This is a genomic window from Psychrobacter sp. Ps6, assembly GCF_022129235.1.
In the GTDB taxonomy this organism is placed as follows: domain Bacteria; phylum Pseudomonadota; class Gammaproteobacteria; order Pseudomonadales; family Moraxellaceae; genus Psychrobacter.
In genome coordinates, this window is the sequence record NZ_JADQAI010000011.1 from 1 (window position 1) to 57,671 (window position 57,671).

The 57,671-nt window shown below is 43.9% G+C and carries 52 protein-coding genes (1 of these 52 running past the window's edge); 18 read left to right on the forward strand and 34 right to left on the reverse strand.

From position 1 onward, the window contains the following. Positions 1-255: 255 nt before the first annotated feature. The 4 genes from fusA to I3255_RS11790 all read right to left on the reverse strand — a co-directional run bounded on the left by fusA (position 256) and on the right by I3255_RS11790 (position 5,288). On the reverse strand, positions 256-2,382 hold the full coding sequence (fusA, locus tag I3255_RS11775; protein WP_238038989.1) for an elongation factor G: 2,127 nt from the start codon (positions 2,380-2,382) through the stop codon (positions 256-258). A 351-nt stretch (positions 2,383-2,733) separates the two neighbouring features. Continuing rightward, on the reverse strand, positions 2,734-3,207 hold the full coding sequence (gene rpsG, locus I3255_RS11780; protein ID WP_057761735.1) for a 30S ribosomal protein S7: 474 nt from the start codon (positions 3,205-3,207) through the stop codon (positions 2,734-2,736). A gap of 208 nt (positions 3,208-3,415) precedes the next feature. Continuing rightward, positions 3,416-3,790 (reverse strand): 30S ribosomal protein S12, encoded by a 375-nt coding sequence (gene rpsL / locus I3255_RS11785; RefSeq protein WP_011281154.1) that lies wholly within the window; start codon positions 3,788-3,790, stop codon positions 3,416-3,418. A 409-nt stretch (positions 3,791-4,199) separates the two neighbouring features. Continuing rightward, positions 4,200-5,288 (reverse strand): EcsC family protein, encoded by a 1,089-nt coding sequence (locus tag I3255_RS11790; protein ID WP_238038990.1) that lies wholly within the window; start codon positions 5,286-5,288, stop codon positions 4,200-4,202. Between the two features lie 526 nt (positions 5,289-5,814). On the opposite strand from I3255_RS11790, the gene I3255_RS11795 reads away from it, so the two are divergent. Further along, on the forward strand, positions 5,815-7,050 hold the full coding sequence (locus I3255_RS11795) for a beta-ketoacyl-ACP synthase II (protein WP_238038991.1): 1,236 nt from the start codon (positions 5,815-5,817) through the stop codon (positions 7,048-7,050). Positions 7,051-7,053: 3 nt separating this feature from the next. After that, complete coding sequence (locus I3255_RS11800) at positions 7,054-8,736, forward strand: anthranilate synthase component I family protein (RefSeq protein ID WP_238038992.1); 1,683 nt, start codon at positions 7,054-7,056, stop codon at positions 8,734-8,736. A gap of 114 nt (positions 8,737-8,850) precedes the next feature. Here the strand turns inward: I3255_RS11800 and hisC are convergent, their stop codons facing one another. The 8 genes from hisC to I3255_RS11840 form a co-directional block, all read right to left on the reverse strand. After that, the gene (gene hisC, locus I3255_RS11805) at positions 8,851-9,984 is read right to left on the reverse strand and encodes a histidinol-phosphate transaminase (protein ID WP_238038993.1); all 1,134 of its coding nucleotides are present in this window, start codon (positions 9,982-9,984) and stop codon (positions 8,851-8,853) included. A gap of 76 nt (positions 9,985-10,060) precedes the next feature. Further along, positions 10,061-11,356, reverse strand: coding sequence for a histidinol dehydrogenase (gene hisD, locus I3255_RS11810; RefSeq protein ID WP_201599911.1), 1,296 nt, complete (start codon positions 11,354-11,356; stop codon positions 10,061-10,063). 251 nt (positions 11,357-11,607) lie between these two features. Next, positions 11,608-12,300: an ATP phosphoribosyltransferase gene (gene hisG, locus I3255_RS11815; RefSeq protein WP_238038994.1), complete on the reverse strand. Its 693-nt coding sequence runs from the start codon at positions 12,298-12,300 to the stop codon at positions 11,608-11,610. A 96-nt stretch (positions 12,301-12,396) separates the two neighbouring features. Next, the gene (gene murA, locus I3255_RS11820; RefSeq protein WP_238038995.1) at positions 12,397-13,665 is read right to left on the reverse strand and encodes a UDP-N-acetylglucosamine 1-carboxyvinyltransferase; all 1,269 of its coding nucleotides are present in this window, start codon (positions 13,663-13,665) and stop codon (positions 12,397-12,399) included. A 111-nt stretch (positions 13,666-13,776) separates the two neighbouring features. After that, on the reverse strand, positions 13,777-14,028 hold the full coding sequence (locus I3255_RS11825; RefSeq protein ID WP_058025509.1) for a BolA/IbaG family iron-sulfur metabolism protein: 252 nt from the start codon (positions 14,026-14,028) through the stop codon (positions 13,777-13,779). Positions 14,029-14,192: 164 nt separating this feature from the next. Then, positions 14,193-15,170 carry an alpha/beta hydrolase gene (locus I3255_RS11830; RefSeq protein ID WP_238038996.1) on the reverse strand — a complete coding sequence of 326 codons (978 nt, stop codon included), beginning with the start codon at positions 15,168-15,170 and terminating at the stop codon, positions 14,193-14,195. A 335-nt stretch (positions 15,171-15,505) separates the two neighbouring features. Continuing rightward, entirely contained in the window at positions 15,506-16,306 is an 801-nt protein-coding gene (locus tag I3255_RS11835; protein ID WP_238038997.1) for a BON domain-containing protein, read from the reverse strand. A gap of 199 nt (positions 16,307-16,505) precedes the next feature. Continuing rightward, on the reverse strand, positions 16,506-16,994 hold the full coding sequence (locus I3255_RS11840) for a YraN family protein (protein WP_238038998.1): 489 nt from the start codon (positions 16,992-16,994) through the stop codon (positions 16,506-16,508). Between the two features lie 121 nt (positions 16,995-17,115). Between I3255_RS11840 and rsmI the strand changes: the two genes are divergently transcribed. Both rsmI and I3255_RS11850 read left to right on the forward strand, forming a co-directional pair. Further along, complete coding sequence (gene rsmI / locus I3255_RS11845; protein ID WP_238038999.1) at positions 17,116-18,072, forward strand: 16S rRNA (cytidine(1402)-2'-O)-methyltransferase; 957 nt, start codon at positions 17,116-17,118, stop codon at positions 18,070-18,072. Positions 18,073-18,126: 54 nt separating this feature from the next. Continuing rightward, positions 18,127-19,146 carry an adenosine kinase gene (locus I3255_RS11850; protein ID WP_238039000.1) on the forward strand — a complete coding sequence of 340 codons (1,020 nt, stop codon included), beginning with the start codon at positions 18,127-18,129 and terminating at the stop codon, positions 19,144-19,146. Between the two features lie 115 nt (positions 19,147-19,261). Here the strand turns inward: I3255_RS11850 and I3255_RS11855 are convergent, their stop codons facing one another. From I3255_RS11855 to nfuA, 3 genes are all read right to left on the reverse strand, one after another. After that, positions 19,262-20,572, reverse strand: coding sequence for an aminotransferase class I/II-fold pyridoxal phosphate-dependent enzyme (locus I3255_RS11855; protein ID WP_238039001.1), 1,311 nt, complete (start codon positions 20,570-20,572; stop codon positions 19,262-19,264). A 242-nt stretch (positions 20,573-20,814) separates the two neighbouring features. After that, positions 20,815-21,828 carry a ParA family protein gene (locus I3255_RS11860; RefSeq protein WP_238039002.1) on the reverse strand — a complete coding sequence of 338 codons (1,014 nt, stop codon included), beginning with the start codon at positions 21,826-21,828 and terminating at the stop codon, positions 20,815-20,817. 110 nt (positions 21,829-21,938) lie between these two features. After that, positions 21,939-22,601 (reverse strand): Fe-S biogenesis protein NfuA, encoded by a 663-nt coding sequence (nfuA, locus tag I3255_RS11865; protein WP_238039003.1) that lies wholly within the window; start codon positions 22,599-22,601, stop codon positions 21,939-21,941. 488 nt (positions 22,602-23,089) lie between these two features. On the opposite strand from nfuA, the gene I3255_RS11870 reads away from it, so the two are divergent. From I3255_RS11870 to I3255_RS11885, 4 genes are read left to right on the forward strand one after another with little or no spacing between them, the layout of a single operon-like run. Then, positions 23,090-24,157, forward strand: a complete 1,068-nt coding sequence (locus I3255_RS11870) for a bifunctional nicotinamide-nucleotide adenylyltransferase/Nudix hydroxylase (RefSeq protein ID WP_238039004.1) — start codon at positions 23,090-23,092, stop codon at positions 24,155-24,157. Positions 24,158-24,186: 29 nt separating this feature from the next. Continuing rightward, a complete protein-coding gene (locus I3255_RS11875) occupies positions 24,187-24,336 on the forward strand; it encodes a hypothetical protein (RefSeq protein ID WP_238039005.1) in 150 nt (49 codons plus the stop codon). Beyond that, positions 24,323-25,720 (forward strand): nicotinate phosphoribosyltransferase, encoded by a 1,398-nt coding sequence (locus tag I3255_RS11880; RefSeq protein ID WP_238039006.1) that lies wholly within the window; start codon positions 24,323-24,325, stop codon positions 25,718-25,720. Before I3255_RS11875 ends, I3255_RS11880 begins: the two co-directional genes overlap by 14 nt. Further along, positions 25,714-26,556: an SGNH/GDSL hydrolase family protein gene (locus I3255_RS11885; RefSeq protein WP_238039007.1), complete on the forward strand. Its 843-nt coding sequence runs from the start codon at positions 25,714-25,716 to the stop codon at positions 26,554-26,556. Before I3255_RS11880 ends, I3255_RS11885 begins: the two co-directional genes overlap by 7 nt. Before the next feature lie 96 nt (positions 26,557-26,652). Here the strand turns inward: I3255_RS11885 and I3255_RS11890 are convergent, their stop codons facing one another. Next, positions 26,653-26,931, reverse strand: a complete 279-nt coding sequence (locus tag I3255_RS11890) for a type B 50S ribosomal protein L31 (protein WP_075107333.1) — start codon at positions 26,929-26,931, stop codon at positions 26,653-26,655. Positions 26,932-27,421: 490 nt separating this feature from the next. Between I3255_RS11890 and I3255_RS11895 the strand changes: the two genes are divergently transcribed. Further along, positions 27,422-28,027: a YceI family protein gene (locus tag I3255_RS11895; RefSeq protein WP_238039008.1), complete on the forward strand. Its 606-nt coding sequence runs from the start codon at positions 27,422-27,424 to the stop codon at positions 28,025-28,027. A 97-nt stretch (positions 28,028-28,124) separates the two neighbouring features. On the opposite strand, the gene I3255_RS11900 is transcribed toward I3255_RS11895, so the two are convergent. After that, positions 28,125-28,559, reverse strand: a complete 435-nt coding sequence (locus I3255_RS11900; RefSeq protein WP_201599949.1) for a hypothetical protein — start codon at positions 28,557-28,559, stop codon at positions 28,125-28,127. Positions 28,560-29,074: 515 nt separating this feature from the next. Between I3255_RS11900 and I3255_RS11905 the strand changes: the two genes are divergently transcribed. Next, positions 29,075-30,703, forward strand: coding sequence for an FAD-dependent oxidoreductase (locus tag I3255_RS11905; protein ID WP_238039009.1), 1,629 nt, complete (start codon positions 29,075-29,077; stop codon positions 30,701-30,703). A gap of 126 nt (positions 30,704-30,829) precedes the next feature. Here the strand turns inward: I3255_RS11905 and I3255_RS11910 are convergent, their stop codons facing one another. Beyond that, positions 30,830-31,513 (reverse strand): TIGR00730 family Rossman fold protein, encoded by a 684-nt coding sequence (locus I3255_RS11910; RefSeq protein ID WP_238039010.1) that lies wholly within the window; start codon positions 31,511-31,513, stop codon positions 30,830-30,832. Between the two features lie 304 nt (positions 31,514-31,817). Between I3255_RS11910 and I3255_RS11915 the strand changes: the two genes are divergently transcribed. After that, a complete protein-coding gene (locus I3255_RS11915; RefSeq protein ID WP_238039011.1) occupies positions 31,818-32,783 on the forward strand; it encodes an alpha/beta fold hydrolase in 966 nt (321 codons plus the stop codon). Between the two features lie 85 nt (positions 32,784-32,868). Here I3255_RS11915 and I3255_RS11920 read toward each other — a convergent pair whose 3' ends face one another. After that, entirely contained in the window at positions 32,869-33,597 is a 729-nt protein-coding gene (locus tag I3255_RS11920) for a DUF3820 family protein (protein ID WP_238039012.1), read from the reverse strand. A gap of 195 nt (positions 33,598-33,792) precedes the next feature. Here I3255_RS11920 and I3255_RS11925 point away from each other — a divergent pair, with 195 nt between their 5' ends. Further along, the gene (locus I3255_RS11925; protein ID WP_238039013.1) at positions 33,793-34,383 is read left to right on the forward strand and encodes a M23 family metallopeptidase; all 591 of its coding nucleotides are present in this window, start codon (positions 33,793-33,795) and stop codon (positions 34,381-34,383) included. A gap of 68 nt (positions 34,384-34,451) precedes the next feature. On the opposite strand, the gene phoR is transcribed toward I3255_RS11925, so the two are convergent. The 3 genes from phoR to dtd all read right to left on the reverse strand — a co-directional run bounded on the left by phoR (position 34,452) and on the right by dtd (position 36,929). Then, positions 34,452-35,567 carry a phosphate regulon sensor histidine kinase PhoR gene (gene phoR / locus I3255_RS11930; RefSeq protein ID WP_238039014.1) on the reverse strand — a complete coding sequence of 372 codons (1,116 nt, stop codon included), beginning with the start codon at positions 35,565-35,567 and terminating at the stop codon, positions 34,452-34,454. Positions 35,568-35,659: 92 nt separating this feature from the next. After that, complete coding sequence (phoB, locus tag I3255_RS11935; RefSeq protein ID WP_223335088.1) at positions 35,660-36,364, reverse strand: phosphate regulon transcriptional regulator PhoB; 705 nt, start codon at positions 36,362-36,364, stop codon at positions 35,660-35,662. A 112-nt stretch (positions 36,365-36,476) separates the two neighbouring features. Beyond that, positions 36,477-36,929 (reverse strand): D-aminoacyl-tRNA deacylase, encoded by a 453-nt coding sequence (gene dtd / locus I3255_RS11940; RefSeq protein ID WP_238039015.1) that lies wholly within the window; start codon positions 36,927-36,929, stop codon positions 36,477-36,479. 129 nt (positions 36,930-37,058) lie between these two features. On the opposite strand from dtd, the gene asd reads away from it, so the two are divergent. Further along, positions 37,059-37,895: an archaetidylserine decarboxylase gene (gene asd / locus I3255_RS11945; protein ID WP_238039016.1), complete on the forward strand. Its 837-nt coding sequence runs from the start codon at positions 37,059-37,061 to the stop codon at positions 37,893-37,895. Between the two features lie 94 nt (positions 37,896-37,989). Here the strand turns inward: asd and I3255_RS11950 are convergent, their stop codons facing one another. From I3255_RS11950 to fadB, 4 genes are all read right to left on the reverse strand, one after another. Beyond that, the gene (locus tag I3255_RS11950) at positions 37,990-38,619 is read right to left on the reverse strand and encodes an HD domain-containing protein (protein WP_238039017.1); all 630 of its coding nucleotides are present in this window, start codon (positions 38,617-38,619) and stop codon (positions 37,990-37,992) included. A gap of 130 nt (positions 38,620-38,749) precedes the next feature. After that, positions 38,750-39,325 (reverse strand): isochorismatase family protein, encoded by a 576-nt coding sequence (locus I3255_RS11955; protein ID WP_238039018.1) that lies wholly within the window; start codon positions 39,323-39,325, stop codon positions 38,750-38,752. A 285-nt stretch (positions 39,326-39,610) separates the two neighbouring features. After that, positions 39,611-40,783 carry an acetyl-CoA C-acyltransferase FadA gene (fadA, locus tag I3255_RS11960; protein ID WP_058025120.1) on the reverse strand — a complete coding sequence of 391 codons (1,173 nt, stop codon included), beginning with the start codon at positions 40,781-40,783 and terminating at the stop codon, positions 39,611-39,613. Between the two features lie 230 nt (positions 40,784-41,013). After that, complete coding sequence (gene fadB, locus I3255_RS11965; protein WP_238039019.1) at positions 41,014-43,173, reverse strand: fatty acid oxidation complex subunit alpha FadB; 2,160 nt, start codon at positions 43,171-43,173, stop codon at positions 41,014-41,016. Positions 43,174-43,967: 794 nt separating this feature from the next. Between fadB and I3255_RS11970 the strand changes: the two genes are divergently transcribed. Continuing rightward, complete coding sequence (locus I3255_RS11970; protein WP_238039020.1) at positions 43,968-45,014, forward strand: polyprenyl synthetase family protein; 1,047 nt, start codon at positions 43,968-43,970, stop codon at positions 45,012-45,014. A gap of 70 nt (positions 45,015-45,084) precedes the next feature. Continuing rightward, positions 45,085-45,903, forward strand: a complete 819-nt coding sequence (locus I3255_RS11975; RefSeq protein WP_238039021.1) for a DUF72 domain-containing protein — start codon at positions 45,085-45,087, stop codon at positions 45,901-45,903. A 101-nt stretch (positions 45,904-46,004) separates the two neighbouring features. Here the strand turns inward: I3255_RS11975 and I3255_RS11980 are convergent, their stop codons facing one another. Beyond that, positions 46,005-47,405, reverse strand: a complete 1,401-nt coding sequence (locus I3255_RS11980) for a porin family protein (protein WP_238039022.1) — start codon at positions 47,403-47,405, stop codon at positions 46,005-46,007. Between the two features lie 86 nt (positions 47,406-47,491). Then, positions 47,492-48,613: a Slam-dependent surface lipoprotein gene (locus I3255_RS11985; protein WP_238039023.1), complete on the reverse strand. Its 1,122-nt coding sequence runs from the start codon at positions 48,611-48,613 to the stop codon at positions 47,492-47,494. A gap of 510 nt (positions 48,614-49,123) precedes the next feature. Between I3255_RS11985 and I3255_RS11990 the strand changes: the two genes are divergently transcribed. After that, positions 49,124-49,864, forward strand: a complete 741-nt coding sequence (locus tag I3255_RS11990; protein ID WP_238039024.1) for an SDR family oxidoreductase — start codon at positions 49,124-49,126, stop codon at positions 49,862-49,864. Between the two features lie 134 nt (positions 49,865-49,998). On the opposite strand, the gene I3255_RS11995 is transcribed toward I3255_RS11990, so the two are convergent. Then, positions 49,999-50,628, reverse strand: coding sequence for a superoxide dismutase (locus I3255_RS11995; RefSeq protein WP_238039025.1), 630 nt, complete (start codon positions 50,626-50,628; stop codon positions 49,999-50,001). A 552-nt stretch (positions 50,629-51,180) separates the two neighbouring features. On the opposite strand from I3255_RS11995, the gene rdgB reads away from it, so the two are divergent. Then, on the forward strand, positions 51,181-51,834 hold the full coding sequence (gene rdgB / locus I3255_RS12000; protein ID WP_238039026.1) for an RdgB/HAM1 family non-canonical purine NTP pyrophosphatase: 654 nt from the start codon (positions 51,181-51,183) through the stop codon (positions 51,832-51,834). A 412-nt stretch (positions 51,835-52,246) separates the two neighbouring features. Continuing rightward, positions 52,247-53,587 (forward strand): trigger factor, encoded by a 1,341-nt coding sequence (gene tig, locus I3255_RS12005; protein ID WP_238039027.1) that lies wholly within the window; start codon positions 52,247-52,249, stop codon positions 53,585-53,587. A 154-nt stretch (positions 53,588-53,741) separates the two neighbouring features. On the opposite strand, the gene I3255_RS12010 is transcribed toward tig, so the two are convergent. The 5 genes from I3255_RS12010 to ureC all read right to left on the reverse strand — a co-directional run. After that, positions 53,742-54,479: a HupE/UreJ family protein gene (locus I3255_RS12010; protein WP_238039028.1), complete on the reverse strand. Its 738-nt coding sequence runs from the start codon at positions 54,477-54,479 to the stop codon at positions 53,742-53,744. Between the two features lie 49 nt (positions 54,480-54,528). Continuing rightward, on the reverse strand, positions 54,529-55,215 hold the full coding sequence (ureG, locus tag I3255_RS12015; RefSeq protein WP_238039029.1) for an urease accessory protein UreG: 687 nt from the start codon (positions 55,213-55,215) through the stop codon (positions 54,529-54,531). Positions 55,216-55,272: 57 nt separating this feature from the next. Beyond that, positions 55,273-56,067, reverse strand: coding sequence for an urease accessory UreF family protein (locus I3255_RS12020; RefSeq protein ID WP_238039030.1), 795 nt, complete (start codon positions 56,065-56,067; stop codon positions 55,273-55,275). After that, complete coding sequence (gene ureE / locus I3255_RS12025) at positions 56,057-56,695, reverse strand: urease accessory protein UreE (RefSeq protein ID WP_238039031.1); 639 nt, start codon at positions 56,693-56,695, stop codon at positions 56,057-56,059. Before ureE ends, I3255_RS12020 begins: the two co-directional genes overlap by 11 nt. Positions 56,696-56,857: 162 nt before the next feature. After that, positions 56,858-57,671, reverse strand: partial view of an urease subunit alpha gene (gene ureC / locus I3255_RS12030; protein ID WP_238039032.1) — the end only. Its footprint extends 1,370 nt past the window's final position; 814 of the gene's 2,184 nt are visible here — the last part of the coding sequence; its start codon lies beyond the right edge, outside the window; its stop codon occupies positions 56,858-56,860.

The window sequence follows — 57,671 nt, forward strand, 5'->3', positions numbered from 1 at the left end:
GGCTTGCTACGTTCAAACTTGGCCTTTGCCATGGGTATTTCCTCTTTTTTTTGGTTCCAAGGCTTAATTCATATAAATATGACAATTAAGAAAGTCTTGGTCACCTTAAGATAATTGTTAAAAGGTCGCACATACTAATGTGCAGATATTATAAGAAAATTGCGACCAATAACAAGTCTTTTAACAAGTTATTGGCCTATTCTTTAGTGACAATACACAGAGATCCTCTATATTGTCACCTTCAGTAAGTTTTATTTACTCGTCATCATCTTTAGAGTTGAACTTAGAGATGATTTCAGCAGCAACTGATTTTGGAATTTCAGCGTACTTTTGGAATTCCATTGAGTAAGTTGCACGGCCTTGTGACATAGAGCGCATTTGAGTGGCATAGCCAAACATTTCCGCTAATGGTACTTCAGCACGAATCTGTTTAGTACCACCAGGTAGGTCTTCCATACCCTGTACCAAACCACGACGACGGTTAAGATCGCCCATGATATCGCCCATATAGTCTTCAGGTGTTTCAACTTCTACTCTCATGACTGGCTCAAGTAGTGCTGGGTCAGCGGCTAGGAAACCTTTTCTGAAGGCCATAGAACCTGCCATTTTGAACGACAATTCATCAGAATCGACGTCATGGTAAGAACCATCATACAAGGTGGCTTTTACGCCAACAACTGGGTAGCCAGCAAGTACGCCGTTTTTCATGCGCTCTTGGATACCTTTATCAACCGCACCGTGGAATTCTTTTGGTACCGTACCACCAACAACTTCTTCAGCGAATTCATATTCAGTGTCGCCAGCTGGATCAAGTGGCTCAAGACGTAGCCAAACGTGACCAAACTTACCACGACCACCAGTCTGACGTACAAATTTGCCTTCTTGTTCAACCGTGTTACGAATCGTCTCACGATAAGCAACCTGCGGCGCACCAATGTTGGCTTCAACGTTGAATTCACGCTTCATACGGTCAACAAGAATCTCTAGATGTAGCTCACCCATACCACTGATGATTGTCTGACCAGACTCTTCGTCAGTGTGTACACGGAACGATGGATCTTCTTTCGCTAAACGGCCAAGAGCGATAGACATTTTTTCTTGGTCAGCTTTGGTTTTCGGCTCAACTGCTAGAGAGATAACTGGATCTGGGAACTCCATGCGCTCAAGTGTGATCACGTTGTCTTCGTCACATAGTGTATCACCAGTAGTCACATCTTTCATGCCGACTAAAGCTGCGATATCACCAGTACGAATTTCTGCAAGCTCTTCTTGAGAGTTTGCCATCATCTGTACGATACGGCCAACACGCTCACGCTTCATTTTAACTGGGTTATAAACGCTGCTACCCTGCTTCATCACACCAGAATAAACACGTACGAAGGTTAAGTTACCAACGAACTTGTCGTTCATGATTTTGAACGCTAGTGCTGAGAAAGGTGCTTCATCTGATGCTTCACGGCTGCCTTCGCTTTCGTCTTTATCATCAAGAATACCTTTAATAGCAGGTACGTCAATTGGTGCTGGTAGATACTGGATAACCGCATCTAGCATCTTTTGTACACCTTTGTTTTTAAAGGCAGTACCACAAAGAAGTGGGATGATTTCGTTATCGATAGTCAACTGACGAATAGCACTGTGGATCTGATCTACAGTCAATTCACCGTTTTCTAGATATTCGTTCATCAACTCTTCGTTGGCTTCAGCAGCGCTTTCTACAAGATATTCGCGGTATTCTGCTGCTTTGTCTTGTAGTTCAGTTGGGATATCACGCTCATCATACTGCATACCTTGAGACGCTTCGTCCCAATAGATAGCTTTCATGGTCACTAGATCAACAACGCCTTCGAAGTCATCTTCTTTCCCAATTGGAATAACCAATGGTACTGGCTTGCCGCCAAGACGGGTTTTGATCTGTTCGATAACACGATAGAAATCAGCACCAACACGGTCCATTTTGTTTACAAATGCAAGACGTGGTACTTTATATTTGTTCGCCTGACGCCATACGGTCTCAGACTGTGGCTGAACGCCGCCTACTGCACAGTAAACCATGCAAGCGCCATCAAGTACACGCATAGAACGTTCAACTTCGATCGTGAAGTCAACGTGACCTGGGGTATCGATGATGTTAATGCGGTGTTCGTCAAACTGTTTAGCCATACCTGACCAAAAACAAGTTGTTGCTGCTGAGGTAATAGTAATACCACGCTCTTGTTCTTGCTCCATCCAGTCCATAGTGGCTGCGCCATCATGTACTTCGCCAATTTTGTGGCTAACACCGGTATAGAATAAAACACGCTCAGTAGTGGTAGTTTTACCAGCATCGATGTGCGCTGAAATACCAATATTGCGATAGCGTTTTAGGGGAGTTTTACGAGCCATAGTGTTTTCCTAGGAAAAGTCGTGTATATAATAATGTATTGTGTCTCTACCTCATACTCTATGACAAAGCGTTCAGCTTCGTAATATTACTTACTGATTATTGAGCCTAATACGGACAAAAAAAGAGCAAATACTAAGAATAGTGTGGCATCAAATTTGGGATGTTCTCTAATGAAAGGATGAAAGTCATACTTGTTAAGAGGAACATCTGGATAGATGTCCGCCACCCCAATCATTAATAAATAGCATTTATATATGACCGGATGATGATGGCGGCAATCAATAGAATAAACAACAATGTAAGATTAATGAGTATGAGCCACTAATCTCAAGCTACTGTTAAAAAGTAGCTTAGAAACGGTAATGAGAGAATGCTTTGTTAGCATCTGCCATGCGGTGAACTTCGTCACGCTTTTTCATAGCAGCGCCTTTGCCATCAGCAGCATCATTCAATTCGCCAGCTAAACGCAAAGCCATTGATTTCTCAGAACGCTTAGCAGCAGCTTCAGCTAACCAACGCATAGCCAAGGCAGTACGACGGGAGGGGCGTACTTCCATTGGTACTTGATAGGTTGCACCGCCAACGCGGCGAGCTTTTACTTCTACCATTGGGCGTACATTTTCAAGCACTTCTTCGAAGAAAGATACTGGATCTTCAACTTTACGCTTCTCACTTACTGTCTCAAGTGCACCGTAAACGATACGCTCAGCAGTAGATTTTTTACCATCACTCATTACATGGTTGATGAATTTTGCAACAGTTTGGCTACCAAATTTAGGATCCGGTAGGATCTCACGGGCAGCAACGACGCGACGTCTTGGCATAATAAATTTCCTTATCTTCAGGAGTGTCTAACATTCACAACATCGACTACTTATCATTGGGATATAGCAGTGAGTTATCAGTTAGCCTTACTGCATGGTGGTATGTTTTAAGAGCAAATCACTTATATAAAAGTAATATGACTGCTGACACCAAACCCATGCACAGTTATTGGGTAGTACAAAAAGCTTATTTAATAACGTTTAGTTATTAAACTTTAGGCTTCTTAGCACCGTACTTAGAGCGACCTTGCTTACGGTCTTTAACGCCTGCGCAATCTAATGCACCGCGAACAGTGTGATAACGTACACCTGGTAGATCTTTTACACGACCACCACGGATTAGAACAACACTGTGCTCTTGTAGGTTATGACCTTCGCCGCCGATGTAGCTTGATACTTCATAGCCTGAAGTCAAACGTACACGACATACTTTACGCATGGCAGAGTTAGGTTTTTTTGGCGTGGTAGTATATACACGAGTACATACACCGCGACGCTGTGGGCACGCTTCCAACGCAGGAACTTTTGACTTTTCCTTGATGGTTTTGCGACCTTTACGAATCAATTGGTTAGTTGTTGCCATAAGGCATCCTTCTCCCGTTTGGTATAAAACAAAAAAATGGGCCAATGCACCATCTATCTGACAATAATTGCAGATTTCGGGGCACCCATTTTTAGGACAGTGTATTATAAAGAGTTGTTGCTGCTATTTCAACCACTTATGAATGGTTTCGCTTTACAACATTTGATAGATATGCATTCAGCCTCTTATTGTATCACTTTATCGTTTTTTCGCCGAAAAATAGCGTCATAAATAAAGTAAACAAGGTAGACTCAAGCACCATTAAGAAAAGATATTCAAATATAAATGCTACTTGATAGTAACTAAGTGGTGGTATTTATCCTGATTTCAAGTCACTCTACTCAATCAGACCAAGATAAATACCATTGTGCTTATTAATATACAACCCAACTAGCAAATAATATGTCTATTACTTGGCTTTTTTATCAGACGTTTGCTTGTCTAAGTCTTTTTTGCTACTGCTTTCTTCTGTATCGCTATTTTCTTCTGTCTTTTCTGTGTCTTTCTGCGCATCGTTATTGCTAGATTTTTTTACTTCAGCCTCGCTACTACTGTCATCAGTAATGGCACGATTGGCAAGTTTTGCCTCTGGCGCGAAAGTCGCTTGGGCAACGCCAATCACTTCATCAATCAACTGACTGTTATAATGTACGCCGATGGCTACTGCTGTAACGGGAATAAAACGGCGAACCCATAATAGGTTGATTTTGTCCAAATCAATCCCTACTTGGCTAGCAATACTGTCTATTTGCTCAGCATAGTAGTTTACGTTTTGATTTTTTAGACCCAAGTTCTTGAGCTCACTATGTAACCCGCGGCTCTGAGCATTATCAAGCAAACCTTTACCGATACCCATACCTGCTAGCAATGCTTGTTTTTCTTGCATTTTGCTTAGGTCTGCATTCGAAAGCAGTTCATACGCCATCTTCACACCTTGTTTACCTGTGAGCGGCTTATTGTATATAGCTGCAATTTGGTAGACAGTACGTAGAGATACTAGTAATAGCCATAAGGTATCAGCAAGTAGACCTGGCAGCCCTGCTAGACCTGTCAGGCCGCCCATTGCTGCAAGCGCTCGGTTTTGGTTAGCGATGTCGGTTGCAAGTGCATAACGCTCTTCATCATCTAAAGTGGCAATATTGGCAAAGCGATGCTCGTTCGGTAAATCTAATTGACTCCAGTTTGATGCAAGCTTTGCAACTTGAGCAAACGCGCTATCTACTGTCGATTGAAAAAAGCTATTTGGCACGACTTTTTTGGCATATTTACCATAAGTAGCAAAACGTGGGCCCAACAGTTGCTGCGTAGCCTTCAAGGTTTGCTCACGAAATAAATCTTGTTGATAGTCCTCATCACCTAGATCCACTGCTTTATATTGACGCGGCTTGCCTGTTTTGGCATTCATGCTATCAATCATTGAGCCTACGCGTTCTAGGTTATTGCGCGTGAAAGAGCCAATAGTATTGATACTTTTTGAAAGAGTACTACGCTTTGCCATCGTAATGTCCTTAATATGATGATTGGTTTTATTCTAGTATTAGTAGTTTTAAGCAATTATTTTAGTCAATCGCTATAGTCTTTGTCAGTGCGAACAATGTTATCACTGTCACAAATTTTGTATCTAAAAGTATAACTTAATTTTTATCTCACTTAACCATAGCCTTTAGCTCACCCATATTGTTTTTCATAAACAGTAAAGCAACTGCTTAAAAAAAAGGGCTTTATAGCCACTCACTTTCTCATTACCTTGTAGCCATAGAGGCTATTTCGTCATTATTTTACACTTGTCCAAAGATTTTCAACGCTTGATACGTTATCATGTGCCGTAAGTTAGAGCATAATTGTACACTGAATTTATATCGTCTTTAATAGGCTGTAGTTACCTTAATTCATGCTATCGTTATCTACATAGACTATTTTTTCACTATAATGCTCAAATTCATTCATCGTTAAACCTCATATATAGATTTACAACGATTATTGCCTGTCAATAGCGGCAAATCGTTACTTACAAGGAATAGAATATGCGTCGCGTCGTTATCACTGGAGCAGGGATTGTCTCTTGTATCGGACATGATTTAGCCACGGTCACTGCTGCTCTTAAAGAAGGAAAGTCTGGTATTACGTTCAATGATTCTTATGCTGAGCACGAGTTTAAATCACACGTGAGCGGTAGTATTAATCAATCAGAACTGGATACTAGTGGTATCGATCGTAAGCTCAAACGCTTTTTTAGTGATGCCAGTCTGTACGCTTATGTCAGTGCACTAAACGCCATTGAACATTCAGGACTGTCACTTGACACCATCAATAACAATCCACGCGTGGGCGTCGTCGCAAGCTCAGGTGGTGCGTCAACAGAAAACATCGTGAACGCTGTAGATGCTATGCGTGAAAAAGGGCTACGCGGTGTCGGTGCGATGGCCGTACCTAAAACCATGGGCAGCTCAGTATCAGCCGCCCTAGCCACTGGTCTAAAAATCCAAGGTGTCTCCTACTCGCTTGCCTCGGCTTGCGCGACCTCAACTCATTGTATCGGTCATGCCGCTGAGCTTATCCAACTGGGTAAAGCTGATGTGATATTGGCTGGTGGTAGTGAAGCTGAGCATTGGACACAGTCTTGTATGTTTGATGCGATGGGTGCAGTGAGCACTCAATATAACGACACGCCAACACTCGCTTCAAGAGCTTATGACAAAGATCGCGACGGGTTTGTGATTGCTGCTGGTGGCGCGATGGTTGTGGTAGAAAGTTTAGAGCATGCACAAGCACGTGGCGCCAATATCTTGGCTGAAATCGTGGGTTATGGTGCTACCTCTGATGGTGCCGAGATGGTTGCCCCAAGTGGTGAAGGCGCTGTACGCTGTATGCAACAAGCCTTAGCTGAAGCTGGCCTAGAAAGCGTTGATTATATCAATAGCCATGGTACCAGCACACCGCTAGGCGATATCACTGAGCTTAAAGCGATTGCCAAAGTTTTTGATAACGATGTCAGTAAAGTACCGGCTATCAGCTCAACCAAATCGATGACTGGTCATAGCTTAGGCGCTGTTGGTGCGCAAGAGCTGATTTACTGCCTACTTATGCTACAAGATGGCTTTATTGCCCCAAGTATCAACGTTGACAACCTAGATCCTGCAGCTGAAGGTTTCGATATCGTCACCCAAATGCGCGAGTCAAATCTTGAAACCTTGATGAGCAATAGCTTCGGCTTTGGCGGTACTAATGCCACGCTAATCATCAAAAAGTTTGACGCTTAAACCATGGTCGCACCAAATCAAATGATAACTGAGCAGACAGATTCTGACCCATCGCCAGCTAGCAAGTTTAGCTGGCGTTTTGGTGATTTGTCAGCGGCTGAATTAATGCCGCAGCTAAGACGCCATTTACTCAATCAAGATGATGCAGCAAATTGGCAATTGGCTTGGTTAAATAACGATAGACGACCAGTGATTGGCTTGATGCCTAAAGTCAGCTGGTCGGTTTATCCAGTTGACAATCATACTTCCAAAGATTCAAACCCTGTCTATAGAGTGGTTAAAAACTGCCGTGATAACTGCTCTACTCATAGCAAACCTATCACGACAGCCTATATGAGTTATCTAGAATGGCAAAATGAGCTTATTGCTTACAGCAAAGCTTATGATGACAATAGTAATAGCTCAAATAACATAAATTCGAAAAGCACAAAACCCAATTATCATCATGGTCTGATTGGTTTTATCGGTTACGATATCGCTGCTTATGAGTTAAGTCCTGCAGACAGAATCGAATTGGCAAATCAGCCTTGTGCTTCATTAGGGCATTACGATATCTATCTAACACCTGCAGCCGATACAGGTTGGGCGCTAAAAACTCACCATACCACTGATAACTCTGATGATACTCTCGACCATGAGCCGACAGAGCCACTTTTGGCTACTCTGACGTCCTACTTAGATGAACTGGATAAAAAGCTATCCGACAAATATCTTAATCAAGCACAATCTAAGCGCACATCACATACTATACCTGTCGTCCTAACGGCACGGTGGAGCAAGCGTGATTATCAGCAAGCATTTGATCGTACCCAAGACTATCTACAGCAAGGCGACTGCTATCAAATTAACCTGACGCAAAAGTGGTCTGGCTATCTGCCGTACGAGAACGATGCGACTCAACCAACTTCAGCACTTATCGATTATCTCCCTTTACTGCATCACAATACGCAAGCGCCTTTTGCAGGCTATTTGAGTGTTGATGGTGCAAGCGTTGAACACGTTAATACCTTTAACCACAGTTTTGAGCTATTGAGCTGCTCCCCTGAGCTGTTTTTTACTTTTACCAAAGATAAGGTGACTAATAAACACCATATCCTGACCAAGCCAATCAAAGGCACTATGCCTCGTGGCTCCACTGATAAGCAAGATAAATCGTACAAGCAACAACTGGTCGATAGCGAAAAAGACCGTGCCGAAAATGTGATGATTGTGGATTTGCTACGCAATGATTTGGGTAAATATGCCAAGATCGGTAGCGTAAAAGTGCCGCAACTGTTTGCGATTGAAAGCTTTAGTAACGTGCATCATATGGTCAGCACTATCACTGCTGAGCTAAAAACTGATACCCACCCATTGGCTGTATTGTTTGGTAGTCTGCCTGCTGGTTCTATCACTGGCACACCAAAAAAACGCGCTGTCGAAATTATCGCTGAATTAGAGTCTACACCGCGCGGTGCTTATTGTGGCACCATGGGTTATATAAATTTTGATGGCAGTGGTCAATGGAATGTGTTGATTCGCACGCTACAAGCCAATGGCTCAGCCAACAATGACTTTAATAAAGAAAAACACATAAATCTATGGGCGGGTGGCGGTATTACAGTGGCATCAGATTGTGATGCTGAATATCAAGAGTGCTTAGATAAGGTAGGTAACCTACTGGCGGTGTTGGCGAAAAAATTATAAACGACTAAAATACTATTTTGCACTGGCCTCTAAAAAGAAAAGCCTGCTTAACATTACGTTAGCAGGCTTTTTTATTACTTATCGATAGCATCTACTACACAAGCAGGTAAATCATTAATCAGCAATCATGCTAGTCTCTGTGTGCAGCTCTTTTAGCGCATTAATCAAACGCTCATGCTGATCTGAGGTGCCTACGGTGATACGCAAATACTCATTAATGCGCGGCTTATCAAAATGGCGAACGATAATCCCTTGATTACGCAAGGTACTCGCCACCGCACTTGCATTACCATCTTTTGGACGGGCAAAGATAAAGTTGGCATGCGAGGGCAATACTTTGTAGCCTAGCGCTGTCAACTCTGAGGTCAATGACGTGCGTAAATCGATGACCTGTTGACGAGTTTGCTCAAAATAATCCACATCGAGCACACTTGCTGTCGCACCAGCTTGCGCTAGCTTATCCAGTGGATAGCTATTAAAGCTATTTTTCATACGCGTCAATGCTTCAATCAATGAAGCACTACCAAAGGCCATCCCAACACGTAAACCAGCAAGTGACCGTGATTTTGAAAAGGTCTGCGTCACGATAACGTTGTCACACTCATTGATTAGGCTGACCGCTGAGACTTGCGAGCCTGTACTGTCTGCATCAGTCTGAGCAAAGTCAATATATGCCTCGTCAATTACAATCACGGCATTAGAATGCTCGCTGGCTAGCTTACGAATATCAGCAAGTGATAAGAGCAAACCTGTTGGCGCATTCGGGTTGGCAATGATGATACCGCTACAAGGCTGACGATAAGCATCAGGATCGATACTAAAATCATCTTCTAATGGGATCTTAACGAGATGTACGCCAAAAGTCTGCGCATAGACAGGATAAAAGCTGTAGCCAATATCAGGTGATAAAAGCGGACGCTCTTTTAGGAAGAAACTGGCAAATATAAGCGCCAATACTTCATCTGATCCATTACCGACAAACACTTGGCTGACATCAAGGTCATATGCTTGTGCCAATGCAGCACGCAGGTCATTAGACTCAGGTGCCGGATACAAACGCAGCTCTTGCGCTTGCTGAGTGAGTACCTTAACGATTGCCTCCCCTACTTTTGGTGAGGGCGGAAACGGGTTTTCATTGGTATTCAGTTTGCATAAATTGTCGTGTTGCGGCTGCTCACCCGGCACATAAGGTGACAAGTTGCGTGCTTTAGATGACCAAAGTCTGGTATCTATCTTTGACTCACTCATAAATTATCCTACTAATTAGCCATACAGACTATTAAAAATATCTATCAAAAGTAAAAACGAAGACGCTCAAAATATCTTACTGATAACGATAACGGGCTGAGCGCGCATGGGCTTCTAGGTCCTCACGTTGCGCTAGAATATCAGCCGTCTCAGCCAATGGCTTGCTACCTGATTCACTGCAATAAATAATTGATGATTTCTTCTGAAAGTCATAAACCCCAAGCGGTGAAGAAAAGCGCGCAGTACCGGATGTTGGTAGCACATGGTTCGGTCCTGCACAGTAATCCCCAATGGCCTCAGGCGTGTGACGACCCATAAAGATAGCACCCGCATGACGAATATCATCTAACAATGCATCAGGGTTATCAACGGATAACTCCAAATGCTCAGGGGCAATACGATTAATCAGTGCCATACCCTCGCTACGATCTTTCACTAATATAAGTGCACCACGATTTTGTAGCGAATCGCGTGCGATATCTGCTTTTGGTAGCTCAGCGAGTGCTCTTTCTATCTCTAACGCGACTTCTTTTAGCTGCTCTTCACTGGTCGTCACAAAGATGGCTTGAGCGATACGGTCATGCTCTGCTTGCGACAACAAATCCATTGCGAGCCAATCAGCTCGATCTTGCGCTTCACCCTCTGCATATACCAACACTTCTGAAGGGCCTGCAATCATATCAATGCCGACTTGTCCAAATACTGCGCGTTTGGCTGCCGCGACATACTTATTGCCCGGCCCTGTGATTTTATCCACGGCTGGAATGGTCTCAGTGCCATAGGCTAAAGCTGCTACCGCCTGCGCGCCGCCAATGGTAAAGACACGGTCAACTTGGGCCAAATGTGCTGCTGCCAATACCAAAGGATTGAGCACCCCTTTTGGCGCTGGTACGACCATGATGACTTCAGCGACGCCAGCCACTTTGGCAGGGATAGCATTCATCAATACTGATGATGGATAAGATGCCAAGCCACCCGGCACATAAATGCCAACGCGATCAAGTGGCGTGACTTTTTGACCTAGGCGATTGCCTAGCTCATCCTCATATTGCCACGTTTCTTGCACTTGGCGCTCATGAAAGGTCTGTACCCGGGTTGCGGCTGTGGTCAACGCCGTTTTTACATTCTCATCAAGATTGGCAAATGCATCGGCAAGTGCTTCTTTAGACAGCTCCAACTCTTGCATCGTTGTCGCTGGATGCTGATCGAATTGCTGAGTTAATGCCAATACGACGCTATCGCCATCCGCACGTACTTGTGCGATGATATCGTCAACGGTATGTAATAATTCAGCATCATTGACGGTTTCAAAGGCAAGCAGTTGTGTCAATTGATTGTCAAAATCGGCATCTTGGGTACTTAACTGGCGCATGACCTAATCCTATATCTGAGCATAAAATACTGCTGAAAATAAACGACGTGAATATAGCTAAAGTATGCTTATTATTCACAAATATGGCGACTTATTCGCTGTCTTCTTGTCTAAATTTTACGGTGATTTTATTTTTTCGCAAGCTAAGACAATAAAACCAGTTTAGCACGCTATATCACTCATAGCCTGCTAAACTGGTTTAAAAATTCGTATCACCATGCTTTATATTACCAATGATTGACACCGGTTTACTAGGCATTTGCAATACTGTTTTTAAAGCTGTCTAAAATAGGTTCTAGTAACGCAAATTTGCGCTTATAGCTGACTTGATTGACGATAAGACGTGATGACACATCACAAATATGATCGCGCGCTTCAAGCCCATTCGCACGTAGAGTATTACCTGTATCAACCACATCGACAATCAAATCACCCAAGCCCACCAATGGTGCAAGCTCCATAGATCCATAAAGCTTAATGACATCAACTTGCTGACCTTGACTCGCAAAATAAGCGCGCGCTACATTGACATATTTGGTCGCGATACGCAGACGACGATTGGGCAATGGTGCATCTTTTACGCCAGCAGTCATCAATTTGCATTGAGCGATTTTTAAATCAAGCAATTCGTACACGTGATTCGCGCCATGCTCAAGCAGCACATCTTTCCCCGCTACACCAAAATCAGCCGCGCCGTGTTCGACGTAGGTCGGTACGTCGCTCGCACGCAAAATTAATACACGTACATTTGGGTTTGATGTTGGAAAAATAAGTTTGCGCGAGGCTTCAGGGTCTTCTAAAAGATCGACACCCGCTGCACGTAGCAGTGGCATCGTCTCTTCTAGAATACGGCCTTTTGATAGTGCCAAGGTTAGACCTGAAAACGCATCGTTTACTTCGTTTAATAGGCTGTCGGCTGGTGCAGGTTTGCTTGTCTCAGTCATAGTGACATCATGTCCATGTGCAGTTAATTTCCCCATTTAAGGGAAGTTTTAATGTATAACGTAATTCATGTATAAACTACGGTTGACCTATCAATATTAGCCGTTGGTATTGACACGTTGGATATTAACACCAAGGCTACGCAGCTTTTCTTCAACATGCTCATAACCACGGTCAATATGGTAAATACGGTCAATCAAGCTCTCGCCTTCTGCCGTTGCAGCCGCCATTACAAGTGACATAGAAGCACGTAAATCTGTTGCCATAACTGGTGCCGCCGTAAAGTTCTCGACGCCTCTGATTACCGCAGTATGGCCATCCACTTGGATAGATGCACCCAAGCGGTTTAGCTCAGGTACGTGCATATAGCGGTTTTCAAAGATGTTTTCGATAATGGTGCTCGTTCCATCAGCCAGACAGCAAATCGCCATCAGCTGAGCTTGCATGTCTGTTGGAAAACCTGGATGTGGCTGAGTCCGGATATCTACTGGCTTTGGACGCCCTTTCATTTGCGCGCGAATCCAGTCATCACCTGTTGTAATTACCGCACCCATCGCTTCAAACTTCTCAAGTACTGGGTACAATAAAGACGCCGTGGTGTTTTTGGTCAGCACATCACCTTGAGTCATCAAGGCACCAGCGAGATACGAGCCTGTCTCAATACGATCCGGTACCACTGAATACTCACAACCGTGTAGACGTTCTACCCCTTCAATGGTCATGGTAGAAGTACCGATGCCGCTGATTTTGGCGCCCATCGCAACTAACATATTGGCTAAATCGACTACTTCTGGCTCTAATGCACAGTTAGCCAAAACTGTTGTTCCTTTAGCCAATGCTGCTGCCATGATGACGTTTTCCGTACCGCCAACTGTCACCATATCAAATGAGAAGTGGCAGCCAATCAGCTTACCGCCTTTAGGCGCTTGCGCTTTTACGTAACCATTCTCTACGCTGATTACCGCACCCATCGCTTCAAATGCTTTTAAATGCTGATCAACAGGACGTGAGCCAATCGCACAGCCACCTGGCAACGACACTTCAGCTTCGCCAAAACGTGCCAATAATGGACCTAGTACCAAAATTGACGCACGCATGGTTTTTACCAAATCATACGGCGCATAAAAATTATCGATGCTTTTTGTGTCGCAAGTGACCGTGTCGCCCTGCTTTTGGATATCAATCCCCATGCCACCGATCAATTCAATCAATGTACGCACGTCTTTTAACGACGGTACATTGTGCAATGTCGTTGGGGTCTCGGCCAGTATCATAGCGGCAAGTAATGGCAAAGCGGCATTTTTGGCGCCTGAAATAGTAACTTCCCCTGCGATACGACTACTACCAGTGATTAAAAATTGATCCATAAGGGTGACAACCTAGCGATGAGTATAAAAAATGATGAAAACCAGATGGATAGAATTCATCTATTGATATGACGAATTCTATATTGTCTGGTCGTGTAGAGAGCTATTTAATTAGCCTTTTGATTGAGCGTCCCATTCAGCAGGCGTTAGCGCTTGAATATTGAGGGCATGAATATCGCCACTCGCAATCTTATCATTGACTAGCGCATAAATGGCTTGCTGACGTTGAACGGCTCGTTTACCTTCAAAGCTTGCATCAACCACGCGCACATCAAACTTGTTACCTTGATTGGCAGCTTGGATAAAAGCGTCTGGGAAGTGAGTCTGTAAAAATGCGATCAAATCGTCAGCGTTCATGCTCATAGAATAGTCTGCCTTAAAGTTTAGAATAGGGTATAGATTTAAAGTAATGACATTATAACAAGAGTTTGCATATCTTACAGTACTGTCTTACCCAAGTGTATTTGAGGACTGAGACAATATGAAACATCAAGCAACTCTCAGCCACTCATACGGAGAGTGACAAGCTACTTAAGCATTTTATCCAAGTACGTTAATACTTGCGCGCGTACGTCATTGACCCAGCGTAGCGGCGGTGCCATTGCTCCAATGCTAGTTGCGTGACTCGCGCCTTCAATCTCACCAGTTTCAACGGTGACGCCTGCTTTTTTGAATGCTTCTGTCATTTTGATTGCGTTTGTCGGATGTACGACTTTGTCTTTTTCTGCTGTCAATAACAAGTACGGTGGCTGTGCACCCTTAATCTGACGATCGGGCATCACTTGATCAGGCGTCGCATCTGGAGCAAAGGCTGTCGCACTATCGAATTTGCGAAAGTCGTAGCTATAAGGTCCTGCAATACCAATCACGGTTGCAACGTCTGTTGGCTTGATACCATAAGGTGCCAAAAAGTCTTCATTTGATACTACGGCAACGGCATTGAACGCACCAGCAGAGTGTCCCATGACAGCGACACGCGATGGATCCGCATGCAAGCTGGTCGCATTCTCAATACTCCAAGCAATCGCTTGCGCGGCATCTTCGACATAATCGGGATAGACGTGCTCAGGTGCTTTGCGATAATTAATCACTGCGGTGACATAGCCTGCCTGCGCTAAGCTTTGACCGACAAAGGCATACTGCTCTTTATTACCACTCTCCCATGAGCCGCCATGAACAAATACCACCATTGGGTAGTTGCTATTGATAGCGCTTTGAGCTTTCATTGCCTGTGCCAAGGGCTTGGGATAGTAAACATCCAAATCTTGCAAAGGCTCATCACCGTATAAGATGTCTTTACTCACCCCTACACCGCCACTAGAAGTAATACCATTGACGATAGCGAGTGGTGATAATGCCTGTGCACTTTGCGTCACGAATGCAATACTACCTAATGCCAGAACTGCAGCGCCTGTGAATCTCAGCGTGCGTACTTTTTTACCAGAGGATTTGCTGTATCTGTTAATGTCTTCACTCTGTTGTATACGGTTTTTTGAATCCTTCATTGCCAGTATCCTATTATATTTATTAATCAATAATGAGTAGCGTTATAGCAGCTATGCTGTTTCGTTAATTGGTCAAGGATATACTTTCACTTGAAAAAATAAGTGACCAACTTGCTGCTTCTGCTACTTTTTACTATTGATATAGTACTCACTGGCTGAGGATTTCTCGTGCTTTTACTGTCATATCTATTTAGGCTTATTGTGATTAATATCAAAGAAGGCTACTAGCATCATATGATGTGACTGGTATCACATATAACTAAGTAGCCATTATATAGGCTCTTATTTATCGTCAATCATCGCTTGGTAGACTCAGCTTGACAAACTCAGTAGTTTTACTGATTTTGATAAAGGTCGATATATGGGCTTGATGATGGTTGCGCCGTAGTAGCCTCTTCTTCCGTTATTACTATCGGCGTTGCCGTACTGACAGCGGTATCTTGGACAGTGGGTGCGACCGCCGGATTGGCTAGATTGTTCTCGTACATAATATCATCATCGTTTATCTTTACGCCTCTATCGTCGACAACTGTCGTCAGCAGTACCAGCTCGGTCACCCCAACAGTGCTGTTCGCCACATCAATCAGGTTGCTTTGCTGGGTGGGTGTCATGCGACCCATAATATAGACCACGCCATTGTTGGTGACTGCTTTGATCTGTGAGGTTTTGACGCCATCGCTGGCAGCTATTTTTGCCAGTAGTTTTGAGGTGATATAACCATCATGAACCGTTGAGCTATAGCCTTTTGAGGCACTCACTTCCATTTCGTTGTAGACACGGCGCACATCTGGCATGGAGCTTACGACCTTTTCTACTTCTGCTTTGAGCGCTTCAGACGGTACTTCCCCTGTGAGCAACACTTCGCTATTGAAGCTATCGATACCCATACGGCTGGTCTGCTGCAAATCTTCTTTTAGCCCATACACGTTGATTTTGGCAGTATGCTCGATACTACGATCTAGTAGACGCTGCGGAATGGTGCGCTCAGTCATTGGCACACCGTAATTTCCTTCTGTACTGTTGGTCAGATAATTGGTGGCACAGCCTGTACTGACCACACAAGCGGCAAGCATAATGCTCGTCGTAATACAGCGTGATGAACCAAAAATAGCAGTGCGCGAATGCATCCGTGTCATTGTTTACCTCTTAGAGCATGGTGGTGACGGTGTTATAAATTCAATGTGTTGAGTCAATCTTTATCTAGCAGTGATAAGTCAAATTTCGTTAACAGCTACTTTACTTAATTTTGGCCAGCAGCGGTTAGGTTTTTGGTAACGAGTATTGCGCGTTACATTCAGTCAAGCGCGCAAGTCATCCAGTATTGACGTTGTATATTTACTCCCATGCATTGGCTACAAAGGCGCCTTTAAGCCATTCCGGCTCATCGCTCAACAGATTCCCTTTTGAGCTGAGCTTACCCGCCGTATTATAAGCAATGACATCAAAGCGGCAGTCATAACGAGCATATTCAGGATGCTGCTGCAAAAAATACTGCGCTGCTTTAATCACTTTGCGTTGCTTACTGGTCGTCACGCTGAGTGCTGCATCGCCATAAACCGACCGCTTGCGCTGGCGAACTTCGATAAATACTAGCGTTGACCATGCGGGTCCTGCTTCCATCATGACCAGATCTAGCTCGCCTATTTTTGGCTGTTGCCAGTTTTGCGCCACCAACCGCAACCCTTGTGCTTGTAAATACTCACATGCCTGCTGTTCAAACTGACTACCTTGGCGTTGTTTCGGTGAGGTTAAGATCAAGGGTTTATGATTCGCCATAAGGTTAATTCGTCTGCTTAACATTTGAGAATTATCATAGCACAACATGCTAAACTAGCCACTTCTGCGCGTTATGCTCTCCAAATCTATTGATTTATTCACTCACTATTTGACTGGATAACGACTGGATATAATAGCGCACTATTATTGTTAATAACCCGAGGTTTTCATGTCTACCCCTACTGCGATGCCAGCTTGTCTCTATATCGTTGCCACGCCGATTGGCAACTTGACCGACATGACGCCACACGCGATTGATGTCTTAAAGCAGGTCGCAATCATTGCCTGCGAAGACACTCGCACTTCAGGTAAGCTGTTGTCGCATTTTGGTATTGATACCAAAGGAAGTAAAACGGATGAGGCAAAAAGCTCAGAGACTCATCATGCTACAAGTAGTGTAGAAGATGATGAGACCACAACGAAGCAAAAAGGCCATAATAAGCTATGGGCCTATCACGAACACAATAGCGCTATTCAAACACCTAAAATCATTGAAATGATTGAACAAGGTCATTCGGTTGCTTTAATTAGTGACGCTGGTACACCACTTGTCAGTGATCCAGGTTATCAATTGGTGCAGGCTGCGCATGAGGCTGGCGTGACCGTATCTCCTATCGTTGGGGCTTCTGCTGCCATTGGCGCATTGTCAGTGGCGGGGTTGCCATCAGATCGATTTAGCTTTATTGGGTTTTTACCAGCCAAAACTCACGGTCGTCAGAAACAACTGAACGACTTGATCGCACGTACCGAAACTCTGATATTTTATGAAGCGCCGCATCGCATCGTATCTAGCCTAGAAGACATGGCGATGATATTTGGTGCAGACCGTGCAGTGACTTTTTGTCGTGAATTGACCAAAACGTTTGAAACGGTACATAAAAGTACCCTTGGCGAGTTGGTCGAGTTTGTCAAAGCAGACGACAATCAGCAACGCGGTGAGATCGTCGTGGTCGTCGCTGGCGTCGGTGTCGCAAAGGATACTAACGATATCAGTACGCATGATAAATTGCTACAGCGTTTGTTAGAAGATTTATCGGTCAAAAAAGCAGCCGCGCTGGCCTCAGATATCACTGGTGTAAAAAAGAATGCACTTTATCAGCGTCTACTAGAGTTACAAGCTGACTAGTTTTTAGCAATAAAAAAGATAACCGTTTATAAATTAATTGAAGAGAGGTAAGCAATGTACGATGTAATGGCGATAGGTAATGCGTTGGTTGATCACGAATATGTGCTGTCAGATGCGGCACTAGAAGAGACCGAGCTGACCAAAGGTAATATGACACTAGCAGAGTTTGAGGAGCAGCAGCAACTACTGGCTTACTTTAAGTTGGCTGAGATTGAGCCATCAAAACAAGCCGGCGGTGGCTCAGCAGCCAATACAATGTTTACCTTTGCCAGCCTTGGCGGTAAGCCGTTTTATGCTTGCCGCGTCGGTGATGACGATCAAGGGGCGTTTTACCTCAGAGACTTGCACGAAGCAGGCGTCGCAACCTCAGACAAATCTATCCATGAAGGCGGTGTGACCGGCTCATGCGTGGTCGCTGTCACCGAAGATGGCGAGCGTACTATGCAGACCTATCTTGGCACCTCAAGCGAAATCGCAGCCGACAATGTTGATTTTGATGCGTTGACGCAAGCAGACTGGCTATATTTAGAAGGCTATTTGGCCATGTCTGAAAGCATCCAACCAGCAATGACGCAACTGCGTCAACAAGCCGGGATTCATAATGCAAAAATCGCTGTGAGTTTTGCGGATCCTGCTGTAGTGAAGTTCGCCAAAGACGGCCTACTTAATATGCTTGGCAATAAAGTCGCCGTGATATTCTGTAATAGCGAAGAAGCCAAGCTGTTCACCGATAAAAAACAAGTCAAAGCTGCTGCCCGTGCTTTGCTTGATCATTGCCAAACAGCGGTCGTCACTGATGGTGCCAACGGTGCGGTCATTGCCCACAAACCTGATGACGAGTCGGAGATTGAAGTTTACGACGTGGCAACGCCAGTAGTAACCAGTGTCATCGATACCAACGGCGCAGGTGATAACTACGCGGGTGCCTTCTTGTATGCGCTATCGCAGCATTATAGCTTGCCAGAGTGTGGACGTCTTGCCAGCGAAATATCGTCACAAGTCATCCAGCAGTTTGGACCACGTCTTGCCTCGCAGGATTACCGAGATATCGCTCAGCGTGTCCTATCTGCTTAAATGCTGAATATGTATATTTAACGCAAATAAAAAGCCCATATCGACTTGATATGGGCTTTTTTGTTTATGGATTATAATCACTCAAATAATTTTCCTAAATGAGCATGCTTTTATATTAAGCAGTAGCTAATGCTTGCGCAAGATCGGCTTTGATGTCTTCAATATGCTCGATACCAATAGATAAACGTACCATATCCTCACTAACGCCAGCTTGCTCAAGCTCTTGCCCATTTAACTGACGATGCGTCGTCGAGGCAGGATGACAGGCTAAGGACTTGGCATCGCCGATATTCACCAAGCGCGTAATCAATTGTAGCGCGTCGATAAAGCGCGACCCTGCCTCCAGACCGCCTTTTACCCCAAAGGTTAAAATAGCAGAAGGCGTGCCTTTCAAGTACTTTTGGGCAAGCTCATGCTCAGGATGGTCAGACAGGCCTGCATATTTTACCCAAGCGACCTTGTCATGGTCACGTAAGTATTCTGCAACGGCTTGTGCATTCTGTACATGACGCTCCATCCGCAGGCTCAGCGTTTGCATCCCTTGTAGAATACTAAACGCATTGAGCGGACTAAGCGCCGCACCCGTATTGCGTAACGGTGCGACACGAGCACGGGCGATGAAGGCAGGCGCGCCCACGTCTTTGACAAAGTTCACACCATGATAACTGGCGTCTGGCGTGTTCAGTAATGGGAAACGCTCAGGATAATCGCCCCACGCAAACGTACCGCTATCAACAATCGCACCGCCAATCGACGTCCCCGTGCCGCTCATATACTTGGTCAATGAATGCACCACAATGTCCGCACCAAACTCAAACGGACGGCATAGCGCAGGTGTGGCAACGGTATTATCAATCACGACAGGCACACCGTACTCGTGAGCAATATCACTGAGCACCTGAATATCTACGATGTTACCCAATGGATTACCGATACTTTCGGCAAATACCATCTTAGTCTTATCATCGATTAAATCACGAATGGCTTCTGGATTTTTGTGGTCAAAGAAACGCACCTTGATGCCTTGACGCGGCAAGGCATGCGCAAACAAATTGTAAGTACCACCATATAGCGTCGATACGGCAACGATATTGTCGCCTGCTTCACAAATGGTCTGGATCGCATAAGTGATAGCAGCCATACCAGAGGCGACCGCAAGCGCACCGATACCGCCTTCAAGCGCAGCAACGCGCTCTTCTAGCACCGCATTGGTCGGATTCATAATACGAGTATAGATATTGCCTGCGACCTTTAGATCAAACAAATCGGCACCATGCTGAGTATTATCAAACGCATACGAGCTGGTATGGTAGATAGGTACGGCGACTGCTTTGGTCGTTGGTTCAACACTATAACCAGCATGAATCGCCAAGGTCTCAAGACGCGGCGTGTTCTCTACCTGTGTGTTTGGTTGTCCGTTACTCATGTTGTGCTCCTATTTATTTGTTATTCATTTACTATTTAACGATCAAACGAATCATCAAAAATTATGTCAAAAAATCTACCTTAATCTATCTGTCACCAAGCCATCTATAACCAAATCGTCTATTGCCAAACCATTTATTGCCAAAAGATAGACATAAAAAAAGCTGAGTTAATCATAACTCAACTTTTTTATGAAAAAAACAGCAAATTTTTTGTATAAAAATAATTTTAATATATTCCTAATTATAATTTATTTACTATTTCATCTATCGATTTTAAAGCAAGTTTTCTGTATTCAGGCTTTACTTGTACTCTTCTTCCGGCTATAGATAATCTGCCTGTAGGCATTATAGAAAAAGGACAGCCTCTAGCAAAAGCAACAACGCCAGTTGTACCAAAATCACGGACACTCACCATACCATCTATAGCGTCACTAAAAGTAAAATTGTCTGGATAGTCATTGACGAGTTCATTAACATCATGATCAATTCCCGTCAACACTGCCTTGAAAGCTGAGGCGTCTCCCATATATTGAGTAATTCTGTTTTTAATTATTAAATGTATTTTTGGAAGCTCTCTACCAGCATCATTTAATTTTTTAGAGAATGTATAGTTCTTATATACTTCTGAAGGTAGTTTTTGACCATATATAAGTGAAAATGCATTTTGGATAGCTCTTCTAGATGAATCATCTGCCATAACCGGCAGCACCACATTATCTGAAGCGGCAATAGCAATCTGTGTATACATGGAGAAGCTTGGATTAGTGTCTATAAAAACATAGTCATAATCCAAGTTCTCTAGTAAATCACTTAACCAATCAATAATAGACATCCATGCATTGATACCTGGTATATCATTGTTAGCCAAAGTGTTCATCGCAATAGCTTGAAGCTCTAACAGGGCATCACCACATATTAAATCGAGATTCTTTGGTATATTTTCATTAAATAAACTAGGATTCATAACAAAGGCAGTAGCATCAAAGCTTGGTTTTGTAAAGGGAGAGCTTAATCGATAATCAAAATATCCTCCAATACTACATCTTGGCACTTTTCCTTGTTGCATCAAAAGATTATTGCTTCCGCTCTCCTCCTGACCACCTAACAACATTTCAGATATATTAGCTTGAGGGCATATGTCTATAACCAAAACTCGTTTATCTGAGTTTAGTTCTGCAAATCTTGTAACAGCCTGAAAAGTCAAACTTGTTTTACCAGTGCCACCTTTGTTATTCCAAAATGCATAAATCTTCATAAATATTCCTCCAAAATTAGATAGGAATAGTACCATATGTCCATTTTTGACACAAGCATGTCATTATTGTACAAAGAATCAATATTTAAACAAAGTCTACTAATACTTATTTACTTATAGTAAGCATTTTCTGTACGAGTATGATCGGTATCATCAACCACTTGCGTCAGCTCTGGTATTTGCTGCTTAAGCTGTACTTCAACACCTTGACGCAGCGTCATATCGACGGCTGAACAGCCTTGGCAACCACCGCCGAATTTTAAGACAGCAGTTAGGCCAATACCTTCTTCATCAATCAATTCAAGCAACTGTACGTCACCGCCATGCGCGGCCAAGCCAGGGTTAATCTCTGACTGTAAGACATAGTTAATACGCTCTTCGACACTGGCATCAGCGCCCACTTTGGGTACTTTAGAGTTTGGCGCGCGGAAGGTTAGCTGACCACCAAAACGATCTTTATTGTAATCGATGACCGCATCTTCTAGATAAGGAACCGATGCCGCTTCGATAAAGGCCGAAAAGTCATCATAAGTAAAACGCAAATCTGCGCTGTCTTCTTCGCCCGGCTGGTTATAGGCCATGCAGCACTCTGCGCGCGGCGTGCCTGGATGCTCAACGAAGATACGCACACCAATACCATCAGTATCTTGCTTGGCTAACAAATCTGCTAAATAGCCTTGAGCCGATTCAGTGATGGTGATATTGCTTTTTACTTCAACTTGCTCAGTATCTAATGCTGACTCATAGTCAGCGGCTTGATTTTGCTCACTCATAATATTTCCTATGCATTGTGACACAAGCGCAATATCTATTATGGCTACTGTGTCGTGAATTTGAATTTTTCAGAATTTTTACGGCGTATATCAGTTTGCAAGTCATCAGTGCTTTAGGTTTATTATTGTAATGCACCGGCAGCAATAGTCATAAAATTTAATCCGTCTATAATGGCCATTATACCTGAATCAAGTAATAATTCCGACCGTGCTACTGCGAATTGAGCCGCGACCACTATAAATGGTTGTCATTGGTTTTTTTAATGGCGCTACAAATCACTAGATTAAGCATTGTTTATATAATGACCGATAAGCTACCCTCTATATAAAGACAGCTACATTATTTATCAAGCAGACTAAATACAAATAATGCCTACCAAGGATACACCCCTAAACATCTTTCTACTTGTCAGAAAGTCACAGGCTGTGTCAGTATTAGCGTCATTAATTTTTTATCAATAAAAATAAGTTGTAGGAAATTGGCGTCTATGAGTGAATTATCAGAGCAAGCTTCAGATAAGAAAAACCCCGATCAGAAAAACAGTACACACTACCGTTATTTGGTTTTTATCGGGCGTTTCCAGCCATTTCATTGTGGGCACAAGGCAGTCATTGATGAAGCGCTCAAACGCTCTGATGAAGTGATTATGCTGATTGGTTCGGCCAATCTACCACGCAGCTTACGTAATCCGTTTAGCGTCGCTGAACGCGCTGCGATGATTAAGGGCGCTTACTCAGCAGAAGACGCCGCTCGTATCCATTGCGTCGGTCTAGACGATGCGCTCTACAATGACACGCGCTGGCTACAATATGTCCAAGCAGGCGTAAAATCTGTTACGGGTGACTTGCAAACAGATATTGGCTTGATTGGTCACTCAAAAGACAGCTCATCATATTACTTATCGCTATTCCCTAACTGGGCATCGGTGTCAGTACCTAATTATCATAATCTATCAGCCACGCCTATTCGCGACAGCTATCTGATGGGCGCTACGCCAACACCTGAGCGTACGCCTGAGTCAACACGCAACGTCCTCGATGAATTCAAAAAAACGGACGATTATCATCAATTGCATGAAGAAGCAGACTTTATTGATAAATACAAAAGACAGTGGCAATCTGCCCCCTATCCGCCGACTTTTATGACGGCTGATGCTTTGATTGTACAGTCGGGGCACATCTTGCTAGTCGAGCGACGCAGTATGCCAGGACGCGGCCTATGGGCACTGCCGGGTGGATTTTTAAATCCAAAAGAGACGCTATTTGATGCTTGTATTCGCGAGCTACGTGAAGAGACGCGCCTCAAAGTCCCTGAGCCTGTATTACGCGGTTCTTGCCATAGTCAGCATACCTTTGACGATCCGTACCGCTCAGCGCGTGGTCGCACGATTACTCAAGCGTTTTATTTTCAGCTAAAAAACGACCCAAAAGGGTTGCCAAAAGTAAAAGGCGGCGATGATGCGACCAAAGCATTTTGGCTGCCATTGGCAGAGCTTGATGCCAAAATGATGTTTGAAGATCACTATGCAATTATTACCAAAATGGTTGGGTTGTAGTTTTTCGTTATTAGACGGATAAGCAGGTCATGGTCAAATCAACCCTCACTGATATCTACACCATGTATTTTTTAACTTTTTATACCAGTGCCGATAGACGGCACTCAACCGCCGCCACTGTTCTTTCAACGCAGCTGCGGCAGCTCAAAGCAGAGGAGTTCTGTGATGTACACCAGTAATCTAAACAATTTAATCTTAAATAGTGACAGCTATAAAACCTCACATTGGGTGCAATATCCAAGTGGTAGTGAGTATCTGTCCAGCTACATTGAAGCGCGCAAAGGCGACTATGATGTGGTGTTCTTCGGCTTACAAGCCTTTATTAAAGAATACCTAAGCACCCCTATCACGCATCAAGATATCAACGAAGCTGAAAAAGTGGTTAAAGCGCATGGCTTGACCTTTAATCGTGCGGGCTGGGAGCACTTGATTGAAAAACACAACGGCTATTTGCCACTGCGTATTCAAGCCGTTCCTGAAGGCAGCATCGTGCCAGTATCCAATGTGGTGTGCCAAGTTATCAACACTGATCCAGAGTTTTATTGGTTACCAAGTTATATCGAAACAGCGCTATTGCGCGCGATTTGGTATCCGTCAACGGTCGCTAGTGTTTCTCGCTACTGCAAAGAAATTATCCGTCAAGCGCTAGAAAAGTCAGCAGACAATACAGAGTCGCTGCCTTTTCGCTTACATGACTTTGGCGCGCGCGGTGCGTCGAGTCAGGAGACGGTTGCCCTTGGCAGCTTGGCGCATTTGGTCAACTTTGCTGGTACTGATTCAATGACAGCACTCATTGCGGCCAGTCGCTGGTATCAAATGGGTGATGACATGCCTGCGTTTTCTATTCCAGCGGCTGAACACAGTACGATGACAGCATGGGGACGTGATGGCGAAGCCGCTGCTTTTCACAATATGATTGAGCAGTTTGGCGGCGAAGATAAAGCTTTTTCAGTTGTATCTGACAGTTACGACCTATGGAATGCAATCGACAATATCTGGGGCGATGCCTTAAAAGACGACGTCAAAAACATGGGCGGCACCTTGGTCATTCGACCAGACAGCGGCGAGCCCACCAAAGTCGTCCGTGAAGCGCTAGAGCGCTTGGCGGTGAAATTTGGCACTACGGTAAACAGCAAAGGCTATAAAGTCTTGCCTGACTACGTGCGCATCATCCAAGGCGATGGCATCAGCTCACAAAGCTTAAGCAAAATTATTGACGTGATAATCAAAGCAGGCTTTAGCATAGAAAACGTGACATTTGGTATGGGCGGTGGTTTATTGCAGCAAGTCAACCGTGACACCATGAGCTGGGCGATGAAATCGAGCGCTATCTGTATCGATGGCACATGGAAAGATATTTATAAAGATCCTATCACCAGCCGCTCAAAGCGCTCGAAAAAAGGACGATTAGCACTGGTACAAGATGGCAATGGTCAGATCAAAACCATAAAAGAGCAGGCATTGGGTGCACCATCAGACAACCTATTACGCGATGTCTATGTTGATGGTCAATTATTAATTGAGGAAAGCCTCACGACTATTAGGGAACGTGCAGGATGGTAGACACCAACAAACTGACATCTATCGCAAAAGATGTCCTACTTGCGCCTGTTTATCTGTATCAAGGACGCAAAATCAAGCGTGAAACCGTTCGTTTGCCGGAACCAAACGGCGAAAGACATGGTATGGTTGAGCTATCAAAAGCAGATGATGGAGTATCATCTAAAAGCCAAGAGACGCTCAATTTGATGGTCGTCGGCGACTCAGCAGCAGCGGGTGTCGGTAGCCAAACTCAGCAAGAGGCACTGGTTGGTAAGCTGATTCCGATATTGGAACAGAATGCCGTTATTCGATCGAACTTTGGACAGCTCAATTGGTCATTACAAGCGACGACTGGTCATACTAGCTTTGATATTTTGCGCAGATTATATGTCTTCCCTATTCCTGACCAACCTATCGATGTGATGTTGCTGAGCGTTGGGGTCAACGATACGACGTCCAACGTTTCTGTGCATCAATGGCAGCAGCAAATTGAAGATATCATTAATATTGCGCAGCGTAAATTTGGCGTACGCGAACTGATCTTTTTAAGCTTACCACCGATGGCGCAAATGCCTGCGATTCCCTCCCCGCTCAATAATTTCGTTGGTGCAAAAGCCTCGATATTAGATGACATATTGCAACAAGTCTGCGCTGCTCATGACGGTGTCAATTATATGGCGACTGACTTTGCGCGCATGATATCAGAGCATGGTAATGGTCAGCCTATTGATATTGCGGTGATGTTTGCTAGTGATGGCTTTCACCCGAGTAGCCTCATGTACGGTTATTGGGCACAGCAGATCGTAGAGAACATGACCCAGCTGTTAGACTCATCCGCCGCTCAGACGGATTGCTAAAAACACGCAAGTATTGATTTATCAACACAAAAAAACCGCTGAATCATCAGCGGTTTTTTATAGCTTAGCAAAACACATTTACACCATAGGTATAAATTATTCAGCAGCGTCAGCAGCTTTCTTGCTACGGCCACCAAATGCACCAAAGCGTTTGTTGAAGCTTGCAACACGGCCTTCAGTAGAGGTTTTACGTTGCTCACCAGTATAGAATGGATGCGACGCACTTGAGATATCAAGTGGGTAGTATGGGTATTCTTTACCTTCGTATTCGCGAGTCGCTTTAGTCTTAGCCGTTGAACGAGTCAAAAAGAACACGTCAGCGTTCGTGTCATGGAATAAAACTTCTTGGTAATCAGGATGGATATCTTTACGCATAATAAACTCTCTAGGTCCGATGTATGTATGGCAATTTGCATCAACATCATGAGCGATGTCTCAAACAAACGAAAACATACGTAACTGAGGCACTAAGGACATTATAAGTATGGCAACTGTGTCACTGGCTTATTCCAGCACAAAGCACCACTCTTCTGCTCACTTAGCCTTTCCCCAGCGGGAAAATTAAACCGCGATTTTAACGGTTTTTGTCACCCAACGCAAGCCACAGTTATGATAGTTATATGTGATAAGTTGTCACTAAGAGGGAAATAGTGTTGAGATGTATGAGTTAACCCAGTACAATATTTTGGTTAGTTAAATTAATCAATTATACAGATATCTGTAGTTAATCTAACGAGATTTAGCTTGCTTTGTCATTTATCTATGCATTTTTAGGCTATATGGCTAGTCAGTTTTCTACAAAAAATATCGCACTTTTTACTTATCGGTAAGCACGACTTCTCTAATACTAAATAAGGATTATTCAATGATAAACACTGCCATCAAAACCACTACTAAGGCACTATTGATCAGCTCAGCACTTGCTATCACGACCATGGCAAGCGCTGCTCTACCAACTCAGTGGCAACTAGATAATTCACATACTCGTGTCGGTTTCTCTGTTGAGCACATGGGGTTTTCTACGGTTATGGGTCACTTTAGTGACGTCGACGGTACCGTGCAGTTTGACCTAAAAAACCCAAACCAAACACAGCTTAACTTTGTCATTGATACAGACAGTATCGATACTGCTTGGGCAGCCCGTGACAAGCATCTAAAAACCGACGAGTTTTTCAATGTTGAGAAGTATCCTACCATGAGCTTTAAATCGACTCAGGTTAATTTTATCAATCTACAACAAGCAAAAGTCACTGGCGACTTTACGTTACTCGGTCAAACCAAACCATTAACCCTTAACCTAACGCTAAAGAAAATCGATAACAGCCCTCTTACTAAAGAGCCTGTGATTGGTTTCCGCGCTACAGGCAATATCGATCGTACTGCTTATGGCATGGATGCGTACTCGCAAGGCGTTACCACCAATGTGCCTATTCAGATAGACGGCGAATTGGTAGAGAAAAAGTCAAAATAGACGTCATTCGCTATTAGTCGCTTTCACTAGCAACAACAAAAAAAGCAGCCTCTATAATAGGGCTGCTTTTTTTGTCCAACAATAGTGTTATAAGATACTATTTGGTTGGGATAACATGCCAAACGTCAAATTTGTCGTCGCCATCTTTGTCGCCCATTTTTGTATCATTAGCATAGAAGTATAATGGCTTACCATTCATTGCCCATTGATACTTACCATCTTCACGCTTGAACGCCGCAAACTGACCAGAAGCTTTAGCATTGCTTGGTGCTTGGAAGATTGGCCACACAACTTGACACGCTGCGCCGCAATCTGACTTATTCATTGAATCTTTGTCATAAGTATAAAGCGTCATGTAATTGGTTGCATCAACCAACACGCCATTTTTGCTAGCGACAGGGGCAGTGTTTTTATTGGTCGCTTGGACTTCGTGCGTGCCTGACATGTCATTTCCAACGACACTTTTCAGGGTTGTACAACCGGTCAATGCTAATACGCCAGTTAGTGCAGATAACATCATGATATTTTTCATAGCAACTTCCTTGTCATTTTAATAATTGTAATAGTAAATTTTATGAGCCGTTTTTATTTTTTGATGTGAAAGTGATAAAAACAGAGCTTTAACCTCACTTGAGCGAAATAAATATAGCACACAGTTTTTAGCGATGATGGCCATCAATATACAAACTTACAAAAGTGGCTGAATTTTACAAAATGCTTAAACACAAGCCTTTTTGGCTACAGAAAACTGACCTTATTGCCCTTCTCCAGATGTTGCACTTAAAACTGTCTATTAAGAACTGACCAAGACCACCTTACCTCGTTGACAAAACTCATGCATCTACTTACGTATTTGCCATCATATTGTCTGTAGTTCTTCGTAAAATGAACTTATAGAAATGAAGTATTACTACACAATGGAAAACACCTCTATTGTGGCTTATAAATAAATATTGAACTTAGCGGCCTTCGCACGCATATCAATAGTTACAAGACATTTAACGATTACACCGAGCATGGCCTGATGCAAATGCTACTAAGGATATAATGACGACAATGACTCAGTCTTCTAATAAAAATCACGCTCATTCTGTCAAACAAGATGATTCTTCTAAGGTGCTGTCTTATGGAGATCATCAAAACTCGCCAATCAGACGTCCTACTAAACGCGTCGGTATTTTGGGCGGCGGTACTGCAGGGTCAACGATTGCTATTCGCCTTGCGGCACTAGGGCTTGAGACTTATTTGTTTGAGAAGAAAAAATCACTCATTGATGGTCCACCAATGTGTCACTTGCATGCTGGCGGCAACTTGTACCGCGAGATACCTGATGAAGATTGTGTGGCTCTCCTCAAGCAATGTATTGATATATTACGTCTCTATCCTTATACCATCGATGTTCGTCCTACTGCATTTGCGGTGCCGACACGCGATGAAGGACTGCCTGAAGACTTGCTACCGCGTTTGGATATTTTGACAGAAGCTTATCAAGAGCTCATCGAGCAGGATACCAACAATAAAGTACTTGGCGAGCCTGAGGATTACTATCAGCTTTATAGCCATGAGCAGTTGCTTGAGCTGTCTGAGCGTGAGCAAGTCGAAGTGCCAAGTACGGTTGATGAGTGGATGATACCAGTAGCCAAATACTTAGACTTAAATAAAGTTAAATTTCCACTGATTGTCGTACAAGAGTACGGCTGGAATATCTTTCGCTTAGCAGCTTCTGCGCAGTTGGCGCTTGAAGAATATGACCATGCCCATGTCTTTACTGACACCACAGTGCAAAAAGTAGTCCCTGTGGATTGTGAAAACTGTAGCAATGCCAATCATCATGTCACTAAATGGCGCATCGACTATCAGCAAGCAAACGACTCCCAAGCTGAATCTATCGAAGTCGATTATCTGGTCAATGCTTGCGGTTTTCGCACTGGTGTCATCGATGACATGGTTGGTGTTGAAGTCACACGCATGGTCGAGTTTAAATCCTCTTATGTCACCCATTGGGGCGATGCAGGCGGGCAGATTCCAGAGATTATCGTCTACGGTCAGCGAGGTACGCCCGAAGGCATGGCGCAGTTAACCCCCTATCCGGGTGGGTATTTTCAGATACATGGCATGAGTAAAGCCATTACCTTATTTGATGATGGTCTGGTCGCATCTAGCACAGACAGCGCTCAGCCCAAACTGCCACAGCAATACATACACTATATCGAGGATGGCTGGGACAAAGCGCCGCTACAAGCGCGTAGCCAGCAGGCGATTGAATATGTGGCTGAGTTTGTACCGACATTCAATAGTGCGCGTACTGTCGGCAATGCGCTATATGGTGGGCAGCAAATTCCTGGAGAGGACGATACGTTGCGCGTGGCTGACGTAAGCTTGTATTCTAATATACGTTACGCTCGTGCAGAAAACGTCAAAGCATCTTCAACCTTGATCGCCGCTGATCAGATAGTCACTGAGCTGACGACGCTGGGATTGATACAAAACGATACGCCAATGAATCGTAGCCGCTATGCACACGAATGGTCGTACTTGACACACAATGATGGTCTGGCTGTTGATAAGGTTGCACGTGTGCTCGCTGAGCAGCGTGGATTCCCAATAGCTATGGCAGATGTCAATCATAGTATTCGTGAAGCAGCACTAGATGATCTCTCACCTGCTGGTGTATAGTAAAATTGTTTATTTCTAAATTTTGATAGCCATCACATTAGCCATCAAAAAAGGAGCAGACAACCGATATTTGGTTATCTGCTCCTTTTTTATGTGATTGCTTTTAATTGCTCTATTTTACAAAGCTTAGCTGTTGCTACCAGCCATTTTTTCTGTATTTACATGATCATTGATGGTCACGACGGTCTGTAGCATCTCGATTGCCTCGTTGATGGTATTGCAAACCACCAAACGATCTAAATCTTGCTGCTTCATAAACCCTTGCTCGGTGGTATATTTTAGATGCTCAATCATACGGTCATAAAAACCATTGATATTTAAAATAATCATTGGCTTTTCGTGTTGATATAGCTGACGCCATGTGGCGATTTCCATGATTTCTTCTAGTGTGCCCAGCCCGCCTGGTAGCGTGATAAAGGCATCGGCGTACTCTGCCATAACGGTCTTACGCGTGTGCATGGTATCGGTCAAATGCAAGCGAGTCAGCTGCTCATGAGCGATTTCGTGTTTGAGCATAAAGGTTGGAATGACGCCCACGGCTTCAGCGCCACCTTTGATGACCTCATCTGCGACCGCGCCCATGAGACCAATGCTAGCACCGCCATATACCAGTCCCATGCCATTATCTGCCAACGCACTGCCAAGCTCGCGTGCTGCCTGCTCATACACATCATTGTTGCCCAAGCGCGAACCGCAATACACAGCCACTAGCGGCATAGTCAGTGTAGATTTATCCACGGCTTTTTCTATATTGGTGATGTCTTTGCTCGTGATTACATCATAAGTATCATCGTTGATTTTCATTTGCATATAGTTTCCTTAATTGATCGATCATTTTTTATTGAGTGTTTGTTATTAGTAAAGGTCAAATACCACACGTTTCATTTATAGTGTTATGCACATCATTTATAGAATGAGTTCAACCAAGTCATACAAAACTTGAAAGTCATATTTGAGTACCTGTCTCGCTAGTATTTATCTTAACATAAGCAATGCTACCACATAGTCACAACGAATTATCACTACGCAACAACTACATTTTAAACATGGGAATTAGTGACTCATCGCAGTTTAATAATCACTATCTACTCATAAAAAACATGAAGGTATCACGATGGATAATCACAACGCTGCTTCTGCCGCAGAGCATGCAGAAAGTATCATTAACAATCCTTTGATTAGTCCTAATATTGCTGATGGTGCGACCAATATCGACACTTACTCGTTGAGTATCATGACCGATCGCAATCAAGCATTGGCAGCCACTGTCTATCGCCCTAAAGAGGGCACGACAACAGCGATCATGATCGCGCCCGCCACCGGTATCAAACGCCATTTTTACCATAGTTTTGCCCTATATCTAGCAGAGAGCGGATTCGGCGTACTGACTTTTGATAATGAAGGGATTGGTGATTCGCTTTCGACCAATCTGGCAAAGTGTGATGCTTCGCTGATAAGTTGGGGTCGCCACGATATGCCTGCCGTACTTGATGCGCTGCAAGATGCGTTTCCTGAGGCGTCCTATCACCTTATCGGTCATAGCGCAGGCGGGCAGCTTATCGGTTTGATGCCAAACTATCAGGCGATTGCTTCCGTATTCAATGTCGCGTGCTCTTCAGGCCGTATCAAAAACATGGGCATGCCTTATAAGCTCAAAGCCATGGGATTTATGGATGCGTTTATTCCGTTTACTAATTTAACACTAGGCTATACGCCTTCAGACAAGATTGGCATGGGCGAGCCGCTACCGCGCGGTGTGGCTCGTCAATGGCGTGAATGGTGTAATGGCGCAGGCTATATCAAAACTGCTTTTGGTAAAAGTATACACACCCATTTTTACGATGCACTCAGCATGCCAGCATTGTGGCTTGGTTTTAGCGATGACGATATCGCCAATAGCGAAAACATGGATGACATGATACGCGTATTTACGAACATGCCAGTCGAAAAGCGGTTTTTAAATCCTGAAGATTTCGGATTAAATCATATCGGCCACATGCGCTACTTTAGCAGTAAAACCAATGCCAAAGCGCCAGAGCTTTGGCAAATGGCAGTAGACTGGTTTAGTAAAGGCGAGTAGCGTTGTTCATCCATCAGTATAAGAAGCCATAGCGACTGATATCATTTATTTGTATCAATACACAAAGTCAGTAAATGCACTTTTATTACTCAGCATTGTTTGTTTTTTCTGCTTCTATCCGCTTCTTTAGGGCAGAATACAATGACGGCTGCATATTATGAATATTGCCTATCATCCATTTAACATAGTTGATAGGCACTTCTTTGATTGGCTTACCTTTATGCTTGCCAAATGGCATCTTGCTCACAGGCGTCGCTTTATTTGAGATAGCATGTGCCGCAGCAAAATCGGTCGGTGCAATCTCTAAACGCTCGCAGCAGGCTTGATAAAGCAGATAACACATCCGTGCATCCCCTAGCGCATCATGAGCGGCAATCGTCATCGTGCTCGCCTCTTCCTTTCCGATTAGCTGCTCAATGCATCGAGATTGACCATAAGCACGCCATTCTGGAAAGGCAGCGCGCGCGAGTCTCACAGTACAAATCAGCTTAGTAGAAGGACTGCCAATCACTCGCCAATCAAAGCGCACATTATGACCAATCAAATACTCTGGCAGCTCAAACTGATCTGGCTCAAAACGCTCAAGACCAGCCACATCAGCATCAGTAATGCCATGCACCTTGATGACGACAGGTGATATAGAGCGGCCGCTATTGAAGTACTTCATCCATTCAAATCCAGTTGCCACGTTGATAGTCGCCACTTGAATCGGCCTCGGATCACGGCCTTGATCGGTTTCAGTATCGATGACAAGCGCCGTTTCAGCCATAGTAGCCGTATCTATAATATCAGCCGTGTTCAAAGCATCATTCATAAAAATTAACCATTCCCAGCACCCTCATCGCTCAACAGAAGCGTTAAGTAGATAAAGTTATATTTGCTGTGCTTGTATTTAATCACATCTGTATTTATGGGGATAAAAGTCATAGATAACAATGCTATACATACCTTAGCAGATAGGGCTTTTATAATATTAGCTCATACAATATAAAACAGATAAGAGACATCAATGCTAGCAGATGGAAAAAGCCAACCACCGAAGCCTTCTTTTGTCAGTCGTGTACTCGGCGTACTGATTAAAGCGGCTGTATTGCTAGGATTCTTATTTGTCTTTGATAAGCTGCTACCCAGCATTAGCGAGCAGACCCAATCATTTGTGGTCGCCAAGTGGCAACAGTTAAGTCTGTTGCAGCAAGAGCTACCCACAGAAAACAGTCTGCCCAGTCCACTGCCAGAGAAAAACCTGACGGACACTTGGGGTGCGGCACGCAGTCAAGGGCGCTCACATGAAGGCATCGATATCTTTGCAGAACGTGGTACGCCGATACAATCGACCACGCAGGGAATTGTGAGTAAGGTTGGTGAGAATAATTTGGGTGGGCGCGTGGTCGTCGTGGTAGGGCCTGGCGGTGCTGGTCATTATTACGCGCATCTAGAAGACTATGCCGATATTGCTCCCAATGATTGGGTCAATCAAGGCGATATTATCGGTTATGTGGGTGATAGCGGTAATGCAAAAGGGACACCGCCACATGTGCATTACGGTATTTATATTAATGGCAGTGCCGTAAACCCTTACCCGCTTTTGCAAAAAGACTAGGTATACTAAATTAGGCATGCTAAATAAATCCGCATGACGAGTCTAAATAATATGGAACAAGAGCTGTACTAATTTGTCGCAGACGACCTTACATACGCGGCTGGAAACACCACGCTAAATATCGACCCCTCTCCTTCTACTGAGTCAATCTGCAACTGCGCCTCGTGCTGATGCAAAACGTGCTTTACGATAGCCAGCCCTAATCCTGTACCGCCTGTGGCACGACTACGCCCTTTATCAATACGATAAAAGCGCTCCGTCAAACGCGCAATATGCTCTGGTGCGATACCAAGCCCATTGTCCTCGACCGCAAATCGGCACCCATCCGTTGTCTGCGTCCAGCTGATGGTAATATTACCGCCTTTTGGCGTATATTTAATCGCATTGATGACTAAGTTGGACAAGGCGCTGATCAAGTAAACCTCCGACCCATATAACCCGTCATAAGTATCTATGTGCAAATGAATGGTGTGCTTGTACGCTTGGTTATATGCCTGTGCATCATCATAGATATTGGTGAGAAGTTTGGTCATATCGACATCATTAAACTCATGTGTCTCTTCGATTTCAATCTTGGAGAGCAGTAGTAAGTCATTTACGATTCGATTCATACGGGCTGTTTGCTGAGTCATCAGCTCAAAACCGCGACGCCACTGTGGCGGCATATCTGGCTGGTCGGAGAAGTTCTCCAAATAGCCCATCATCACTGTCAGCGGTGTGCGCAGCTCGTGCGAGACATTTGCCACGAAGTCTTGGCGCATTTGCTCTAAATGCTGTACGCGGGTCACGTCATAAATAAACAATAGCTTCTCATCACCAAAAGGCGTGAGCTCACATTTTAGATAACGGCTGGGATCGCGCCACGATTCTATATGAACGCCGTCGTTCGGCAGGGTAGTATTTTGATAGTACTGGCGGAACTCAGGCACAGTGATAAAGTCAAACACACTTTGTCCTTTGTCAGCTGGCTGCAGTGACAAGAGATCCTGCGCTGCCTGATTCCACCACTCTAACCCATCATCTTCATTCAGTAAGATGACCGCATCTCGCAATGCTCGCAGCGCACTTCTGATTTTCTCCAGTTGCTCCGCCGCATTTTGGCTAGCGATTTGTGCTGGCGCATCTTGCTGTTCATTATTATAGTTATGGTCTTTTTTCTTTTTTGCTGGCGCTATCTTGTTCATTTCTTATCCTTACCACTATCCGCTATTTTATTTATTGTTATGGTGGCATTGTTCGTACAAGATCAAGTTATAAAAAATCAACTTATACAAGATTAGCTTGGCTCAATGAGACTAGAGAACCGATAGCCTGTACCGCGCACCGTTTGTATCAATGTATCACAATCATGAGGGCGCAATAGTTTACGTAGACGCTTGATATGTACATCAATGGTTCGATCTTCGATATAAACGTTACCGCCCCAAACCTGATCGAGCAGCTGCGTTCTTGTGTAGGCGCGCTCTGGATGACTCATAAAAAATGCTAACAAGCGATATTCTGTTGGGCCGACCTCAATGACTTTTCCTGCGGCTGTCACGCGCTGGCTTTTGGTATCGAGACTCAGCTGACCAATTTCGATAGGCTTGTCGCTACTCATCGCGCTACTACGGCGCAAGACGGCTTTGATTCTGGAAATCAGCTCACGCGTCGAAAAAGGCTTGGTCATGTAATCATCTGCACCTGCATCGAGCCCATGAACCTTGCTGTCTTCTTCGCTTTTGGCCGTTAGCATAATGACGGGTATCTCAGAGAGCATCTCATCGCTTTTGAGCATACGACAAAAATCAACACCGCTCTTGTCTCCGGGCAACATCCAATCTAATAATATTAATGACGGTCTATGATCGACCACTTGCTGATGCGCTTCTGATACGTCAGCCGCTTGTAGGCTATCAAACCCAGCCATTTCTAGCGTCATCACAACCATTTCACGAATCGCAGGTTCATCTTCAACAATCAAAATTTTCTCATTATACATAGGACATTCTCGGTGTTAGCGGACAAAATCTAGCATATAAAAAGGCGATAAATACTCACCAGTCTCTATCTATTAAACGGATTAATTATGACAGCCTGATGACACTCTGGTGTCAGATCTCCAATAGAAAATTGAGTGGTCCATCATTGACGCTTTCAACTTGCATATCAGCGCCAAACTGACCAGTGGCTACATTTGAATACTGGGTTTTGGCATAGTCGATGAGTTTCTCGAACAGCGCTTGTGCCGCATCAGGTGCCATCGCGCCACCAAAATCAGGGCGGCGACCTTTATCCGTTTTTGCCATCAAAGTAAATTGTGACACTAATAACAATCCGCCGCCGACCTGCTGAACGTTTTTATCCAGTTTACCAAATTTGGCGGGGTCGTCATCATTTTCAAAAATACGATAGGTCAAGATTTTGTCAATCATCCGCTGGGCGGCGGCGAAATCATCATCATGACCCAACCCAATATAGGCCAATACCCCATGATCAATTTTGCCAACACAATGCTCATCGATAGTGACGCTCGCACGGCTCACTCGTTGTATCAGTGCTTTCATTTACGACCTTCTTTATTTATAAATGGCTTACAGTTTATGGTCAGACAATAATACGCTGTCCATGATAAAATATGGTCATTAACTTGCCCATGCAATAATGACATCACATCCTATTTTGGTAGCCTTATTATGAATGTATTTACCACCTTACAACAGCTGGTACCGCAGCAGCAACTCAGTAAAGTCGCTGGACGTTTGGCCGCCAGTCGTCATCCTTATGTCAAACGTACCTTTATCCGTGGTTTTGCCAAAGCTTATAACATCAGCTTAGATGAATATGAGCGCCAAAGCCTTAATGCTTATGAGAGTTTCAATGACTTTTTTACCCGTGAACTAAAAGAAGATGCTCGCACCATCGATACCACTGCAAACGGCATCGTAAGTCCTGCTGACGGTATCATCTCTCAGCTTGGACAAATTAAAGATCATAAAATGCTACAAGCCAAAGGTCGTCATTATGACGTTGGCCAATTGCTTGCTGATAGCGAAGATGGCAGTTATTTTGCCGATGGTAGCTTTGCGACAATCTATCTAGCACCTAGCAATTATCACCGTGTTCATATGCCATTTACTGGTACGCTGACCAAAACTCGCTACGTTCCTGGTACGCTGTTTTCGGTCAACAATACCACGGCAGCTAATGTGCCGGACTTGTTTGCGCGTAATGAGCGTCTGGTCTGTCTGTTTGATACCAAATATGGCAAAGCGGCCGTTGTCATGGTAGGTGCTATGATTGTCGCTGGTATCGAAACCGTCGCGACGGGCAAAATTACCCGCACGGATGATATACAAGAAGCGGATCACGATATGCAGTTTGCGGCAGGCGAAGAGCTTGGTCGTTTTTATTTAGGATCAACAGCTATCGTAGTGTTGCCAAAAGCAGCAAAAGCCGACTGGCTAGACAGTATGAATGCCAATAGCGTGGTACAAATGGGTCAACTATTGGGAATGGCAAGCGCTGAGTAGCATGACTGTGTAAAAGTGCTCAAGAATATCAGCCCAGTGAAGCATAGATCACAATGCTCAACTGGGCTTTTTTATGCCTAGCGTTTTTATAGATTTACGCGTCGATCAACCATCCTTGCTCAGTCGCATAGTCAATATTGTGTGAGAGCCAATCATGAATAGGAGGAAAGCTGTCTTTGATAAAAGCAAGCGCCGCCGCCACTTGCAAGCGCGTCACCTGAGATTCAATCCACGTTTTTCCTTCAGTATTGAGATTAAGTAAAAACGGTAATAAACGATCAACCACTCTGAGCAGCTGAGTCTCTTTGCTACTACCCGTTTCTTGCTCCTCCCAAACCTCACTCAAAGCCGCAATCCCGTTACCACGCTCTGCTTGCAATCGGGCTATGCCAGCGCGTTCCTCAATATGTGCCTCGCTACGACTATTTGCGAACAAAAACGTATCGCCAGCGTCGATCTCACCCAAATCATGTACCAAGGCCATCTTTAGCAATTGTTCATGATTGACATCCAGCTCAAACAACTCAGCAATTGACCAGCACGCCATGGCTAAGTGCCAAGAGTGTTCGGCAGAGTTTTCTCTGCGTGTGGTATGAGTCACGTAACTACGGCGATTTACGCGTTTGAGCGCATCTAGCTCTAGTAAGAAATGAGTGACATCCTCTATGTCGATAGTTGCAGCAGATTTTTGATCGGTCAATGACACAGGTGTATTTGAGGGCATATTTCTCTCTAATGTTTTGATAATTTTACACATTATGGTGTGGCTAACAACAAAATAGCGCTGATGTTATCAAGCGCTATTTCTTATAAGTCATTGGGTTAAATGACTCAGTATTCTATTATATAACCATCTACTTAATTAGATTCAGAATGGTTTTGAAGGCAGGGTCTTTACTGCTACGGCACAATTCAAACAAAATGGTTTCTACTGTCGAGATTATCCCACCTGCACGGCGAATACGGCGAATGGCTTGTTTTTTGTCGTATGGAAAACGCGAGCCAACAGCATCACCAATAATGACTGGTTGCATGCCATTGTCTAGCAAATCAAGTGCGGTCTGTAACACACAGACGTGCGCCTCAACTCCGATAAGCAATACGGTACTACGGTTTTGCTGCGCTAAATGATGCCATGTGTCATTGTTATCGCAGGCACTAAATGTGACTTTTTCAAAGCTCTTTGCATTGTCGCCCTCCAGCACATCACGAAGCTCTGGCAAGCTATCGCCCAATCCTTTTTTATACTGCTCGTTGAGCATGATGGGGATACCGAGCGCTTGCAGTCCTTTGATTATGGTCACTGTTTTTTTGACGATATTTTCGTGATCATAGATATGCGGCGTGAGGCGTTCTTGTACATCGATAATCATCGCTTGGGTGTTTTCACGAGCAATTCGGTAAGTACGATCAGTAATCATCGTAGACATAATACACTCCTTGTACGGCTGATATTTATTATTAAAAGCTATTTTAAAATGACCATCATTAGAATTTTCATTAATAATGGTCTTAGCTCAGCTCACCCTTATTTAGTCACAGTTTCTTGAATGCGTCAATGGAGATAATTTTCATACGTACCTGTGTGCTCTTGATTACGCCAAGCATTAACTCGCTCATTATATTCACAAAAAACCCCCAGCCATCACGGCTAGGGGTCATTATTCAAATACTTTTAATCAACAAATGTTACAAACTGGTTGCCGACTTTAAAATTAAACCCGCTCAATAATAGTGGCGATACCTTGACCAAGACCGATACACATCGTCGCTAGACCGATTTCGGTATCTGACTGCTCCATTGCATTGAGCAATGTCACTGTGATACGAGCACCTGAACATCCTAGTGGATGACCTAGAGCAATGGCACCACCGTTGATGTTAACGATATCTTGCTTATCAGATAAATTTAGACCTTTTAATACCGATAGGCCTTGAGCAGCAAAGGCTTCGTTTAGCTCGATGGTTTGCATGTCACCAATACTCATGCCAGCACGTTTCAGTGCTTTGTTGGTAGCAGGTACAGGACCATAGCCCATGATGGCTGCGTCACAACCAGCAACGGCCATACTACGGATACGGGCGCGCGGCTTGAGACCTAGATCTTTTGCTTTCTGCGCGCTCATCACTAGCATCGCTGATGCACCGTCAGATAGTGCAGATGACGTTGCCGCCGTGACGGTACCGCCTTTTGGATCAAACGCTGGACGTAGTTTTTGCATTTGCTCCATGGTTGCATCTGGACGGATGACTTCATCCACGGTACATAGTTGCAAGCGACCATCAGCATCATGACCTTCGATACCGATGATTTCATTGTCAAAACGACCCTCAGTGGTCGCTGCCCATGCACGGCGATGTGACTCAAGACCAAAAGCATCTTGCTCTTCACGCGTAATGCCATTCATACGGCCTAGCATCTCAGCGGTCAAGCCCATCATATTTGAGGCTTTTGCATAGTGCTTAGAAGCAGCAGGGTTTAGATCAATACCATGCATCATGCCGACGTGACCCATGTGCTCAACACCGCCAATGATAAACACATCACCTTGGTTGGTCATGATTTGTGCAGCTGCGGTATGTAGTGCCTGCATAGATGAGCCGCACAGACGGTTAACCGTTTGTCCACCAGCGGTCTTTGGAATACCTGCCAATAGGCCAATGTTACGACCGATGTTCATGCCTTGCTCTAGTGTCTGGTTGACACAGCCCCAGATAATATCTTCGATGTCATTGGTATCAAAGTCGTTACGTTCTACTAGCGCGCGTACCAGTTCAGCGGATATGGTATCCGCACGTACATGACGGAACATACCGTTTTTGGTTTTACCCATTGCCGAGCGCACGCCATCTACGATGACCACATCTTTTGGACTTAAAGTTGTCATACTATCTTCCTTTTCAATTTTTATTGTCAGTGTAGAGCGTTCACGCCAGCGTTATGATGGGATTCTCTTTCGCAAAGCATTGTGTGTTATACGCGCTGCGATTCAATGCCATATATCACGCTGTCGTAAACCAGCTAAAACCGTACGTCCGTCATCAAAGTCTATCAACACATCCATGATTGTCTTTATATTGGCGGACGCACCACACTTATCCTAATACGGTATGTTCATTACTCGACTGAGTAAAAAGTCTCGCCTGCGGCTGCCATATCGCGAATCTTTTGCGGGGCTTCATAGGCTTTGCCAAGATGAGCGTACTTTTCACATAGTGCCAAGTAGTTATCTAGACCCATTTGGTCGACATAACGGCAAGGGCCACCGCGGAATGGCGGGAAACCTACGCCCATAATCATCGCCATGTCGGCCTCGCTTGGCGTGCTCACGATGTTGTCTTCTAGGCAGCGAACGGTTTCGTTGCAGAAAGCCAACATAGTGCGATCGATGATTGCTTGATCGTCGAATTCTTGCTTCTCACTATCAGTCGTAGTTTTTAGCAACTCATAAGTAGCTTCGTCAGCAACTTTCTTCGGCTTGCCGCGCTTGTCAGTTTCATACTTATAGAAACCTACACCGTTTTTCTGACCGAGACGCTCGTTTTCGTATAGATGCTGAATCGCACCTTTATAGTCTGGTTTCATACGATCTGGGAAACCATCCGCCATGACTTCTGCGCCATGTACACCTGTATCTAAACCGACCACGTCGATTAGGTATGCAGGACCCATAGGCCAGCCGAATTTTTCCATGACTTTATCAACATGAGCAAAGTCAGCACCTTGCTTAAGCAATAAATCAAACGCGCCAAAGTATGGGAACAAGACACGGTTGACCAAGAAACCTGGGCAGTCGTTGACCACAACTGGCACTTTACCCATTTTTGAGGCGAGTGCTACGGTAGTCGCGATGGCTTCTTCAGAAGATTTTTCACCGCGGATAACTTCGACGAGTGGCATGCGATGTACTGGGTTGAAGAAATGCATACCGACGAAGTTTTCTGGACGCTCAAGCGCTTCTGCTAGGAACGTAATAGAGATCGTCGAGGTGTTTGACGCTAGGATGCAATCGTCTTTTACTAGCCCTTCTACTTCTTTTAGAACTGCACGCTTCACATTTGGATTTTCTACGACCGCTTCGATAACGATATCAGTCTCGCTAAAGTCACCATAGTTCAAAGTAGGACGGATGCGGCTTAAAGTTTCACCCATTTTCGCTGGGGTCATCTTCTTACGTTCAACCATTTTACCAAGCAGTTTGCTGGCTTCGCCCATACCAAGATCTAATTGCTCAGATTTGATGTCTTTCATAATGATTGGCAAGCCTTTGCTGGCTGCCTGATACGCGATACCGCCACCCATGATACCAGCACCTAGCACAGCGGCTTCATTGATATCATGTGCAAGCTTGCTGTGTTTTTTGGCCAGTTTTTTGACCAGCTGATCGTTTAAGAACAGACCAACCAAGCTTTCTGCTTGTGGCGTTTTCGCAGCTTTTGCAAAACCAGCAGCTTCTACTTCGATTGCTTTGTCACGTGGCAGATTGACGTGCTTCTCAATGGCTTCAATAGCAAGAGCTGGTGCTGGGTACTGCTTAGGGTTGGCTTTAGCGAAAATAGCACCTTTGGCACTATTAAATGCCATAGCTTGCTCAAGCTGGTTTAGCTTAACAGGAGCCAGTTTCTCTTCACGTTTTGCTTTCCAATCAAGCTCACCTGAGATACATTTTTTGACCAAATCAATGGCTGCATCTTGCAAGTCGTCAGCAGGAACGGTCGCATCAACCAAACCGAGTTTTAGCGCATCAAGTGGTTTTTTTGGTGTGCCAGTAGCGATAAGCTCAAGCGCGTTATCGATACCAATGATACGCGTACTACGAACCGTACCACCGAAACCTGGGAAGATGCCCAATTGGGTTTCTGGTAGACCGATGATTGCTTTGTCACTCATGACGCGGTATTCACAAACCAACGTCATTTCACAACCGCCGCCCATTGCTGCGCCATTGATGGCCGCAACTTTTGGGAATGGCAAATCTTCAAAACGATTAAAAGCGTCATTGACATGAACGACCCAATCTTTGATCTCGCTTTCTGACTTTTTAAAAGAAGCCACAAACTCTGTGATATCAGCCCCAGCAATAAACACGCCTTTGCCTGAAGTGACGATAAGACCTTTCACGTCGTCCGCTTTCTCTAAAGCAGTCACGGCTTCACCAAACTGTTTATTGGTTTCGGCATCAAATTTGTTCACGCTCTCATTTTCAGCGTTGTAGTGCATGTTGGCGATGCCATCCTCTAGCATTGTCACCGTGATGCGATTTCCTTGGTATACCATTTGAAACTCCTTTCTATATAACGAAAGCTACGTTTTGAATTAAAATAAATAGCCAGTTACTGTTAGTAAAATGGGTAATAGCACTGTGCGCCTATGATGTCATAAAGACAAACACATAGAGGGCGCACGAGTGAAGATGTCTTTATTATCCAGCGCTCATGATGTGATACGTGTTTTGACGTCTCTTGTACCCCATCACACGGCGCTTTATTTATATGTTGCAAATACTTCTATTAAAATACTGACTGAGACATGCTCCAACACTGACTATTGATGAATGAATACGCAGAGTAAAAACCCGATACAGTCAACATCAGACCATTTTCACGTCAATTAGTGTAGGGGATTATGCCCCTCACTGTCACAAGCTAATACCATACTCACAAGTCACTCTTAAATCACCTGTAGGCATTTACCTTATGCGTAAAGTGTTTTAGTGAATGATTGTATACTGAGTTGCTATTTTGAATGTATTCCGTCTTGCTTTTATTCATGGTCTACCACCTCAAGGATGATAAACCGTTGTTGTAGACTGATTGATACGACTTATTTAGCTTGCGCTTTTATCAAAACATATTCAATCAGCAAGTGACATCAGTGATACGTAACCAAGACTTGTTGTAAGGTTACGATTGTACTGCCTCGTTTTTGGATAAATTAGATCTGTAAAATGCAAAAAACAAACGATTGATACCGTGTCTCACATAAGCAATATGACCTATCATGCTACACTAATACCGTTTTTACCTTGTCCTTAATAAGTTTTCATTGTATCTCTGATAAATGGTTGGATTATGACGGTTTCCCTTACTTCTAGCGCTATCTCTTCTGGCTTTACCCCTTTTAACGCTGTTTCTTTTCAAAGCACTGAGCAATTTCATGGTGCTGTGCGCGCGCAATTGGCGCAAGATATTGAGGTCTTGTTTGCTTATGCCAAGCTGCCAAGCCCACTGGTAGATGCCTGTCGTTATGTCATGACGGGTCAAGGTAAGTTGGTACGCCCATTGATGGTTGCCAGTGCTTTTGCCAGTATTAATAGCGGTAATAGTGAACGTACAGACGAGCGCAATGACGAAATCGACATGCTCAATACTGATCTAGACTCATTGCTAGAAAACGACTCGGACTATGATATGTCGCGCCGTGCTGCATTGGCCGTAGAGCTACTACATACCTATTCGTTGGTGCATGATGATTTGCCATGTATGGATGATGACGAGCTGCGCCGTGGGCAACCGACTGCTCATATTGCCTTTGATGAAGCGACGGCACTGCTAGCAGGAGATGTATTGCAGACGCTCGCGTTTGAAGTATTGACCGCGGAAATGCCAACCTTTGCGCCATTCGATGCGCATATTGCAAGTCAGCTATTGGCCATATTTGCCCCGCGCGCTAGACGCATGGTGTCAGGTCAAATGCTGGATCTCAATGCCGAAGCCAGTACTGATATTGTGCAAAACGATTTAGAAGCCATCCATCGTGACAAGACAGGTGCACTGATTGAAGCGGCCATGCTCATGGGCGGCGTCTGTGCTGGCGCAACGGCTCCGCAGCGTATGGCATTGCAAGACTGTGCTCAGCATATTGGCCTCGCCTTTCAAGTTCAAGACGATGTATTGGACGTCACGATGACGACTGATACGCTTGGTAAACCTGCGGGTAGTGATGAAAAATTAGACAAATCTACTTATGTAAAACTGATGGGTGTCGATGACGCGACCAGCTATGCGCAGTCGCTTTTCAATGATGGGCGTGCAGCTATCAGTCGCGAACTCAGCGATAATCAAGACAATGACGCACTACTGGCACTGATTGAATGGCTGTGGTCACGTAAGAAATAGCTAATGAATAGCCGCTGAATGAAAACAGCTCAGAAAACTTTATCACCTCAAACGGCAGTGAGTGGTCAACATGGACAGTTCCCCTACCCCGCGTATTTATCTTGGCACTGGTGGCTATAGCGATACTGACTTACTCGGTACGCTGTATCCTACTGACACCAAAAAGACCGACTTTTTACGTGAATACGCCAAGCAATATAGTGCAGTTGAAATAAACAGCACATTTTATGCGCCCATCGGACAAAAAGCCTTTGCTGGGATGGTTGATAAAGCTTATGTACAAGCTGAAAGCGAGTTGAAATTCGCCGTCAAACTGCACCAAGACTTTACTCATGCTCGTAAAGGCACTGCCGAGCACGCACAAGCATTTTTGCAGGCGCTTACCCCACTGGTGGATGCCGACGCCTTAGCGCCATTATTGCTCCAGTTCCCGCATGGCTTTGATCGTACTCGCGAGCATCGTCTCTACTTAGCAGAGCTTGTCAGCTGGTTTAAGGACTATCCGCTTGCTATCGAATTTCGCCACCACGGCTGGCACACCCCGCAAGTGATCGATAGCTTTCGCGAGCAGGGGCTGATTTGGTGCAGTGTCGATTACCCCAAAGTCGGCGGGCTACCACCATCACGACTGATATTTACTGAACGTACTGGTTATTTGCGTATGCATGGCAATAACCTGAACTGGTGGGATGCGATGAGCGCGGCTGACCGTCATGATTATCGCTATAGCGAGGCGGAGATGCAGGACTGGGCGCAAGCGATTGCCAATCAGCGTCAGCACTTTGATACGCTCTACATTTTCTTTCAAAACACTGTAAATGCGCATGCCTATTACAATATTGCGATGCTGCGAGAAGTGTTGGGCAAGTTCGGGTTTGAGGTTTTGTGAATGTACGGTGAATATATAGGAGTAACATTCTTGATAGAGCCTGAAAAAACCTAAAGAGAATGTGAATATTTACTGCTCTTGTTTAACGTTGCATAAAAAAATCAAAAACTTTTATCTACTTTTACAAAGGCTATGCTGTTACTACGCTCATAAAGTGACAAATTACTATCAATTTTCTGGTACTCATAGTTTAATTTTGGTGTGAACCCTTTCCAACTAAGTTTTCTATGTCCTAGGGTTGTACTAAATTGGTATTCATCATCTTTACGTTTTTCACCATAAAAGAAATTATCTGCTTTAAAATCTCGCTGAGCGTAACGGAAACTACTTCTCAAACTAATTTCATTCCCAGAGAATGCCATTCCGCCGCGTATACCGTAACGATCTGACGACTCAGCCTGATCCTTCAAGTCATCGCGCATCAAGTCTGTACCCACATAAATTAGCCATCTAGGTTTTGGTTGGTAAAGCAAAATCCATGCGGTACTGTTAGCATGACCATTGTAATAATTGGCTAAGTCATCCCCTTCATAACGTTTTTGCAAATGTGTGAAGCTACTAGATACTTGCCATTGGTCTGATATTTGTCGACTGTATTCTAAAGTCGCAGCATAGTTCTTATTATATCGACCCCCACCTAGCAAGTTTTGCTCGACCGTCGTTATAACACCCCATGATTGCTTGATATCTTTATAACGATAGCCTAAATTTGACTGCAATGTTAATTCACTATAGTCACTATTATCCCAATAGCTTACACCGCCTAAGTCTACGTTTTTATAAATATAATGATTACCTTCAAGGTTTTTTTCTTGCGTAGCACCGATTTCATAACGTATGCCGTGTGCGTCTTGCGGGAGTGAGTCATCACTACGAATAAATGTGGCTTCACCAATCACTAATTCTTTCAAATCAGACGCCTGATTGACGTTGTCAGTGGATTCATAACTGAAGTTTAGCGTGGGCTGCCACTCTTGAGACTTTTTGATACTGCTTAATATCTGACTAACCAGAGCTTGTAGCGCTGGTGCAAGATAGGGTTCAGCAGTCTCTAATTGCACCTTTGCTTCAGCATAACGCTTATCTTCATATAACATCATTGCCAAATCAAATCTTGGATAATATAAATCTGGTTGACGCTCTAGTAGTTTCTGATATAACGTAATGGCTTCTTTTTGGCGGCCCTGATGTCGATATAGTGCACCTAATCCATAGTTGTATAAAATTGCATCGAAGTTTACAGTCGTACGATATTTAGCTAATAGTTCTTCTAGTTTTTGCCAATCTTTACTGACAATAGCGAAATTAATGCTTTTTTCTAGACTGCTACCTTCTGCTAGTGGTGCAATATTTGGCGTATTAAGACTAGGTTGGTTAAGTAGTAATTCTGGTTGTATTTGTGGTGTCTTTTCGAAGAACACGGTTTGGGTTGGTGGTGATTCTTGGGCTATGGCTGTGGTAGATAATGCGATACAGCAGGCTGCATAGAGCTTTACTTTCATTATATTTTACCAATATGACGAAAAAACCGTTTGAAATACAGAATAATACTTCAAACGGTTTTGTTTATTTAAGGATAAGTTTTCTATTACTTAGAAACTTCACCACGAGTGCCACCGAAGCCAATCGTGTCTTTACCATCAAATACAACCTTACCAGCAATCTCTTCAGCTTTTTTACCATAGAAATCTAGCAAGTAGTTTCCGTCTTTGAAACCTTGTTGAGCTACTGCAGATATTCCAGTTCCTGAAATTACACCTTGCTGTAAATTAACGGTATCGCCTAATCCAGTGATTGTTCCAGAGCCAGTACGATCAGCAAAATTAATATTGTAAGATAAAGTACCTTCCTTGATACTGTTCGTAGTTTCAAAAGTGCTTGAATTAAAAGAGTTTTGATAAGTACCGTTAAAAGCTTTACCCGTGTAAGTAGCACTTCCCAGCATTGGGATGGCATCTGCCGTAGTTTTTAAACCTCTGATAGAAATATCTGATTCTCTACTGTCTGTGATTATAGCGCCTGTCTGATTGTTATATGAAATTTGACCTGAATAATCACCCATAACAACAGAATACGGCTGGTTGTAGACTACAGATTGGATTCTAGATTCTTGCGTAAGCGCGTTTCTTATACTACTACTAGATGCTCTTGTACTGGCCGTAATAGCACCAACTGGATACCTAGCATCTGAAATACCTTTTGCTGCACTCGCTTCTGCTAATAGAGCTTTCTTAGCATTATCTGCGACGATAGAATCTAACACAATTTGCGCATCTGTTGCATTAGCTGTTTTATTAGCCTCGGCATAAGCCGCAGCTTGCTGATCAGTTAATCCAGACTTTTTAGCTGCGGCTAATAATGCGACACGGTTAGTTTCAATTTTCTGCAAGCGTTCCGCTTCAGCCTTTTCAGCAGCAGCCTTTTCAGCATCAGCCTTTTCAGCAGCAGCTTTTTCAGCAGCGGCCTTCTCAGCAGCGGCCTTCTCAGCAGCGGCCTTTTCAGCAGCAGCTTTTTCAGCAGCGGCCTTCTCAGCAGCAGCCTTCTCAGCAGCAGCCTTTTCAGCTTCAGCCTTTTCAGCTTCAGTTTGTTCTATTGGTGGATTTACGTTTGTAGATAAGTTTGAAGAACCATTACCAGTGCTGCTGCACGCAACAATGCCTACTGCTAGAATGGTAAGAACACTTATTTTTGATAGATATGCTAAAGACACTTTGCTGCTCCAACGAATATTAATTTATCTTTCAGCTTAGAAAGCTGAACTCGACATATGTATGTAAGTTATATTACAGCATTGTGTTTGATTTGTATAATATATTATTAATAATAAATCTTTAAATTGAATGAACGGTGATATTTACAATGAAAAGAAATAATGTAAAGTTAATGAGTCGCCCTAATTACACTACAAAATGAAGTACTTATTGAACGCAGAAATAAGCAAAAGTAGACATTTTATCAGACTTAAGAAACTACCTTATAACGCCTTTACCCTTCATCTAAACCTTTAGCAAATAAAGACTACTTTTCAACAAATATCCTTATTTACGCACTTTACATTCTCATAGACACAATAGATAAATTTATCTAAAAACAAGCATACAGAATCGCTCTACTTATTCGTTTTGCACACTGGTAACTTATATCCTACTAATCAAGAGACATCAGTCAAGATGCAATATAAGCGTACTGATATTCACTTATACTATTGGAGATAGTATCGATGACAAAACTAAAAAATAAAGTCGCGATTGTAACCGGTTCATCAAAAGGTATCGGCGCGCAAATAGCCTTATCGCTCGCAAAATCAGGGGCTAAAACCGTCATTAATTATGCAAATGATGATGCAGCAGCCAATAATATCGTAAGCCAGATTAAATCAGCAGGCGGTGAAGCCATTGCCGTTCAAGCTGATGTTAGCAATACCAAGCAAGTCGAAGCAATGTTTGATGCCACTATCAGCGCGTTTGGTAAGCCAGATATTCTGGTCAATAGCGCAGGCATAATGATTAATAAACCCATTGCCGAGACCACCGACGAAGACTTTGATCGTATATTTACTATTAATGTAAAAGGTACGTTCAATACATTGCGTGAAGCTGCGACTAAACTCAATGACGGTGGCCGTGTTGTAAACCTCTCAAGTACGACCACTCGCATGCTGTTACCTAGTTATGGCACTTACTGTGCGACCAAAGGCGCGGTCGATCAGCTGACCCGTATATTTGCCAAAGAGGTCGGCGAGCGCAACATCACGGTCAATGCAGTATCTCCCGGCCCTACTGATACCGAGCTATTCCATCAAGGTAAGACGGATGACACGGTAGAGAGACTTGCTAGCATGTCACCGTTTAACCGTATCGGTGAACCAGTTGATATCGCTCGTGTGGTAGCATTTTTAGTCAGTGAAGAAGCGGCTTGGGTCACTGGACAAAATATCGGCGCAAACGGCGGTATCGCCTAATAGCGTAATGGCGATGCTCTATCAAAAATATGTTTTGATCAGATATCGAAATAGAAAGCTATATAAAAAGTTATCACAAAAAAAAGGACACCTCGCGGTGTCCTTTTTTCAATCAAATATTTAGTTGTTAAAGATTACTCTTCAACGCCAGCATCTTGACCTTTATATTTTGCATTTGCGTAGTCCCAATTCACGAGCTTATCTAGGAACGTGTCAACATAGTCAGGACGACGGTTACGGTAGTCTACATAGTACGCGTGTTCCCATACATCACAAGTCAATACCGCTACTTGGTCATGTGCAAGTGGGGTATCAGCGTTAGCCGTTTTGGCGATTGACAATTTGCCACCGACTTTATCAGCAACTAGCCATGCCCAACCTGAACCAAACTGAGTCAATGCTGCATTTTTGAACTCTTCACGGAACTTGTCGTAGCTACCGAAATCTTCTTCAATTTTTGCTTTTAGATCGCCAGTAGGTTCGCCGCCGCCATTTGTTGGCGTCATGCAGTTCCAGTAGAACGTATGGTTCCATACTTGAGCTGCTTGGTTGAACAAGTTTTGAGTACTTTCACTTTCAGACGCTGCCTTAATGATTTCAGGCAATGTTTTGTCTTCTAGACCAGAACCTGGTAGCAATTCTTTCAACTTATTTACATAAGCAGCATGATGCTTGTCATGATGATACTCTAGCGTTTCGGCACTGATATGTGGCTCTAGTGCGTCTTTTGCATATGGTAGGTCTGGTAAAGTAATGTTTGACATAATTATTTTATCCTTGCTGTTTAGCCGTTAGTTTATAAAAAATTGCTTATAGAAACTGAATTTTACGCTATTTTTACACCGCAAAAAACACTATAAAATAGCGGACTAAATTGGCTGAGTTTATTGTTTGAAATGAACTTTATCGCTTGATACACGGTACTGCTCAATACAATATCACGTATCATTATGAATCCAAAATTAACCTAGCGGTTACTTATTGCTATTATTCTTCGTCAAAAAGCCAAGTATCTGACTTTATAGACTTTTATTAACTTAATATTCACAAGCTATAAGATATAATTCACTGTAGCTTGGTATCTATTATAGCAATAGTGACCAATAATATCAGTTACCAAATGTTATAGCCCGTACAATCTGTATAGCGATTGGTTATTTATTACGCGGTAACTGCATTCACTCCAAACTCATGCGTTATCATTATTAGCATAACTACTTCAATCGACAAATAATTTACCAATTAGCACTACAGAAGATAAATAAAGCCCACTCGAATAATAATTTTTCATCATTTTCATATAACGGACTGACTCTATGAGCACCACTGATACCTCGTTAACTGCTACCCATCCGACATCTGGCAACCAATGGGTACTGGCCAGTAACAATAAAGGCAAATTGGCTGAGTTTAAACGGCTATTTGCTAAAGCGAATTTGGATGTGACCATCATCCCGCAAGGTCAGCTCGATATCGACGATGCGATTGAGGACGGGTTGAGCTTTGTCGAAAACGCCATTATCAAAGCCCGTCATGCCAGCCGTATCAGCGGACTACCTGCCATTGCTGATGACTCAGGACTGTGCGTGCCTGCACTCGGTAACGCACCGGGCATCTACTCAGCGCGCTATGCTGGCGAACATGGTAATGATGGCAAAAACAACGCCAAGCTTCTCGCCGATTTACAGCCACTACGTAACGCCCAGCCTGACACGCCGATTGAGGGTATGTTTGTATGCATACTGGCGATGGTGCGTCATGCCGATGATCCATTACCGATTATCGCTCAAGGATTATGGCATGGCGAAATCTTGGATACGCCACATGGTGACGGTGGTTTTGGTTATGATCCCTTGTTTTGGTTACCTGATTTGCAAGCCAGTGCGGCAAGCCTGAGCGCTGCTGATAAAAACAGCATCAGTCACCGTGGTCAGGCAATTCAGCAGTTATTGGCGCAGTTGCCTTTATAGGCTCTCTTGAAAAATAAGTGCGCTTGTAATAGCAAAAAACCTCAGAAACCCTGCCGTCAAAGAGATAATTTTTACTTTAATAAGCAGATAGATTATACTGTTCTACTTTTAAAATTTTGTTGAAATCCGTTATTTGGCTGTATAATTCACCAAAAAGCGTTATTATGCGGTGCATTAACGGTTTATGATTGATATTTGATAGCACTAACAACTTGGGCAAATTTGCCTTTTGGTATCAGCGGCGATTACTACTGGTGCTGATTTTGAAGTTGCAGCATTATCACTATCCCCTATTTATTCCAACGGCAGCCGTCGTACATGCCCGTAATTTGAGGCACGGTTTGTCTATTACCATTTAACCCTAAGTACTACTCAATCAAACGTACTATTTAATCTTAAAGGTGTAATTAACATGGCTACAGATTTACAAGTCACAACCAACAAGCTATCTAATAAAGAAACTCAGCTAACGGTTAAAGTTCCTGTTGAAAAAATTCAAAACAAAGTTGAAGGCCGTATCCGTCAAGTGGCGAAAACTGCCAAGATTGACGGTTTCCGTAAAGGTAACGTCCCTATGTCACACATCCGCTCTCAGTACGGTGCTGGCATTCAACAAGAAGTTATCAACGATGTGATCCGTGATACGGTTTTTGAAGCGATCAAATCTGAAGACATCCGCGCTGTTGGCATGCCTAACATCGACGACGTAAAACTTGAAGACGATTTCTTGGTATATCAGGCCACTGTTGAAATCTTCCCAGAAGTTGACGTACAAGGTATCGATGAGATCGAAGTTGAGCGTCACACTGCACAAGTGAGTGAAGAAGACGTTGACACCATGATCGAAAACCTACAAAAGCAACGTGAAGAATTCGTTGAGAAAAAGGGCATGGCGGCAAAAGACAACCAAGTGACTTTTGACTTTGAAGGCTCTATCGACGGCGAAAAATTTGAAGGCGGCTCTGCTGAAGACTTTAAACTAGTTATCGGTAGCAACCAGATGATTCCAGGTTTTGAAGCGGGTATCAAAGGCATGAAAGCTGGCGAAGAAAAAATCATCGACGTTACTTTCCCAGAAGATTACCAAGCTGAGAACCTAGCTGGTAAAGAAGCTCAGTTCAAAATCAACGTAAAATTGGTTGAAAAATCTAAGCTACCTGAAATTGATGATGCGTTTCTTGAGCTATTCGGCGTAAAAGAAGGCGGCGTTGAGAAGTTGAAAGAAGACGTACGCAAAAACATGGAACGCGAAATCAAAAACGCTGCGCGTAGCCAAGTGAAGCAAGCAACTTTTGATGCGTTGCTAGAAAAGAACGAGTTTGACGTACCAAACGCAATGCTAGAGCAAGAAATCGAGCGTCAACGCAATATGATGATGCAACGTTTTTCTCAGCAGTTCGGTGCGAATGCTGATAGCTTCGATAAAGACATGCTACCAAATGAGCTATTTGAAGAGCAAGCGCTACGTGCTGCCCGTCTTGGCATCATCGTTGCCCGTGTTATCGACACCAAGGGTCTAGAAGTGGATCAAGAGCGTGTTGAAACCTTCATCAAAGAAGCTGCTGAAAACTACGAAGATCCAGCAGAAGTAATCGAGTACTACACCAATGACAAGCAGCAGCGCGCTAACATTGAGTCTGTAGTATTAGAAGACCAAGTAGTAGATTACTTGATCAGTCAAGGTAAAGTGACTGACAAAGAAGTCAGCTACCAAGACTTGCTAGCGGCTCAGCAACAACAGCAAGGCATGTAATTTAGACTGAGCGCTATATGGTGTTAAACCGTAATACTTAGGTAGCGCTCTTGTTCTACATGTCAAAAAATACGGCCCCGATCGATGATCGGGGCCGTATTTTTTATGGAAGCTTGATAACCGCTTTATTTAGTAAATCATCATAGAGTTCACTTTATACAAAAGCAGGAACAAACACTGCACCCAGTCCGAGTACGACTAACCCGCGCTGTATCCATAAATTGTCACCTAGACGCTGTTGCAGCTGCTGACTGATTAGCGTGCCTACGCTATATAATGCTAGCATTGTCACTAGCATCCCTGCATAAAATCCTAGCTGACCACTAACGCCAGCGTTTGCTGGTACTTCCAGCGCATGTGCCAACCCATGAAAGACGGCCAGACCACCAAAACCAAACAATGACAGCTGCTGAATACTTGGTGTTCGTGCTGTATGGGTCTGCGCAAAGAATGCTTCTTGTCGACTCTTATCACTCATCAAGATCATGGCCAATACCACCACCGATAATGATATAACGACTTCAATTAATCCAGATGATGCTGCAAAACCAACACCGCCAATCAGCACACCAATAGTGCCCAATACTGCACCTAACGATAACCCTGCCGTCAATGACATCATGCCTAAGCGCTGCTTTTGTAGACCATAAAACAACATGCCCATACCGACTGCCAAAAACAAATGATCAAGGCCAGTCACTGGATGCATCAGTCCTGCTTGCAATGTGCCCAAAAATGATGGCGCTTGCATAGTAGCCGAGTGAATATGTCCTGAGTGCGCCTGTGCCAATGATGGTAGCATTAGCGATGTCATCATCACAGCCGAACCAGACAAGATATGACGAGCTGAGAGCGCTGGTGAAAAGTGAGAGTTTTTTGAAGCCTTTATCATACGATTTTTCCTTATTATGACTATTCTAATTGTCGATGTGGGCGACTAGCTAAGCCAGCATGCCATGTTCTTTTATAAAGGCGATAATCTCATTTAGCCCATCACCTGTTTTCATATTGCTAAAGACAAAAGGTTTGTCGCCACGCATTTTTTTGGCATCGCGCTCCATCACCTCAAGCGAAGCACCTACCATTGGTGCAAGGTCGGTCTTGTTGATAATTAATAAATCAGACTTTGTGATACCCGGGCCGCCCTTACGAGGTATCTTATCGCCTGCAGAGACATCAATGACGTACAAGGTCAAATCAGACAGCTCTGGACTAAACGTTGCGGCTAGATTGTCGCCACCTGACTCAATGATAATCAACTCCAACCCTTCAAAAGTCGCTTGTAGCTCAGCAATCGCAGTCAGATTAATAGAGGCATCTTCGCGGATAGCTGTATGCGGACAGCCGCCCGTCTCAACGCCGCGAATACGCTCAGCTGGCATGGCATTGTTGCGGGTCAAAAACTGCGAGTCTTCTTTAGTATAAATATCATTGGTCACGACAGCCATATTGACTGTATCGCGCAGGTTTTGACATAGTCTTAGAGTCAAAGCAGTTTTACCACTACCAACTGGCCCACCAATACCAAGGCGTAAGCACGATAAGGCAGTCTGATTTGAGTTTTCACTATCAATATGTGAGTCAGGGACGGCTTGAGTATTTTTTGGTTTTATTGGGGTTAGAGACATCGTAAGCTCCTTAGAGAATTTATATAGGAATAATTATAAGTATTGATAAAGGTAAAACTATGAGCGGAACAACCGACTGTATTGCTCCTCATGCATACTTGAGAGAATCGCTAAATTAGGCAAATTATTCGAGATATTAAGCGATTCATAGAGGTCTTGGCACAACGTCTGATAGCCCTGCTTTTCGCTCACATTTAAAGCGTCAATAGCGTTTGATGACGTAATTAGATCATCAAACGCTTGCTGGACGTTATCGCTTAGAGCATCAACCTGCGCACCCAGATCGCTTTGCAATTGCCATAAGATACGCTGACCTGCCATTTGTCCTAGCGGCACTGTCTTGACAGCAGCGAGCACCATATTCTCTAATTGAGCAAATCCATAGGTAGTCATCGACTGCGCTAATGGCAGCTGCCAATGCTGAGCAATATGAGCAAATAACGGCAAAAAGCCATCTTCAGGTATCTCGGCCGGTATGCCAAGACTTAGCACTTCGTTGAGCCAAGACACCATCGCCTGCGCTAGCTGCTGCGACTCCAGTACAAACTCTTTACTCTCTAGGCTAGCATGATAGTCGTGTGCTAGATTTGCCGCTAGCGCTTCATGACCTTGGCTGAGTGCGCACATGATCAGCCCTAATACAGGCAGCTCGTAGCCAATCACCGCAAGCGCTAGATAATCCCGCATAAATGTAAGCGTACTGGCTTCGTCAGAGACAATGCCTGACTCAATCGCTGACTCTACCCCTTGCGAATAGGTATAGCTACCAATTGGCAAATTGCTCGATGCCAGCATCAGTAGCTGTCCAAGTTGGACTGAATCAGTAGGCTGGACACTGGTATTAACCATCATTTGAACGACCTAAATGCGCATCATGATGACTATGGCTATATTGATGTCCGTGGCTGTGGCTGTGGCTGTGGCTGTGGCTATGATCATGACTCTCATGACTATGAGAGTCATTATGCGAATGAGAGTGAGAGTGACTATGCGAATGCTGGCCCGTTTGATAAGCGCCTGTTTCAGGCTCAAATGGCACTGAGGTAGACTCAATATGTAAACCAAGGTTTTCTAACATTTGTGCCAGTACATGATCGTTTTCAAAGTACAGCGCATAGCTTGCATTACCCTGATCAAAACTGTGGTCAAACATCAATGGCACATGACGATTACCTAAATGATAAGCGCCTTTCATTAGTAGAAAGTCATTGTCAGCCGTTACCTTAGTCACCGCTTGCGGCTTGGCGATGACTTGCATCAGCTCACCTGCTGCATTGATAAGCACGTCATCGCCTTTTAAGACGCCTGTACGAGGCAAATCAACACCAACTGCCTCACCTGAGACAGTAATGGCTCTAAAGCGAGAATGCTGACGAGTATCAAAGTCTAATAGCAGGTAATCGTCGGCTTGATACTGTTCTACCAATTGCGCTTTTTGAGTACCGCTAAGCGTACTTAAACGGGTATTAAATATTTTCATTATTATTCTCTGGCTGTTGTTGCTCAAACTATTGCTCAATAGTATTGATGGTAAAAGTATTGGAAATAAAGATACGATATCACTCAAAAAACCAACTGGCTGTTGGCATACATGGTTTATGGCTCACTGTTCTAGAGCTTCTATAAACGTGCATCATAAGCTCTAAAATAAAAAGTAACGCTGTGCCATGGGTAGTATATCGGCTGGCTCACAGGTGAGTGTTTTACCATCCGCACGTACTTCATAGGTCTCAGGATTGATGTCCATATCTGGGCAGTAGCTGTTAAAGCGCATATCGCTTTTACGAATCTCACGGATGCCATGTACTGGCTGAATAACTTTGGTCAACCCAAGCTGCTTATCTACTTGTTTGTCAATAGCGGCTTGCGACATAAAGGTAATGCTAGTCTGGGCAACCGATTTTGGATATGTGGCAAACATAGGACGGTAATGTACAGGCTGAGGAGTAGGAATAGAGGCATTAATATCGCCCATCGGTACCGCAGCGATAAGCCCGCCTTTTATAATGCACTCAGGTTTTACCCCAAAAAACTTGGGCGACCAGAGCACCATATCTGCCCATTTTCCCACTTCGATTGATCCAACCATATCGCTAATACCATGCGTAATCGCAGGGTTTATCGTATATTTTGCGATATAGCGCTTGATACGGAAGTTATCGTTGTCCGCGCTTTGGTCATAATCTGTCAAAGTGATGTACTGTTGCTCATCTTCAGTGATGGCCGTTGCATCTGGTGCTAGATGGCCACGTTGAACTTTCATTTTGTGCGCGGTTTGCCATGTACGAATGACTACTTCACCCACTCGCCCCATTGCTTGTGAGTCACTACTCATCATCGAGATAGCACCCAAATCATGCAAGATATCTTCTGCGGCGATGGTTTCTTGACGAATACGGCTTTCGGCAAAGGCCACATCTTCTGCGATAGCAGGGCTTAAGTGATGACAAACCATC

Coding starts and splice junctions, on each gene's coding strand:
- fusA (WP_238038989.1), bottom strand. CDS start 2,382: ATGGCTCGTAAAACTCCCCTAAAACGCTATCGCAATATTGGTATTTCA.
- rpsG (WP_057761735.1), bottom strand. CDS start 3,207: ATGCCAAGACGTCGCGTCGTTGCTGCCCGTGAGATCCTACCGGATCCT.
- rpsL (WP_011281154.1), bottom strand. CDS start 3,790: ATGGCAACAACTAACCAATTGATTCGTAAAGGTCGCAAAACCATCAAG.
- I3255_RS11790 (WP_238038990.1), bottom strand. CDS start 5,288: ATGGCAAAGCGTAGTACTCTTTCAAAAAGTATCAATACTATTGGCTCT.
- I3255_RS11795 (WP_238038991.1), top strand. CDS start 5,815: ATGCGTCGCGTCGTTATCACTGGAGCAGGGATTGTCTCTTGTATCGGA.
- I3255_RS11800 (WP_238038992.1), top strand. CDS start 7,054: ATGGTCGCACCAAATCAAATGATAACTGAGCAGACAGATTCTGACCCA.
- hisC (WP_238038993.1), bottom strand. CDS start 9,984: ATGAGTGAGTCAAAGATAGATACCAGACTTTGGTCATCTAAAGCACGC.
- hisD (WP_201599911.1), bottom strand. CDS start 11,356: ATGCGCCAGTTAAGTACCCAAGATGCCGATTTTGACAATCAATTGACA.
- hisG (WP_238038994.1), bottom strand. CDS start 12,300: ATGACTGAGACAAGCAAACCTGCACCAGCCGACAGCCTATTAAACGAA.
- murA (WP_238038995.1), bottom strand. CDS start 13,665: ATGGATCAATTTTTAATCACTGGTAGTAGTCGTATCGCAGGGGAAGTT.
- I3255_RS11825 (WP_058025509.1), bottom strand. CDS start 14,028: ATGAGCATGAACGCTGACGATTTGATCGCATTTTTACAGACTCACTTC.
- I3255_RS11830 (WP_238038996.1), bottom strand. CDS start 15,170: ATGAAGGATTCAAAAAACCGTATACAACAGAGTGAAGACATTAACAGA.
- I3255_RS11835 (WP_238038997.1), bottom strand. CDS start 16,306: ATGACACGGATGCATTCGCGCACTGCTATTTTTGGTTCATCACGCTGT.
- I3255_RS11840 (WP_238038998.1), bottom strand. CDS start 16,994: ATGTTGTGCTATGATAATTCTCAAATGTTAAGCAGACGAATTAACCTT.
- rsmI (WP_238038999.1), top strand. CDS start 17,116: ATGTCTACCCCTACTGCGATGCCAGCTTGTCTCTATATCGTTGCCACG.
- I3255_RS11850 (WP_238039000.1), top strand. CDS start 18,127: ATGTACGATGTAATGGCGATAGGTAATGCGTTGGTTGATCACGAATAT.
- I3255_RS11855 (WP_238039001.1), bottom strand. CDS start 20,572: ATGAGTAACGGACAACCAAACACACAGGTAGAGAACACGCCGCGTCTT.
- I3255_RS11860 (WP_238039002.1), bottom strand. CDS start 21,828: ATGAAGATTTATGCATTTTGGAATAACAAAGGTGGCACTGGTAAAACA.
- nfuA (WP_238039003.1), bottom strand. CDS start 22,601: ATGAGTGAGCAAAATCAAGCCGCTGACTATGAGTCAGCATTAGATACT.
- I3255_RS11870 (WP_238039004.1), top strand. CDS start 23,090: ATGAGTGAATTATCAGAGCAAGCTTCAGATAAGAAAAACCCCGATCAG.
- I3255_RS11875 (WP_238039005.1), top strand. CDS start 24,187: ATGGTCAAATCAACCCTCACTGATATCTACACCATGTATTTTTTAACT.
- I3255_RS11880 (WP_238039006.1), top strand. CDS start 24,323: ATGTACACCAGTAATCTAAACAATTTAATCTTAAATAGTGACAGCTAT.
- I3255_RS11885 (WP_238039007.1), top strand. CDS start 25,714: ATGGTAGACACCAACAAACTGACATCTATCGCAAAAGATGTCCTACTT.
- I3255_RS11890 (WP_075107333.1), bottom strand. CDS start 26,931: ATGCGTAAAGATATCCATCCTGATTACCAAGAAGTTTTATTCCATGAC.
- I3255_RS11895 (WP_238039008.1), top strand. CDS start 27,422: ATGATAAACACTGCCATCAAAACCACTACTAAGGCACTATTGATCAGC.
- I3255_RS11900 (WP_201599949.1), bottom strand. CDS start 28,559: ATGAAAAATATCATGATGTTATCTGCACTAACTGGCGTATTAGCATTG.
- I3255_RS11905 (WP_238039009.1), top strand. CDS start 29,075: ATGACGACAATGACTCAGTCTTCTAATAAAAATCACGCTCATTCTGTC.
- I3255_RS11910 (WP_238039010.1), bottom strand. CDS start 31,513: ATGCAAATGAAAATCAACGATGATACTTATGATGTAATCACGAGCAAA.
- I3255_RS11915 (WP_238039011.1), top strand. CDS start 31,818: ATGGATAATCACAACGCTGCTTCTGCCGCAGAGCATGCAGAAAGTATC.
- I3255_RS11920 (WP_238039012.1), bottom strand. CDS start 33,597: ATGAATGATGCTTTGAACACGGCTGATATTATAGATACGGCTACTATG.
- I3255_RS11925 (WP_238039013.1), top strand. CDS start 33,793: ATGCTAGCAGATGGAAAAAGCCAACCACCGAAGCCTTCTTTTGTCAGT.
- phoR (WP_238039014.1), bottom strand. CDS start 35,567: ATGAACAAGATAGCGCCAGCAAAAAAGAAAAAAGACCATAACTATAAT.
- phoB (WP_223335088.1), bottom strand. CDS start 36,364: ATGTATAATGAGAAAATTTTGATTGTTGAAGATGAACCTGCGATTCGT.
- dtd (WP_238039015.1), bottom strand. CDS start 36,929: ATGAAAGCACTGATACAACGAGTGAGCCGTGCGAGCGTCACTATCGAT.
- asd (WP_238039016.1), top strand. CDS start 37,059: ATGAATGTATTTACCACCTTACAACAGCTGGTACCGCAGCAGCAACTC.
- I3255_RS11950 (WP_238039017.1), bottom strand. CDS start 38,619: ATGCCCTCAAATACACCTGTGTCATTGACCGATCAAAAATCTGCTGCA.
- I3255_RS11955 (WP_238039018.1), bottom strand. CDS start 39,325: ATGTCTACGATGATTACTGATCGTACTTACCGAATTGCTCGTGAAAAC.
- fadA (WP_058025120.1), bottom strand. CDS start 40,783: ATGACAACTTTAAGTCCAAAAGATGTGGTCATCGTAGATGGCGTGCGC.
- fadB (WP_238039019.1), bottom strand. CDS start 43,173: ATGGTATACCAAGGAAATCGCATCACGGTGACAATGCTAGAGGATGGC.
- I3255_RS11970 (WP_238039020.1), top strand. CDS start 43,968: ATGACGGTTTCCCTTACTTCTAGCGCTATCTCTTCTGGCTTTACCCCT.
- I3255_RS11975 (WP_238039021.1), top strand. CDS start 45,085: ATGGACAGTTCCCCTACCCCGCGTATTTATCTTGGCACTGGTGGCTAT.
- I3255_RS11980 (WP_238039022.1), bottom strand. CDS start 47,405: ATGAAAGTAAAGCTCTATGCAGCCTGCTGTATCGCATTATCTACCACA.
- I3255_RS11990 (WP_238039024.1), top strand. CDS start 49,124: ATGACAAAACTAAAAAATAAAGTCGCGATTGTAACCGGTTCATCAAAA.
- I3255_RS11995 (WP_238039025.1), bottom strand. CDS start 50,628: ATGTCAAACATTACTTTACCAGACCTACCATATGCAAAAGACGCACTA.
- rdgB (WP_238039026.1), top strand. CDS start 51,181: ATGAGCACCACTGATACCTCGTTAACTGCTACCCATCCGACATCTGGC.
- tig (WP_238039027.1), top strand. CDS start 52,247: ATGGCTACAGATTTACAAGTCACAACCAACAAGCTATCTAATAAAGAA.
- I3255_RS12010 (WP_238039028.1), bottom strand. CDS start 54,479: ATGATAAAGGCTTCAAAAAACTCTCACTTTTCACCAGCGCTCTCAGCT.
- ureG (WP_238039029.1), bottom strand. CDS start 55,215: ATGTCTCTAACCCCAATAAAACCAAAAAATACTCAAGCCGTCCCTGAC.
- I3255_RS12020 (WP_238039030.1), bottom strand. CDS start 56,067: ATGATGGTTAATACCAGTGTCCAGCCTACTGATTCAGTCCAACTTGGA.
- ureE (WP_238039031.1), bottom strand. CDS start 56,695: ATGAAAATATTTAATACCCGTTTAAGTACGCTTAGCGGTACTCAAAAA.